We start from the raw sequence: 57,671 nt of genomic DNA on the forward strand, positions 1-57,671 counted from the left end.
CTGATTTTTCTTCAAGAGTATTCACAGCTGTTTGCATTTTCTCCAGCTGTTCTTTTAAAGCTTGCTGTTCAATCTTTAAATCTGTAAGTAAACGTAAAATCATTTCAGAATTAGCCATAAAGATCCTCCTTCCCCCAATACACAGAATAAAATACAATATGTCATCAGCCGAATAGCGGTGACAAAAATAAGGTCGTCAACTCTCTTAAAATCTAAGCACCTTTATTTTTCAAAAGGACCTGCTCAAGATTATCCGTAAAAACATAAAGTGAATTAAATCCATTAATTAATGGTCTTTATGGAAGGAGGAGTTAATATGGGCTATGGCGGTAGTTGTGGTGGAGGCTGCGGTTTCGGCGGCGGATTCGCTTTACTTGTTGTACTGTTTATTTTATTAATCATCGTTGGCGCTAGCTGTTGGGGCGGCGGATTCGGCTGCTAAGGGGAGGCACTCTTGAGAGTGTCTTTTTTTTTACTTATAATAATTAATTTCCCCTCTAGCTGCACTCAATTTACATATATAATCCGTTAATGCCCTATGAACTGATTACTACGTCTCCCTTATATAAACTCCTCTTAAACAACGGGTTTTTAGAGTTATGAATATAATATATTACGTTTAACCTCTGTTGGTATTATTTTCCTAACCTGTAATAGGCAGCACCTTGTATTCAAACAAAAAGAAATAGTATGCTTAAACTGTAAGAGTACACTTATTGTAAAGAAACATTAATTACAGCGTCTCTTTTTTGATCTAATAGCTCAATCAATTCCACAAAGTATAGATTTAAATATTAGATACCATTAATGGAGGGAATTGAATTGAAAAAAACCTTTTCCAGTTTGAGTATTATTTTTATATTAATCATTTTAGGAGGGTGTAACATTAATGATGATAAGAAAGAAGAAGAACAAAAAATAGTAAAAAAGGCCGAAGAAGTAACTATTAAATATTTCAAAGAAAAAGAGAATTTAGAAGTAGTCATTACAGGACATAAATTTGCCCCAAGTGATTTTCAAACCGTCTTTATAAACGGGCATATAAAAGATGATGAGAGTAAAACCTTTTCTGCAGATGTAGAATACGGTGGAGAAAAATATCATGTAAGTTCCATGTCTCATTCTAAAAATTTAGAACTTAAAAACTAACACTGTAGGCATTCATAAGAGCATAGCCATCAACTTAAGAAAATGAATAAAATAATGAATTAGGGTACCCTTTCATGCAGTACTGTATGAAAGGGTGTTTTAATTTATGGCTACAAACAATGAAGCACCAATCGAGGAACTTATGTATTAAACAGGTATGATTCAACCAAAACAAAAATCTCAGGCACAGAATCTTCTATTACTCTTTGTATTTTTAGGACAAACAATCAGTTCTGAGTCTTTAGTTACTCTTTGCACAAAATTAAATGAAGCTACTGTTAGTTGTATTTCAACCGAGGCACTCAATAAACATTTGAACGAGAATGCCGCATGCTTTAATTTTGTCACTCAACAAAATCAGAAAACAATTACAATTAAACCGATTATATTTTTCTTCTGAAGAATTACACATTTTAAAATTGACATAACACATCATGCACCATATACTGTTAACAACAGCATACTGTCATTAACAGTATAAATCCTAATTCATTCTAGGAGGTATATCCATGAAACATACAGGAAGACATACAGGTGCATTTCTTTTGTTATTTCTAGCTGAGGGCGATAACTATGGTGGGCAATTACTGCAAAAGTGCGAGGAAGAACTTCCCGTCAATCCAATCGATAGCGCCATTTTATATCGCACACTAAAAAAATTAGAAAACGAAGGTGCAATTGAATCTTATGTAAGTACAGATCATCAAGACAAACCGAGAAAGATGTACAAAATTACGCCTGTTGGAAAGGAACAATTGGCAGATTTTCAAATGGATATTGAAGAAAAAATGAAGAACTTATCCTTTTTCTTAGATAAATATAAAGCCTTAAAGGAATCCGACCATGATTAACGGCGTGATTCTTTATACTTTAGCCATTATTCTTACGGGGATTTCTTTTATGAAGGACCGCAAGAAAACAAAAGATGCTCTAATAAAATCGTGGAAAATGTTTCGCAACCTTCTCCCTGCGATGCTCTCCATCATGCTTTTCGTTGGCTTATCGCTTTCTATATTAACGCCGCCCTTTATTTCTTCTATCATTGGAGAACAGTCCGGATTGTTAGGTATTATGTATTCAGCAATACTCGGCTCCGTTGCACTTATTCCAAGCTTTGTCGTGTTTCCTCTTGGAAATACATTAGTCCAACACGGCGCAGGCCTACCTCAAGTTGCGGCACTTATGTCTACACTCATGTCAGTAGGACTTACAACTTTACCGATGGAACAAAAGATATTTGGGCGAAGCTTTGCTTACGCACGTAATGCAGCTGCTTTGCTCATGTCTCTTCTATTCTCCTATATCATTTGGATGGTGATGGTATGAAAGAACTAAAAAGATATCGCTTCTTTTTCGTCTTACTACTCGGGCTCTTTATATTAACTTTTATAAATCAATCTTTAGGATGGCGTGCATTACAACTAACAGGGAATAGCATTTTAGATATGATGTTTCTCCTCCCCCCTGTCTTACTATTTGTAGGGCTACTTGATCAATGGGTGAAAAAAGAAACGCTCATGAAATATATGGGTGAAAAATCAGGTATATACGGAATCTTATTTTCTCTATTATTAGGAGGCATTGCAGCGGGTCCCCTCTACGTCGCCTTCCCAATTGCAGCACTACTATTAAAAAAAGGCGCAAGCATTCGGTACATCGTATTTTTCTTAGGCGTTTGGACAACTGCGAAATTGCCAATTCTCGTGTATGAATTTTCTTCATTTGGAGCTACTTTTACACTTATTCATATTGGTTTCGGTCTAGTATTCTTCTATGTAATGGGGATTATTTTTGAGAGGTTTTATGATCAGGGGCAGTTGCTTCGGTATGATGTTACGGAGGAAATGTAATCAAATTGACCAAAAAATAGGAATATGATATATTTTCCGTAGAATACTATATAAGTATGACATCAAATAAAATGGCATATAATAAAAAGAAGAGATGCGCTCACATCTCTTCCCTAACTGCTACCGCTTAGGGTGGTGGTTATTATAAGTTATTTCTTTTTGCGAAACCCACCCTTTTGCTTCCTACGGCGCGGAGTGGGTTTTTTGTTGTCCTTATCTAGAAATTGCTTCTGCAAAAAATACGCTGAAACTTCGCGCACAGTTGCTTTGACAAACTCTTTTACAAGATCAAACAAAAAGTCCATATTATCACCTCCTTTCCTTCCAAATAGAAAGAAGGGATAACCACCCACCCTCACAATATGCAGTTGACTTTATTTTACCAAATAATTGTAAAGATATTATGTAAACAAATGTAATTAGTAAAGCTTTATATCGCTAAAATATGATATACAAAAAGAAGTTCCCACTCTAAAGGAACTTCTTTTTGTACCATTACACACCAATCTTCTTCAAATCCGAACTTTCAATAACCGAATGCGAATATCCATCTTTCCCAACTCGCACCATCGCTCTTCCTAATTGTTCTGAAGTTATTACACTGCCAAACCTCTTCAATAGTGGATTAAAAGGTTTCATCACATCGTACATCAATTGATATGATTTCGTTTTTGATTTCACACCATTTGCCGGGATGATTAATCCTGGTCTAAACATATACGCAGCTTTGAAAGGTAAACGTAATAACTCATTGTCCGCTCTTCCCTTCACTCTCGCCCACATCGTACGTCCTGATTCTGTACTGTCTTTTCCGCTACCAGATACGTAAATGAACGTCATCTTTGGATTTAACTCCGCTAATGTTTTCACGGCGGATAACATTAAATCAATGAAATAAAACGTCGATAAATTTAAGTTACAAATATTCAGAATTAATATTAAAATAAAAAATGGGGATAGGGGTATGGGATTATAAAATTTATACATAACGAGGGAATAGAAATGAAACTACAATTAAAAGCGGATTTAGGGCTACTACTAGTTACATTCTTTTGGGGTGCATCCATCTTACTTACAAAGGTTGGACTTGAAGGCATAGAAGAATACAACTTAATCGCATTACGATTTATTATCGCCTTTCTTTTATCAGGTTTAATATTTTACAAACATTTATTCAAAATCGATTTTAAAACGGTAAAATATGCATTTATACTCGCTTCTGTTTTATTTATCGTTTACATTTTCGCGACTTTCGGCACAAAGTATACGAGTGTTTCTAATGCCGGTTTCTTACTATGTCTCACAGTCATTTTCATTCCGATATTATCAGCTATATTTTTAAAACACATTCCGGAAAAGAAAGTTATAGTAGGAATCATTTTAACGATAATAGGAATCGGCTTATTAACATTAACGAGCGAATTCAAAATCGGTAACGGCGATATATTTTGCATACTGTCTGCCCTATTTTATGCGATCCACGTCATCATTACTGGAAGTGTAACGAAACATGTGAACTCCATTGCACTTGGAGTAGTGCAACTTGGTTTCGTCGGCCTATTTAGTCTTATTTTTTCATTCATAATAGAAACGCCAAAGCTTCCTAGCACAATCAACTCATGGCTCATCATCTTAGCCTTAAGCATATTTTGCACAGCAGTCGCATTCATCGTGCAAGTTATCGCCCAGCAATACACGACGCCTACACATACCGGACTTATTTTTTCATTAGAACCTGTCTTTTCCGCAGGCTTTGCTTTCGTTTTCACAGGTGAAACACTTACAGGAAAAGGCTACTTAGGGGCGACACTTATATTAGTAAGTGTGTTGATTGCTGAGGTGGATTTTAAGAGTTTATTACGAGTTAATTATAAAAAGAATGTGGAATAGATCAACATACCCCGAGAAAATATTCGTTACTATTATTTTCATTCTCTTGTAAATAAGACTTTTTTAGATGCTATCTTCGAATAAGATAGCATCTAAAAAATGTGAAAAGGAATTATTATATTTATGTAGCCTGCATACTACTGCACATAGTCATACAAATTTTTCGCTAACAACAAACAAGTTACGGTAATGAAAAGGGCGCGAACATACCCGCTTCCTTTTTTTATAGCAAACCTGGAGCCAACAATCCCTCCAGCAATTTGAGCAATTCCCATTATGAAGCCATACGCATAGTTTACTTGCCCTACATACATAAACATGAACAATGCACCAACGTTACTTCCTAAATTAAGAAACTTCGCCGTACCTGCTGCTTTTAAAAAATCATACCCAATAAATAAAAGAGAAAACATTAAAAATGAACCTGTACCAGGACCTAGAAATCCATCATAAAAACCAATAGCAAAAATAAAAAAGGTAAAAATAATGACGTGTCGACCAGACAATTTTTTATGAGTAGAAATGCTTCCCCAATCCTTCTTAAATATCGTATAAATAGCGACCACACCAAGCATGATCAGCATTAATGGCTTCAATACTTCTGGATTCATTAAATGAACGGTCCATGCCCCTATTATGGAACCTATGAAAGTGATTGGAAATAATTTAAACGCCGATTTCAAATCAAGATTACCAGAACGATAAAACACAATATTACTAGTTGCACTTCCCATTGTCGATGCTAGTTTATTTGTGGCTACTGCACTTGCTGGATTCAATCCTGTAAATAATAAAGCTGGTAAGGCGATCAATCCACCACCACCTACAACTGAATCAATAAATGCAGCTACAAATCCAAAAACAATCAAAATCATTAATACAGATGGGTCTAAATAAAAATCCATACTAGTAGCCTCCCCTTTAGTCACTATTGTAATAGTAACTATCAATTTGCTAAATGTAAAGAGTTATTGTAACGTTGAAATATAAAGTGAAACTTTAATCAGTGGGGGGTTTTGTTCATCCCCACTGATTATCAGCCCTCACCAATCGGGCTTTTACGGGCAGCCCGATCCCCACCTAACTTCTTTGCTTCCGCTGAATTTTGAGGTGGGGGTCTTACTGCCCGTTAAAGCGGGATAAAAGAAAACATCGGAGGAAAAAAAGTGGACTACATAGTGCAACAGCTTAAAAAAATTGGTTTTAATGAATATGAAGCTAAATCTTATGTATCTCTTGTGAAACAAGGGCCTGTCACAGCCTATCAAGTGAGTAAGGATTCGGGTGTCCCAAGAGCGCGAATTTATGAGATTTTAGGTAACCTTGTAGAAAAAGGAATTGTCATGAAAGAAGAAATAAATGACACTACTCGCTATTCACCTCTACCCGTTGAAATCTTTTTACAGAAGGCTCAATCAGAATGGCAGTCTACTTATGAAGGAATTAGTGATTCATTAAAAAAACTAGAAACTTCCGAGGAAAAAACGGATAACCGAGTAATTACTTTAAAAGACAATCAAACAATCATTAGCTACTGTCAGACATTAATAAAAAAAGCAGAACAACGTATTGTCATTTCAATGTGGGATGAAATGTATGAAGCATTAAAAGAGGATCTAGCTGAGGTAGCTGATAAAGTCACAGTACAAGGTATTACCCTGCATGTTGAAAATCCTATTAAAAATCTAGAATCCCATCGTATCACAGCTTATACAGAAACCCTCTCTACAGAACATTGGTTTATTTTATCAATAGATTCTAAAGAAATGATTTACGGCCCATCACTTGAAGAGCGTAATATTGCTTTTTATACAGATGACCCCGTTCATATATACTTATTAGAGGATTATGTATGGCATGATGTTTTAGTAAATCGCCTTGTCCGACGTAGCCAAGATGACTTGGAGCAATGGATTACTGCAGAGAGAAGAGCTTTCTTTATGGAGAAATAAGAAACATATTCAAAGAATAAAGCATAAGTGAATACATTGGAAAACTTATGCTTTATTTTATATGCAAAGTAATACTCAAATCTTTTCACTATTTCCCCTCCACAAACCGACCAAACTCCTTCAAAAACCGCAGCTTAAAACTCCCCACTGGCCCATTCCGATGCTTCGCCACATGAATTTCCGTCATCTCTTTCTGCGTCGTTTCCTTATCATAATAATCCTCGCGATACATAAGCATAATGACATCCGCATCTTGCTCAATTTGTCCTGTCTCTCTTAAATCAGATAAAAGAGGACGCTTATCTTGCCGTGACTCTACAGAACGAGATAATTGCGACAACGCAACTACACAAACATTTAATTCACGTGCTAATAACTTAAGCTTACGAGAAATTTCACTAATCTCTTGAAATCGATTGCCCTTATGCTTCGGATCGCCCGTAATAAGCTGCAAGTAATCTACAATAATTAAAATCTTTTTATCCCCATGCTTCCTCTTTAACTTACGCGTTTGCATCCAAATATCTTGCACCGTAACACCTGCATTGTCATAAATCTCAAGAGGTAACTCACCAATCTCCGCAAACGCCTTACTCACCCGTTCCCAGTCTTCCATCGCAAAACGGTGCTTCGGATTTTTCAGCCTACCTCCTGACACTTCCCCTACGCAAGACGCCAGCCGTTTTAACAATTGCTTACTACTCATCTCTAACGAAAACAATCCAACCGTCGCTCCAGACTTTGCCGCATGCAGTCCAACATTTAGCGCAAACGCAGTCTTCCCCATAGAAGGACGCGCACCAAGAACGACAAAATCACCTTCCTGCAATCCACACGTCATTTTATTTAGCGATGTATAACCAGTCTCAATCCCCGTAATCTCTTTCGCATCTTGATGCAGCTCCTCATACAAATCAACTAACGCATCCTTCAAATCAAACTCACATACACAGTCCTTCTCCTCTAACTCACAAAGTGCCGTAATCGTCTCACCAATAATTTTCTCACTCTTCTCCTCAATAAGGCGCTCGCCCATCTTGCGCCCGAGAACACCTGCCTGATACATTTTCCAGGCACCTCGAACAAGCCCCTCATAGTATGAGAAGTTGCTAGTAGTAGGCACACCATCCATTAACCCTATAAAATACTCCATTCCCCCGATCCCCTTCAAAAAATTCGGATCCACTCTAGAAGTGAACGTCACAAGATCAATTGGTTGCCCCTCTCCTTCCATCTTCCGCATCAACTGAAATATAGACTTATGCACTGGCATAGAAAAATACCGCTCCGTCAAACGGCACTCCTTAATAAGCTCTCCATCAAGTAGTAGAGAACCTAACACCGTCTTTTCCGCCTCCACATTTTGAATACTCATGGACGCCACCCGCGCTCCGCTAAAAAGCGCTGCAACTCTTCCTCAGACGGCGCATTCTTCTCCCACTCCTCACACCTCGCCAAAAACTCCTCCGTCTCCCCCGTACTAACAGACGACTCCTTCTTCCTAAAGCTCGCCGTATCCGCCTCAACCTCACACACTTTCGTAAACCCTTTCCCGTGCCAACCTCTCAAAATCCCCTTCACATAAGCAATCGTCCGCTTATTATTCTCAAACGCAATTTGAAGAGCCTTCAGCACAAGCTCCTCTGACAAATCTTCCATCCACGCACTCAATTCCTCCACCGCAAACGGAGACAAACTACCAAAATGTTGCTCATAAAAAGAAAACACGCGACTTCCCGTTTCTTCCTCTACAACCTCTTCCTCAGACGGCTCCTCACAAACTGGCTCAACATCATCCACATCCACAGCCAAATCACTCGGCATACCGAAATGCGCTAAAAGCATCGGAACATTTAACTCCTCCTCTACGCACTTCTGAAGAAACATATGTACAAACTCCTTATTCTTCACACCCTTCAGCTCACGAAGCACACACTTCTCCACATTCGTATTCGTCACAGGATTATAACGAAGCCAATTCAAAACGAATAACTCCCGAGTATCCGCATCATAAAGAATCTTCCCATAATCAATGAAGCGCTGCACAAGCTTATCAACAGTCTCCCGATTATAACCCGTCTCCATCTCAGCTAACCGCTTCGGAAAAGGAAAAATCCCACACTGTGTCGTCTTCGAACAAGTCAACAAATACACATAAAAATACCGCTCCTCCGGCGTCAAATCCAAAACAAAATCATCCTGCCAAAAATTCACCTGCACATTACGATATACCGCCATCCCAATTCCTCCCGTCCTAATTCAAAATGAAAATTTCCTCTTTGTACTATATATAGGAATGAGGGCCGGTTTTTTGGCGTGTTATTTCAAAATTTTTTTCGACTCCTACTACGGTGTTTGTTGGTGTTTTTGTTTTGTTATGTTTTTTCTTAGTGATTTATTACTTGGTAGGGGCTTGTAAGGGGCTTAGGAGGGGCTAGTTATCGGTTACTTCGATTAGGAAGACTCGATCTGAGAAGCCACCTCGCTCTTCTGCTTTCTTTTTACGGATGTTGTTGATTTCTTCTAGTGTTGTGCCTTCGTGTTCGGCTAGGGCGTTTATTAGTTCTAGTAGGTCGGATAGTTCTTCGAGTTTATGTTCTTTTGTGTCTGCTTCTAGATATTCGGTTAGTTCTTCTTGTGTTTTCTTGCAGAGTTCTTTTATGTATTCGTCTTCAGGTAGGATTCTTGTTGTTGGTGTTTTCCCGTTGGATTTTATTATTTGTGGAATTTTGTTTCGGATTAGTTTGTTGTAGGTTGGCATGGGATTTCCCTCCGTTTTGTTTTTCTTCTATTATAATGGAAAAGCAGTTTAACTAGGTGTTAAACTGCTTCATTGCTTCTTTTATATATTTTTCTTCTCCGGTTGTGAAGAGGGTTGGAAATTCGGATAGTGGGAGGTTTGATTTTTGGATTATATCTTCTATATCACTTTGAGGTGTATCAAGATAGTTCGTCACCTCTTCTATTACATTGAAAAATTCCTTCAAGGTAACTTGAACTTCAGGATGACTCGGATCCTTCTCTTCTACCTTACACTTTTTCAGCTTCCCTATCACATCCATAAATCGCTGATCAAACTCTTCTTTTAGTTCCTTATTATTATAAAACATTTGAACACTATCCGTCGAAAAATGTTCCTCTAACCATTCCTTATTTTCTTTCTCCCATATAAAAGTTTGCAAAAACGAAGAAAACAAAGCGACATCCACTCGTTCTTCCTTTTGAAACTTCTTCGTCATCTCATCCATATGCGAAAGCACCTTCGCAATCCTTTCTTGCTCTGCTAAAAGTATCTCTCTTTGAAAATGCATCTGTCTTAAAAAATCTTTAGTCTCTATATCACGCTGCAATATAATATTTTGAATTTCCCCAAGCGAAAACCCAAGATGCTTAAACGATTGAATTTGCTGTAGCACATACAAATCATCTTTCGTATATAACCGATGCCCACCCTCAGTATAATCGCTCGGCTTTAATAAATTAATCTTGTCATAATAACGAAGCGTCCGCACCGTAACATCCCCAACACTTGCAAACTCACTAATCATCCACGCCATATCATCACCTACTCCGATAACTTCTCTTTCACATACTGAAGCAAATGAGAAAAACTCATCTCATTCTGCCTACAATATTGAAACAAACCTACAACAAGCAATAAAAAAGGAACATTCCCTCTATAACGATTTTCATACTCACTAATACCATCATAAAAGTGCTCATACTTTCTTTTTCGTAAAACAATATAAATCGCAATAAACAACACAGCAATCATAACCAAAAGTCGCTTTCCCCTTATCTCCACTTCTTGTTTCATCACCTATTCTCCTTCCACAGCATATTTATCTTCTTTAAACAACGGAATTCGAATGAAATAACGATATGGCTCATCTCGTATTATTTTCCACGCAACAATAATCACTTGAACGACCTCAAAAGCAAATACAATCCAAAGTAAAACATCACTAATACGCGAACTAATATTAAATAGAAGAAAGATTAACAAATGAAAGTTGAACGCCTTTCGGCAATGGTATTTGTATACTTCATTTTTCCGTGCCAGCGTGATGTACATGAGTAGTGGCGAAAATATTCCTATTGCGGCTGAAAGTAATAGCATGATGATGGTGTTTCTTTTTTCTTTTGTGGTGGTTTTCATGAGTGGTTTGGTCCCCCTTTTTGATTTGTCTTCTTTAGGTTAGGGGGTGACGTTGGTGGAGATGCAAGGGTATTGTATAGAAAAAATATAGTAACATTACAATAGACAATATAGGTTCTTTACCTTGACAAGATGACATTCGTTGGCTCGAGATTAGTCGTAATCATACAAGCCTCCTTTGATATTCCGGGGGGCTTTACATAGCAAATAAATACTTATTGTTAAAACTAAAGTTTTTTACTTACTGGTCAAGATTTTGTCAATAACTGTTTCTTTTGGTCAACGATTAGATTTTTCTATAAAAATAAATTAGTAAGTTTAAATTCCTTACCTCTTGTATACTCTATAGAAAATTATATTTTAATAATAAGAAAACAACGCCACCGAAAAGCTCGGTTTCTTATATATAATTTTCTATATTTTTAATTCCGATTATAAAAAACAACGCGAATATAATTAAAGTCGCAAATGTAGTTAGAAAATCAAAGAATATTCCGCCGTATAAAGATAATAATCCAGACCTCTCATTCATGGGGTATTATCTTTATACACTTAAATTAAGTAAATCTCCATAATGAATAAAATGATGGGATTTCACAATCTCTTTTAATCCTCTTTATTTATGTTATGGTTCTTCTTGACTAGTCTAAGTGTGATTTCTAAAGTTGAAATATTTCCCTTTAAAGATGATATAATTTATTTAAATCAATCTATAAAATGGAGGATTTTTATGTCACAAATAACAGAAGTTACACTAACTGTAAATGAAGGTGTATTTAGAGGTTTAGCCAAACAAAATTTGCTATTTCATCAATGTATTATAGAGCTCACCGATAATGCCATTGCAGCTACACCTCCTGAACAAATGTTTCATATTGATATTCAACTAATTCAATCCGAAGAAGATCCAAATATTATCGACTTGTATATTGGGGATAAAGGAAAAGGTATGGATGTCACTATTTTGTCTAACGCTTTACAATTAGGACAATCTGCAACTACTGATAATCGACTAAATGAACATGGTTTTGGTTTAAAAAATTCATTAGCTACTCTTACAGCTGGGCATAGAGAGTTTACCATATGGACTAAGCATTCAGAAAGTGCAGTTATTTATGTTAAAGGACCTTTCAAACATCAAATGCAAATTATTTCGACTAATGATTCAATGCCCGTAATTCCTTTCTTAGGAAGCGATTATAACACTATAATTCATGCAAAAGTTAGTAGAGAGTTTTTAAAGACTTTGCAAGGAAGAGGAGCTAGGACTGATAATCTAACTCCATTAAGATTATGGCTTATAGAACATCTAGGAGTTACTTATAGAGGATATTTGGATGTTAATCAAGAAACTGGATTACCATTTGGTAATATTTTCGTTTCAATAGGTGCAGATAAAAAAAGAGTTCCTGCCATTAAATTACCTTTAGCAAACTCTTATACAGAACGTTTCAATATTGAATTAAATGGAGTAGAACATGAGTTAGTATACAGATATGGTACATTAGACAAACATACTACACGCACTATGCTATTTAATGACAAGCTTAAATATTATTATCAAAGTAATCAAGCAACTCAAGGAATTGATATTAGACTAGGAAGAAGAACTATTGCAACAAGACAATTCGAGAATATTTGGCGTAAACAATCCAACAACTTCGAGTTATTGGATGAACCAATAACTCGACATAATAGTTATAATGAATTTATAGGAGAATTGATTATACCTGATTTACCTAGAGGCATTTTAACAACGGTTAACAATAAGACGGACTTTAATCTTGACGATCCAGATTGGGTGAAAATTTTTAATAAATTAAATGAATTCAGACCTATAAAAAATGTTAGAGAAACAACCGAAAAAGAATTAGTAGCAAAATTAAGTGATAGGCTAAAATCTTTATCTCCAGAAGATGTAGTTAGTACGGAAACTAGTGTATGGTATAACGGGACACAAATTGATTTATTCCATAAAAAACAATCTGGGGAAATTACTATATACGAAGCTAAAATCGGTAGAGGTGCACCAATTGATGTATATCAATTAAAAATGTATTGGGATGGGCTATTAAATGAAGGAGTCCAACCTGATATAGGTATATTGTTAGTCGAAAGTTTCGATTCTAACTTAGAAAGAATGATTAATGACATTAATAATCAACTCTCACCAATGGCACCACGAAATACTACTGATGTTAAACCTTATAACTTGCAATTAAAAACTCATCATGATTTAGGTTTAGACAGATAATTCTAATTAAATTTATCATATGATAGCTTAAAACCTAATTTTCAGTTTAAAAAGCAGGAAAGTTATTATAATAACTTTTCTGCTTTTATTTTATAAATATTTTTTAACATATTTTAATCTGTAAACCTAACTTACTTACAATTCACCGTAACAATTTTAAGTACGATTTTTACCTTATCCTTATAAAAAACGAATCCAAAGTCAGATTTTATTGTATATTTTTGAGATACTTTACGGCTACTTGTCTATTAAAGGAAAGTGGAAGATAATAGAGGTTAATCAGAGAGATAATATTTGTTGAGAAAAATTTTAAAATTGGATACCAAAAATACTACCAGACCCTAAATAAATATAATAGGTTTTGTAAAGTGTTACTCCACCAAAAAGAGGCCAAAGAAATAGCTCCCTTGACCCTTAATGATTCTTATTATTTATTCTAATTCTTAATGAAAGCTTTAACCGGAAATACAATTAAATCCCCATTAATTTACACTCATTACTCTAGCCTTATCTAAGGTTAATTTTTAATAGCTACCTATAACAATAAAATAGTCTTATAACCATTATGATGATTTAAAATCGGCGCTCCGACTCAATAATCCGCTTCATTTCCTCAATCTCATCATCAACAAACTCAGGAACAAGGTAACCTCCATCAATAGCTTCCCTCATCCGCGCTTCTTTTTCAGCCAACTTTTCATAAATCTTTTGGTCAATAAAATTATAGATATCTCCATCGCTCACCGTCATCAAATAGTAATATCGTGTACTTTGATTTTTAGGCAATCCAAGTCGATGAATACGATCACGTGATTGTAGCATAAAGGTCAAGTTGTAGTTATATTCAAAGTAGATTGCATCATGGACGATATGGTGTAGAGATACCGATTCTCCAAGCGTGTTCGGATTAGATACTAGCACTTGTATTTCATCTGTGTTCTCTTTAAATGTGCGGATGATATCATCGCGTTCATCACGAGGCGTGCCGCCATAAATCACTTTTGTATTGATACCTCTTTCATTTAATACACGAGTAATTTTCTTCAATGTATTTACGAATAGCCCCCATACTACGACCTTTCCATGCTCTTTCACTATATCCAGCACAAGTTCAATACCTACTTTGAATTTAGGAGAAGGCACATTCGCTAAATCCCATTCGCTTACCTCACCAATGACTGCTTGATGAATGCTTTTTTCTAGCTCTTTCCTCACCTTCGAGCTGACCTGATCATAAGAGTCATTATCTATACTGTCATCCTCATTAAAACCTAAATCACTGTAATTTATGGCTTGATTGACGATTTCAGGATTGGTTGATAATTGAATCATTCTTATCCAGGTCGCTAGTGGATTTTGCGTTTTTGTGTATAGTATTTCCGCTAGACGAAGCTGTTCTTGAGATGGAGGTACTTTTATAATATTGTCTTTATCGGCTGGTGGAACACCCAAATCTTCCTTGCTAGTTCTCCAAAAATACGGAGCCAATTTTTCATTAATCTCATCGATTTCCCAACTATCGGGATTTTTCAGCATATTTTGCTCAAATCCAAAATATGCACTATATTCTTTTTTAAATAAGATATTCAAGAAGTTATATATATCTAAATATCCATTAGGAATAGGTGTTCCTGTTAGGACATAACGATAATCAACCTTGTCTGCTATTTCCAATGCAACAAGTGCTCGTTTGGCCTGCACCCCTTTTACACGATGAACCTCGTCATAAACGAGCATCGTATCTGAATCATTGGCCAGACATTTTATGATTGATTCTTTAAACTTTGGTAGTGATTCATAATTAATCAAAATCAAATTTGCAGAAGGCCACTGAGCTTCTAGAGCATATCTGTTCCCACCAATAGATGGATCATGGACACTAAGCGCCATTAAATCTTTTTTGTCTTGGAAAACCGCTTGAAACTCATCCTTCCAAGACATAAAGGCATTAATTGGACTAACAACTAATAAGCGCTTAATCGGTTCTCCTTTTTGTTTGCTATTTAGATAGGCGAAAACGCCTAATAACATAGCCGTTTTCCCTGCTCCTGGAACTGAAAAATTTGCTGCTCTTTTTTGTGTGAGCATATACATAGCTGAACGAAGCTGTAGTGCTTTTAGAGGTCTGGCAACTTCTGCTTCCACGACTTCCTTAAACTCCTCAAACTCTTCATCCCACCTGCTATCTTGATTTTTCAAGGTCAAGCCTGATTTTCGATATTCTTCTATGGAATACTTCTGACCATTAATATAGCTATCTAAACGTGAAGAAACGATAAAGTTGAACTGATGTTTATCTGCTTGCTTATTGGCAAGTTCAATTATCCTTTCAATATCTCGATAGGTTAAATCCCCCCTGAAAAAGGGATAACCCTTGTCTTCATCTACATAAAAGCTGAATTTATTCTTAAAGGTTTTTTTTGTACTTACTTCATCTTCACTTTTATCGACGAAAAAGAAATGCACATCGTCCATATCAAAAATAATAGAGTTATTATCAGGGTTCGGTATCTTTTGAATCCTTCCTATATCGAACTCTTGTAAAAGAGGATAGATAATTTCAGTGGCATCAATTACTTGAACACCCGGATAATTATCATTCCATAAAAGAGAAAACTCTTCTGCTTTTTGATTTATACGAGAGCGAACATTGATACTTACGTCCCAAGAAAAATCCACATCAAAGGAATCGAAATTATTCTCTATGGCATTTGCTGTTTCATTGAGTGAACCATTAAAATAAATGATATCCCCCTGCTTATCTTCAAATAATCCCCATTTTGTGTGGAACAAACCATTTTTCACTAGACCAAACTTCACATCTGCTTTTCCCTGTGATATCAAGTAGGCTAAATTTCCTAGACGTTGCTTATCAATCTGGGTTAACGTTTCCCCTTTTGAGCGTTCATGATATCCTACCTTAATTTCTTCAAAATCCTTTTCTGAAATATGTTGAGAAATGATGAATTGAACATAGCCATCATTTTCAGCAATCCTATCTAATCCTTCAGCATATATAGAAAGTGCTTTACAAGAAAAATAGCCACTCACTCGTTTATAGCTAATAGCTTCACCCAATATTGGATTATAAAATTCATCTGAAACACTATGAATCATCGAGTTATAACTAGATTTAAGATGACTTTGCAGATTCTTTAGCAAATTTACCCCTCCATAGAAAGAAGCACATCAATTTGTTTCCTTAGCTCCCCCAAACTTTCATTTAACTTCTGCCTTTCAGCTTTAGGCAATTCTTGGACAATTCTTTTATCAATTGATTCAATTGTAGTGATTGCCTTATCTGCAAGTTTTGCTGGCATGTTTTGTTCCTGACGATTTTTAGACTTTTCAGAGTGCTTGTTTGAAATCTTTTGAACTTCTGCGATTGCTTGGACCGCTTCTTGATCATGATGCAAACGAGAAAACAGTTCGACATTGTTCTTGATTGGCTCTTTATTATCTAAAGCCTCTACAATTGTATCAGTTGACTCTTCCATTTCTTCAATGAATTTTTCTTCATTTTTTGTACCAACAACCGTTTTGACTATTTGTCTGAATTCTTGTTTATAATCCTCTTTTGCAGAACGTACCTGAATAATTTTTGCAAACAAGCTGTTCAATAACTGATTTGTATTTGCTGTATTCTTGAACTTTTTATACTGAGGAAGCAAATCTCGAAGTGGCCCATCTAACTCTAATTGTTTGGCCAACGCATAATTATCCGGATTGGTATTCGAGAATTCTAAGAACTTCACAATTAGCTCTGCTTCAAGCAGTAAATTGTTCACCTCGTTAGGTTTTAGTCCGGCAAATTTAGAATATTCCGTCGCAGTCATAATAGTATTCACCGAAACAGTTTTGTAGGCATCAATTGCTCTATCAATCGGATCATAATCTACTTTATCCAATCTCCCAAATTGAATCTGTAATTCTAGCGACTTAATCCGCTTTCGGTCATCAATGTTTTCTACAGATAGGTCATCTAAAATAACTGCTTCGAAATATTGCTGTTCTATTATTGCAGGATCCTGATCAAGTAATCGTCTTGCTGTAAAGCGGCGATTTCCATCAATGACGCGCCCATCGCTTAAAACATAGCCAGGCTGATCTTGGCCTTTCATTGCAATATCTCTCTTTAAGACTTCCATATCCTTTTTGGTCTTATCGTCATCGTTTGTTAACATGTTTTGAACAATCATATTGTATTCTTCGTTATGCCCTGGGGACAATTTCCCGTTAGTACTTTCATAATTCGACAGTGTAACACCAATTCGACCATTTTGCTCGTTATAATAGAGATACTTTAAAGGGATGGCGTATGTTTTCCCACTATACTTTTCTCCATTCGCCTTTTTGATAGGAACATTAATATCATGTCCCCCATCCTTAACAAATCCTTTATTATATAAATCAAACAGATTAATATTTCCCATAAATCTTCACCCGTCCTATAAATCTATAATTTCTTTTACATATTCTACGTTGAACCAAAAGCGCTGTTTTACTATACTTTGCCCTGTCGGTAACTCCACTTTGTCATCACCATTTTTTCCACCTGGTCTTAAGTGACCGAGTGAATTAAATTTGCTAGATGGTAGATTGTTTTTATTGATAATCTTCCCACTCTTTTGTTCTACAGGTGTAATCTCAAGCTTTCTTTCATTGATTAAGTAACGAACTTGATCCCACACTTCTTTCAGACCATGATTTATATCGTATTCTGACATCTTCCAAACCTTTACATCCAAGAACGTCATTTCACTATCATCCACACGCTTACCAGTAGGATATTGTTGGAAGACGAAGAGAATTAATGTCTTGCTTTTAAAATATTCATACAAAGAACTATCCTTCCAAGAATCTGCTGCAATCCATTCATCAAAATTAATTGGCATGAAAGACATAGCTTCAGCTGGAGTTTCCATTCCAGTTAAACGCACCGTTTTTAAAACCGCTTGTACTTTGTTATCGCATAAATCCAATTGATTGTTGCTTATTTTCAACATCTTCCTAGCTAAATTTACAAAAGAGGCTTTACTATCCTTTTCAAATAGTCCCAATTCCTCTTTAATTTCAGAAACCTTCTTTCCTTTATAGTTAGACAGTTTTTCATCTAACTCTTTTTGGGCAGAAAGAATTAGCTCATTATTTTGCTTCATAATAGTATTCTCCCTACATTATTAATGAATAATCCTTTTTAATTATAACATCAACAATCACTTTTATTAATTTACTCTTTAAATTAGGAGATCCAATACCTAATAATTCCAAAAATAAGTAAAAAATAAAATGAAGATAACCGCTATAAAATAGTCAGCTATCTTCATGTAAATAATCCAATATTAGTAATATAAAACATTCCACCATAAAGAAGTAACACATTCTGTCAGTTACTTTACATTACATTGATTTCTTCTAATGTTGTACCTTCAGGTTCATCTAGGGCGTTTATTAGTTCTAGTAGGTCGGACAGTTCTTCGATTTTATGTTCTTTTGTTGTTGCTTCTAGGTATTCGGTTGGTTTTCCTTGTGTTTTTTTGCAGATTTTTTTATGTATTCGTCTTCAGATATAATTCTTGTTGTGGGTGTTTTTCCGTTATTTTTTATTATTTGTGGGATTTTGTCTCGGATTAGTTTGTTTTAGGTCGGTATGAGAGTTCCCTCCGTTGATTTTCCTTCCATTATAATGGAAAAGCAGTTTAACTAGTTGTTAAACTGCTTCATTGCTTCTTTTATATAGTTTTCTTCTTCAGTTGTGAAAAGGATTGGAGATTCAGGTAGTGGAAAGTTTGATTACTTGAGTCTACCTCCTATGTCACTTCCAAGAATAACAAGATAATTTGTTATTTCTTCTATTAAACCAAAATTACTTAGAATCAAAAACGTATCTAATAAGTGACTACTTTCTAAATCATGCCCCTACTAACTGCTTCCCTTTTATATTCCCCTGAAATTTCTCTAAATGAGGAGCTATAATTTGCAATACAGTTTCCCTATTAACCCAAAATGTTCTTTTTATTTGTTGACTATCATCTGTAAAAGTAAAAGTATCATTTGCATCTTTAGCCTTAGGTCTAATATGTAACCCCTTATTGTCAGACGCTTTAACAAATCCATCTGCATTTCCTGCTTTAAACTTGTCTATAGTATCATCATATACTTCTTTTGCCTTAAGAAAAAGGTTTGAAAAATTAAAATTAGGAATTACTTGAATACCAATAAGTTTTCCAACTAAATTCTCAATAAAAATAAACAAGAAAAATTCCTTTTCAATTTCTTTTTTTAAATATGAAGTTTCAAAGGAAAATATTTCATCAACCTTTTCATCATCATATATTTTAGGATAATTATCTACCTCGTAAAATTGGCTAAATGTTTTACTTGGTAAAGCAAATGACTCTTTCAAGCTAAAGCTTTCCTCCGTATCTTTAACTGTTACATTAATCGTCCTAAATTCTATTTTTATTCCCTGCTCTTCCAGTTCCTTTTTTATAAACATACTTCGATTAGATTTAGATTTATTATGTTCCCTATACATTTCATATTTATTTACCAACTCTAAAGGCTCTTTAAATAATTCAATGGCTTTATCGGTACCTTCTTCTAAAATCCTGCTACTTTCTTGATAACTTTTATATAAATCATCTTTTTTCAACATATTAGAATCTATTACTCTAGGAGCAGCTAACTCAATAAATGTATCTACAAAGCTTTCATATATCCCCTGAAAATACTCTTCTTTATTATTTTCGTCTTCTGCATCATTATATACATCTTTACAATAAGACTTAAAATAAAACTTACCATTACTAGATAATCCAGCATAATTTTCCTCAGGCACCATTTCGGGTTTTTCTCTTTTTCTCCACCACTTATCAACGTAGTCGAATACATCCATATTTCTAAAGAAATCATCAACACTTTCAACATCTTTGTCTAAAAACTCATCTATTTCCTTTAAATATTCCTCTAATTTATTTTTATTAAGATTTCTTGCCGTTCCTGGTTTATCTCTAAATAATAAATATGCTTTAACAAAATCCGGCAATAAAAATCCCCCATAGCTTCTCTCTTCACCATTCCTACAAATTTTCTTGTTTTTTTTCTCTAATTTCATATTAATCTGATCTACCAGTTCAGTCTTAGTTTCTATATCCTCAATCTTAACCGGAATTTGAGTATTCAATCCTAATGTTATAGATCTTTTTAGTTTAGAATTTACTGCAATAAATATTGTTTTTATTTTGACGGATTGTTTTAATTCATCCATTAATTGATTAATAAAATTATTTGCTTTTAAATTATCTTGTCCAAGTCTATTCTTCAAATCCTTTTTAATTGTTCTTACAATATCAGTACAATGTGTTAATGTTTGCGCCCCATTTATCACACTAACATTCAACGGATTAAAAATAATTTTATCTTCTGCAACTCTGAATTTTTCAGATGAATAAATTGTAATCCCATTATGATGAAACCAAAAATTCCCCAAAGCATTTTGATATCCATTAAAATTATCCGAACCATTATTCTCTTTCAGATATTCATTCACTTTTTCTTTTAATTCCGAATCTTTATCATCAGAATTATTCAAACCATATAAACCTAATAAGAATTTCGTCTTAAAATTATCTCTTAAACGATTAGCCTGGCTACCACTAATCCCTAATCTCACATTATCTTTAAACAATTCACTACCAGTTTGATTATATAACTTGTACAATTCTTTTAATGACATATTGTACACTAAACCTATACCACTTTCATTCTCTGTATTAACACCCTTATACTCTAAATAATTAATTCCTTCTTCTTCCAAAAACAGTTCGATTTCATTATCTTGAATTAAATAACATGTCTTCAAAGATTCTAAATCTTTTTTTATTTTCCTTTTTTCTACTCCACTTTTTGCTTCTGCAACTACATTATCCCGAAAATCCTGTTCTTCTTCCCATGATTCAAATACCATTAATGGCTGTATTTCTAGATTTTTTTTTTGTTCATAACCTTCCCAAAACTTTTTGAATGTAACTTTATCTTTATTTTCTTTTCGAAAATCATCTACGTAATACTCTACTATATCTCCATTATCATTAATGATTTCTAAAATTCCAGATTTTAAGTCCATACTTCTATCTTCTAGCCCTGCGTCACCTAATATTCTGTATATCTTTTTCACATCATTACATTTTAATACCATAATATCAATAACTCCTTCTTATATAAGATATTCGTAAATATTCAAAGTCATGGCAAGCTCTTTGCCGAATTCTATTCAATCTGCTCATATCTTCTTCCTTAGCCTTAACCTTTTTTTCCAATTCATTAAAGGCACAAAATAAATCTTGTTCATACTTTCTTAATTGCCTCATGACATCTTGTTTATGAACATTATTTTTGACAAAAGAATTAATCTCAAACTCTATATTTTCAAAATACGAATCTAATTCAGATTCTAACGTATTATCTATTTTACATCCTTCTAGGGTTTTCTCGATTCCTTCAGTAATAACATCACTCAATTTATCCTTTTCTGGAAAAAGAGTAGACTCATATATAGAGAAAAATTCCGCTAATTGCTTTCTTATCTTTTCTTTTTTCTCACCATTTATTGTTATTCTTTTATAAAAACAATTAGGAATTCTTGTAATATTACTTGCTGGGAAAAATATGAATCCTCCTCTTTGTAACTTTATCCTATCATTAAAATGTCCATGCGTTACTACTTTAAAATTCTTCTTTAAAATTAACTCGCTTTGGTTTTCTAATAACATATCATTATAATATTTTTCTATATATTTTGAGCTTGGAGAAAAATGTTGCGGTAAACAAAATACATAAAGGTAGCCATCCTTATCACCTTTATCATTCTCATAAGCAGTAGCAAAATATATTGCTACCAAAACATTAAATGTTATATCCAACAATCTACTAGTTGCCAAATAATGTTGCGCTGCTATTGCTTTTTGTAAATTTGTTTTTTCTTTCTCTCCTATCACTTGATAATCATTCAATAAATCAAATAGTTTAATTTCTTGTTTGGGACTTAAACCTTTTCTATATAATGATGGTAATAATTTCGTTTCCTTATAATCCTGAGGCTCTCCACGAAAAGCTACGACACTTTGTTTTTCGGGAATTTCTAAAGATGCCTTCAGTAATAGAGTCTCCTCTTTTACCCGCTCTAATAATCCAAAAAGGCACTCTTCCTTTTTTTCCACTTCATTTCCATTCATTTCAACACCTCTTTAACAATTTATTTAAATAATAAATTATATTATGTTTTTTAATAAAGATATTATTTTTACGCTATTCATCCAATATAATCTAAAACTTTAAAAATCAATTTATACTATAGAATTATATCACATCATATTTTTGAATAATATTCCTTTCTTGTAATAATCTCCTTACAGTGTTTATCTCATTTTTAAACACAATTCCTCCCCACTATACCAATTTCACTATTTAAAAAACACAAATAACCCGATTTTATATTCGTACAAAATCGGGTTACTTACTCATATTAAATTCATCTGTTAATAGCTGCTAACTTTACACACCTAAATAAGGCTTAATTGTACCCATCCACCTTTTTCTTTCTCTTCCTGATTAATCTCCAAAATTCTCTTGCCCATTCTCTCCACCAAATCAACCACTAAAGCATTTCCCATACAAAAGTATCTGTTTCTTTGTGGCATTCCTGTATTCGTCCAGTCCATCGGGAAGCCATTTAACAACTCACATTCAACTGGTGTTAAATATCTTAGTCTTTTTGTATAAGGATCTTCGATTACATGTGAACTCCTATTACATGTTCCTTCACTTGTTAACATTGTACGTCCAGGCTTATTTAAATCGTCAGGGAAAGCCATTCCTCCCTCAGAATAGAAATATTTATGCCCTGTCGCCTTTGATAGTCTTTCTTCTTTTTTAGGACCTTTAAGATACTTAAGTTCCTCAAATTCAGTTCTGCCCTTTTTGTTAACCTTATCCATTTTCAAATAATATGATTCATCTGCAGGACCAAATTTATCATATACCTTTTGAACAACTTCACCTAAAGTCTCTGGACTTTCAGTTACTGGAACTAATTCTTCCGTATATACTTGTCCATCCATCATTACGCCAGAATTATAGTATTCAGCTTTAAATGTATCAGAAACCTCAATAATATCGACTGGCAACTCAAATTGCCCTCTTTTTTTGTTTTCTTCAGGTGCTTCATGCACATTAAAAATTGGAGCGAAGAACCCATTTTCACACAATATCTCTAAAGGCTTCAGTTTACTTTGAACAGATGTGAAATGAGATTCTTTTAAGTACGCAAAAATAAATACTCTTCTTCTTCTTTGTGAATTCCCATAATCCGCAGCGTTAATGACTCTCCATTCCACTACATAACCTGCATCTCTAAAGCTAGCCAGCATAATAGAAAAATCACGACCTCTTTGTTTTGCTGGTGACTTCAATAATCTATCTACATTCTCTAACAAAACAAATCTTGGCTTGCGAGAATTAACTATGTTCATTATTTCCCAAAAAAGAACACCTTTTTTCCCTTGTATTCCTTTTTCATTTGATAAAGTACGTGCTACAGAATAGTCTTGGCAAGGAAAGCCTCCTACTAATAAATCATGCTCAGGTATTTCCGGCCAAGCTTCAGCTATATCTCTATTTACATGTATTCCTTTATTTTCAAAGCGAGTTGCATAACAATTAAATGCATGTTGTGCTTTAGTTGAGGGTTCCCACTGGTTTCCCCAAAGAACTTCAAAGTTTTCGTTTGCTTCTAGTCCTAATCTAAAACCTCCTACTCCCGCGAAAAGTTCTACTACTTTCACCATAAATACACGAACATCCTTTCGGTATTTTATTTATCTATGCTTCATTATAATAAAAAGTGAGGAAAAGATCAACTATAACATTTCAAGAACCGTCTTTTTTGTATTTCCTTGTTTGGCTTGTACCAATTAAGAAAACTGTTCGCACTTTATCAATATTATAAAGGACATAACTCATATTGAATAAATTCAATATGACTGTTATCTAATAATATAAACTATCTTTTCCCTCTTATAAATTTTTACTTATATAAATTTGAAACAGCTTTTTATTATAGCATAACTTTAATATGTATTGTTTAAAATCATCAACGCAGCACTGGATACAGAAAGGAGATTATTATGGACTACACTACAATAGAAGAACTAATGAAAAAAGCACATGAAGCTGAAGGAAAAACATTTGGTGAAATTGATACAACTAATCGACTCGCAAATGCAAAGTCAAAAGGTGGACTAGGACAAGTAATCGAGGAAAGCTTTTTTGGATATGAAATAAATTCAAACGCAGAAGCTGACTTTAAACACCTTGGTATTGAACTCAAAGTAACTCCATTTAAACAAAATAAAAACGGTTCATTATCAGCCAAAGAACGGCTAGTCTTAAATATTATCAACTATATGGAAGAAGTTCATACACACTTTGAGACATCAAGCTTCTGGAAAAAAAACGAAAAGCTACTACTAATGTTCTACGAATGGGTACCTGGCGTAGACCGTAAAGATTTTCATATTACAAAAAGTCTTCTGTTCACCTATCCTGAAGCTGATTTAGAAATAATTAAGCAAGACTGGGAAACCATCGTAAATAAAATTCGTGCCGGAAAAGCACATGAATTATCTGAAGGTGATACAAACTATTTAGGAGCTTGCACAAAAGGCTCCAATAAAAATTCACTTCGTTCACAACCTTATTCTGAAATTCAAGCCATGCAAAGAACTTTTTCATTAAAGCCTTCTTATATGACAGCACTAGTTCGTAGATATCACCTAAACGAAGAACTAGTAAGTTTTACAACAACAAATGAACTAAAAGAAAAATCTTTAGAAGAAATCCTTTACTCAAAATTTGAGAATTACATAGGCCTAACCGATCAAGAAATCGCCCAAAAATTATCTATCGAGTACAAACCTACAACCAAGAGCTTTGTTCCATTACTTGTAAGCTCTCTACTTGGTATTAAAGGAACTCGACTCGACAAAATTGAAGAATTTGCAAAAGCTAATATAGAATTTAAAACAATTCGTTTAGAGCCCAACGGAAAGCCAGAACAAAACATGTCATTTGAAACAATTGATTTTCATCAATGGACAAATGAATCATGGGAAGAAAGCGAAATTCGAGAACGCTTCTATCAAACCAAGTTTCTGTTTGTAATTTTCGAATTTAACCAAACAAAAAAAGAAAATCCAAACCGTAAACTCTACTTTAAAGGCATTAAACTTTGGAACATGCCTGTCCCTACAATAGAAAAAGAAATACGTGAACTATGGGAAGAAGTTAATAAGGTTATAAATGAAGGTATTCAAATTGAATATAAAAAACGTGGGGATAAAGTCGTCGAAGCGAATAACCTACCAAAAATAAATTTCAATGGCGTTGCGCATATTAGACCAAAAGCTCGCAACGGTGCCGATAAAGTAGCTTTACCTGATGGCCAACATATTACAAAGCAGTGTTATTGGTTGAATAATTCTTATATTGCTCAAATTATTAACAAGATGGATAAATAACTATTCCTTCCTAATCTTTTTCATTAATAAACATGGATTATAGCTAGATGATATATAACTTATCCAGCTATAATCCATTTCATATACACAAATCATTAAAATTATCTATGCCTTCATTATCATTGAAAATACTTCTGATAATCCTCTTCATTTTTAAATTCAATCGGCCCAACATCCATTCGGAATTTTCCATTCTCGTACAATAGTGGTGAAGCCTCTGAATGGTCTTTTGAGTAACTTTCTACGTGTGAAATTTTCATCTCATGTGAATTGGTGAAATCAATATGAGCAATGCACACCCAATAAGCATGGTCATTTATTTCTAATAACGGTGCTGTTACAACGCTTCCCATATGATTATCGACAACAGCTTTAGCCTTCATAGAATAGAAACTACCTATTCCATTTCCGACAGCACTATATGCAGCAAATAAAACATATTTTAAAGCTTCTGGTCGATAAATACGGATTGTTTCTTTTCCTGGTTCTTGCGAATCGCCATCTAACACAATATACGGTGAAACTTTAGACGAACCTAGATTTTTATAATAAACCTTTCCTATCTCTCCATTCGTTGTTACGTAAAAACAATATAAGTCTAAATCTTTATTTGTTTCCCACTCTAAAGTAGCTGTTACCATTTTAGATTTTTGTATATTTATAGATTGTTTTTTCTTCAATTCAACCTTCACTGCATTAATAGCTTTTTGTACTGGAGGCGGAGTAGAAACTATTTTTTTCTCTACAGGAGGAGTTGTTTGTTTTTCATCCTCTGCGATTTCTATTCCAAAACTTGTACATAATGCAGCTAACCCACCAAAATAGCCAGCTCCAATAGGATTGAACTTCCATCCTCCTCCATGTCGATATAGCTCTCCAACAATAATGGCACTTTCATCTGTAAATGGATATGTAATAGGAAAATGAATAATTTCTAAACCTGATTGTGCGTTACTTATTTTCAATTGAATATGGGAAACATCTCGTAGCGCCTGTTTCTTCTCTTCCGCATTATGAATTGTAATCGAAAATACAATCTTTTGTACCTCATCTTTTATATGAGTAAAATCTATCGAAAATCTTTGTTTACTTCCATTTGTTTCATTTTGATTCAATTGAACAGATCGACAACTAGAATAAGGTTGTCCATAGAAAACGAAATCTTCTTCTTTAGTAATTTTCCCGTTAAACCCTACTAAAAAAGCTGATGCATCTACATCCATATTCATCGGGGCATTCCAAGTTAAATCTACTAGTAATCCTTTCATCTCTGGATGATTCTTTGTAACGTCTATCTTCTGTCCCCTTACTAAAGTATGTATCATCATAATTCCCCCGTCTTACACCTTTAATATTTTTTATTCATTTTAATTATACTCCTCTTTAGATTTCCCTTTCTATCTTAAATATGAAAACATTATAAAAGAAAAAATCTATATGAAAACTTATTAAACCAGCTAATCTCTATTTAAAATTCTAAATAAATATAGTAAGAATGATATCAATATTTCATGAGTACAAGGGGCTAAAATTACTTAATAACTCTATCTCCACCAACCATCTCTCCATACCAATCATAACTCTCCTCCAAAAACCCCCTAGTCTCCCCACTATCCTTATAATAAGAATTCCACCCCCGCTCCCTCAAAATCCCCTTCCAACTATCACTCTCCACCATCCTCTTAATCACACCATTCCAATAAGCAACCTCTTCCTCCGTCATATCTTTTGGGCCCATAATTCCTTTCCAGTGCTGGAATATGACGTTGATTCCTTGTTCTTTCCATGTTGGGATTTCTGGTAGTCGGTCTAGTCGTTTTGGTGCGGATACGGCTAGTATTTTTATTTTGCTGGCTTTGTATTGTTTTTCGGCTTCGGATAGGGTCATGGTTGCGGCGTTTATTTGTTTGTTCGTTAGGGCGTTTATGATTTTTTCTTTGTTTTCGTAGACGAAGAATTGTAGTTCGGCTGGGTTTATGCCGAATGCTTTGCTTACTTGTACGAATGATAGGTGATCGTCGTTTCCTAGGCCGGGGGCAACGCCAATTTTGAAGTTTTTCTTGTTTTGTTTTAGTTGTTCCATTAGTTGTTTTGCGTTTTCTATGTTTGAGTCCTTTGATACGACAACGACTTCCCAGTCCGATGCGAGTGTCGCGAGCGGAGTGAAGTCTTTATATGTTAGTTTACTGTGACCTAGTAGGTTGTTCGTTATGAGTAAGCTTGAGTTCATCGCCAGTACGTGACCGCCTTTTTGTTTCGTATATTTCCATCCGACGTCACCACTGCCACCTACTTTGTTTGTGACAGTGATTGGTTTTGTGAAGATTTTTTCTTCCGTCAGCGTTTTTTGCATCGCCCGTGCTGTTAAGTCCCATCCTGCTCCTTGAACGTTCGGCGCAACGATTTCTAATTTGTCGATGTTCACTTTATTCGTATGGGATTTTTCTGAGGAACAACCAGCTATTACTCCTGTCATGATCCATATACATAGTAATAATCGTTTTTTCATAGTCCTCGTCCTATTCGATATTTTCGTTCTGGTCGTCCGATAATGCCGTATGTGTATTCTACTGTGCATTCGTTTGTCGCTACTAAGTATTCTAAATATCTTCTTGCGGTTGTTCGGGAGGCACCCATTTGCTCTCCCATTTCTTCTATTGTAATGCCCTCATCGAATCCTTTTATAATTCCTTTCACTTTTTGCAGTGTTAACGGATCAACGCCTGTCGGTAAGTTTTTTATGTCTTGTGTTTGCGAAATGCCGAAGAAGTTATCGATAAGTGCTTGATTCACTTCATTGTTACTATGTAATAATTGCTTCTTTCTTTTATAGTCTTCAATTGTGCGAACAAATTTTTCTAACGTAACTGGTTTTATAAGGTAGTTGCTTACGCCGTTTCGAATTGCTTTTTCTAGCATATGGTTTTCATTTGCCGCTGTTACCATAATAACGTCAACGTTTGGAAAGTCAGCGTGGATTTTCGGCAATAAGTCCGTACCGATTCCGTCTGGTAAATAATTATCTAATAGAAGCAAGTCGATTTCTTCCTTTTGTAATAGTTCCATCGTTTCTTTTGCGTTCAACGCTTTTCCGATTACTTTTACGTCCTTTATTTTTAATAAAAACTCTTCCTGAATTTGCGCTACGCGGAAATCATCTTCTGCAATTGCAACCTTCAACATATGTCCATCCCCCTGTTTGTCATGTACTTTCTTTCAATGTTTTCGGAAGGTAAATTGTAAAAATAGCTCCCCCATTTTTCTCATTCTGAATCTCAATTGTTCCTTCTAGTACATCTACCATTTCTTTCACGTTTGCTAGTCCGTAACCACGATTGTTTCCTTTCGTTGAAAATCCTTTTTGAAAAATGGTCGTGATTTTTTCAGCTGGTATTCCTACTCCGCTATCTATCACTTCAAACACAATATCGTGCCCAATATCCGTAACGAAGAAAGAAACACTCTTTTCCTCTCGTTCACTCACCGCATCAAACGCATTGTCGATTATGTTTCCAAGGATTGTAATAAGGTGTGAAACTTTTATATGGTCTGGTAACGGATGAAGCGCGCTATCTCCTTCAATATGAAAATCAATTTTCTTCTCAGACGCTGTTGCGAGTTTTCCTAATAAAATAGCTTGTACTTTTGCATCATGAATTTGATGGAATAAAATATGGTTTTGGCTTTGATGAATGTTAGATTCTTGTTGGATAAATTCAATCGCTTCTCTGTAGTGCCCTAACTGAAGTAATCCCGATAAGACGAAAAGTTTATTTGTAAATTCATGTGTTTGAGCGCGTAAGTCCTCGGAATACTTTCTTACTTCTGATATTGTGTTCACTAGATTTTGCAGTTCTGTTTTATCTCTAAAACTACATACAACGCCTACCGTACTATTATTTTCGAGTATCGGTGTCATGTTTAAAATAAACACTTTATCTTGAAATGCGATTTCTTGATCAGTTTCTAGCACTCTTTCCATATTAAAATCAGGTAAAACATTTGAAATGTGTTGCTGCATATAATCACCATTTACATGCAACATTTCTTCGGCCGACGTGTTCATCATCGTAATAAAACCATTTTGATCAATGGCGATAATTCCTTCTTTTATAGATAGTAGTATCGCACTTCGCTCCCGGTATAACGCTGCGATTTCATTCGGCTCTAAACCGAGTGTATCTTTCCGAATGCTACGTGCTAAAAGAATGCCTCCAATGATTCCAACTAGTAACACCGCTAAGGAAAAGAGAATAATTTCTTTCGTTCTGCTCAATATGTTAGATTCAATGCCTTTTATTAAAAACTCTACTGTCACAACGCCTACTACTTGATCGTAATCTCCGTTATGAACAATAATAGGTGCCTTCGCCATTAAAGCTGGACCACTTTCACCATTTCCTTCAAGCGTATAATAACCACCAAAAGTGAGTGCTTCATAGTTATATGGATTGTTACTCTTTGTACCAATCAACTCCGAATTAGAATTCGAATACATAATCCCATAGCGATCTTCTATAATGACAGTATCGGCACCAGCTTGCTCACGAACTTGTTCCGCAATGGATTGGATCGTACTTTTATGCTCGTTATTTTGAAAAGCTTCTTTTATAGCTGGCATAAAAGAAAGCGACTTCGCTGTTTGCAGTGCTAGCTGCTCCACTTGGCGCTTCGTATCAACGGACTGAATGTAAACGAATATTCCGGCTAATAGGAGAACGACAAATAAAATTAACGCGATAATTAAGCTTACTATTTTCGTTTGTAATGACACTTTGCGTGATTTTTTCATACCCCATACCCTTTGATAAAATATTCAAAACTATCAATCTCCTTTTTCTATTATTATGACAAAACGAATAATGAAGCAACTATTAAAAATATCCATGTTCATAAAGTACAAAAAGAATAAAACTGTCATAATATTGAGATTTCATTCTGCAAACAGTACAATTCAACTATAATGAACACGCTTTCATAATTATCGTTTTATTTATAAGCACGGGGAGGAATTAGTATGGCTCAAGTAAAATCAAACCGAGTCGCCGGCAATATTTTCAAAGGTTCTGTCGGTAATTTAATTGAATGGTACGACTGGTACGTTTACTCTGCTTTCGCTGTTTATTTTTCAGCAGAGTTCTTTCCTAAAGGAGATCCAACGAGTCAGTTACTGAACACAGCGGCTATTTTCGCAGTTGGATTTTTAATGCGCCCTATCGGCAGTTTATTAATGGGACGCTATGCAGATCGGCACGGACGCCGAGCAGCATTAACGCTTTCGATCACGGTTATGGCCGGTGGTTCTTTCATTATCGCCTGTACCCCTAGTTACGAAAGCATCGGGATTATGGCGCCAATTATTTTAGTTCTTGCTCGTTTACTGCAAGGATTATCACTTGGCGGAGAGTACGGAACTTCCGCAACGTATTTATCTGAAATGGCTAGTAGTGGTCGCCGTGGTTTTTATTCAAGCTTCCAATATGTAACGCTCGTTGCTGGACAGATGGTTGCGTTAGGCGTTCAAATTGTTCTTCAGCAATTATTAAGCGAACCAGATATGAAAGCTTGGGGATGGCGTATTCCATTCATTATTGGAGCGATGGGCGCAGTAGCTGTATTATGGCTTCGTCGCACGATGGATGAATCAGAGCAATTCGCAAACATAAAATCACAAAAACGCGAAAGCGCAGGAACTGTTCGTGCTCTTATGAAACATCCGAAAGCAGTATTAACAGTAGTCGGCCTAACACTTGGGGGCACTGTTGCATTCTATACGTACACAACATATTTACAAAAATTCATGGTAAACACAGTCGGTCTTCCGAAAGAAGTTGTAAGCTGGATTAACTTTGTCGCACTACTTATTTTCGTCGTACTTCAGCCAATTGCAGGGCTATTATCCGATAAAATTGGACGCCGCCCACTATTAATGGCATTCGGTATTCTCGGAACGTTACTAACAGCACCGATCTTCTTCTTCATGGAAAAAACGACAGAACCAATCGTAGCATTTTTACTCATGATGGTCGGCCTCATTATCGTTACTGGTTACACTTCCATTAACGCAATTGTAAAAGCAGAACTCTTCCCAACTGAAATTCGCGCACTTGGCGTAGGTTTACCATATGCACTAACCGTTGCGATATTCGGTGGAACAGCCGAGTTCATCGCTTTATGGCTAAAAAGTATCGGAATGGAGTCACTATTCTACTTCTACGTAGCTGGATGTATCGCGATCAGCTTTATTACGTATTGGCGTATGGATGAGTCATCGAAAACTTCGCAGATTGAGGCGGAGCTTGGTGGTAGAGATAAATTAGTTAATAATAAATCTAGTTAAAAAAGGCACCTTAAGGTGCCTTTCTCTCATTTGAATTTACTATTTGAGTAATCTAATCATTTACCTTTGATCCTTAAATCCCCAACCGGAGACTAAATAGTTTTGCGTTTTGTTTATCGTAACGCGGATTACCTTTTTCTTATCATTTTTAGAATAACCTTCTACATCAATAAAACCATCACGTACTCCATGTAAAATATCAACTTTAGTAACTACAAGATCTATATTTTCTTTATCCTTCATATAATTTATTGCTACTTTTGAAGCTTTATCTTGAGTAATATTTTTGTTGTACATTGTATAAGATATGTAGCCTATTATTAATAATAAAATCGTAAAAATAGCAATATTCACCTTTTTTCTCTTATTCAATATATTTCCTCCTTAAGAAGATTTATAATATAACTATAAATCTTTTTTGAGGAGTTGAAAATATGGGAAGTTCAGTTTCAGATAAAAGCCTTTCCCATTTGGCTACTAGTAGTTATGGTGATGCTCTTACAGAAGTTGTAGAATTTGGTAAACAAAAAGAGGTTTGGAAACCTGTGGAAATAAATGGTGCCGTTCTTCATAACTCAAAAAATAGCTTTGATGCCACTGTTTACAAGAATGAAGAAACAAAACAAGTTGTGATTGCTTTTCGCGGCTCTTGGGAAGCACCTGATTTTTATGATGCAGATGTATTTGATGTTATGGGTAATCGTTTTAGAAAAAATCAAGATAGTTTGGAAAAAATGAATAGCTTTGACACTTCATCACTTCCTTTAACTGAACAATTTAATTTCGCTATGGCGAAAGAAAGAAAGCAAAAAATAGTTGCAGAAAGTCAATTTACTAATGCTGATGATTTAACAAAAGAAGTAAAGAAATATATGAAAGACCCTAAAAATGGGTTAGACGGATACCAACTTACATTAACCGGCCATTCTCTAGGTGGTGGTTTAGGTGAATACGCTGGGGTTATGAATGATGTAGCAGTTGTTAGTTACGAAGCTCCAAATGTTATTGATTCATTACCTAAAGATAAAAAGGAAAAAGCCTTAAGGGGAGATTATAAAGATCAAATTACAACTATCGGAAACCCCAATGACACTGTATTTACTGGTTTTAGAGGAAATGATAATAAAAATAGAGGTCGTATAGGTCATTTATTTTATACAGATAAACCAGATATAAAAAATGATAATAGGATTCATGATGCAAGTAGTTATATTCCATTTTTACCTTTTTTAACAAATGGTTATAATACTGTTCGTTTTTTCATGGGTTTTATGGGTCCAAGCTTTCATTCCATGGATAACCTTAGTCACGACAAATACGGTTATTTAAATATGCCGAATATGTACGATGGGGAGACAGGAGAGAAAATTCAGGGGTCCCCACGCGCTGATGGGGTTACAATTCATTTAACAGTCGAAGAAGTTAAACAAATTACTTCAGATTTAAAAAGGGAAATTGATAATATTAACCAAAAGATCGTACAAGCAAGCAATAAAATTATTAATGTATTACAACAATCGCCAGCTAGTGTTGATGGCAATTTAATTAATACACTTACATACGGTATTTATGGATTTCAAAGAGGGTATATGGAACGTATTCGTTCCGAGGCTGATTTCATTGAACAAAGAGCGGTTGAATTTGAAACTGTTGATAAACAAAACTGAAAAACGGGTGATCTTCATGAAAAATTATGATGTTATAGCACATGCTGCCGATGTAGTAGGTGCCAAAAATAATTTAGAATCGTGTATTTTAGAATTAGAAAATCACAGAAAGAATGTCAATGCCATAAAAACACTATTAGCACATAGCTGGAAAGGAAATACCGCTAAAGAAATTGAAAGAAGGTTAAGTGAAGTAGAGAAGGAGCTCGTCTATAGAATCGATGAATTTAGAAAGATAGGAGATGATTTAGATAGATATAGAAGAGCAATAGATAGCTTCGCGAATCAATTCATGATGATGGGGCCTAAATATTAGTATAAAAAATACCCTAATGTATCCATTTCTTCTGGCTTCGATAACTATATATTATCTTAGCTCTGCGCGCTTTTCTTATTTGTCATACTTAAGTCTAAATTTAACCTTACCAATATGAAGGTTATTATAAATTATACATGTATAACTAATACTTGTTTCACCATACAAAATAGTATGTAGTACATATTGAATTTATTTACTATAAAAAATGACTTGAATTCTAAAACATTGAATTTTGTAGAACCCGTTTCCTTTGATTACCACATAATACCCATAGTGATTTCTCCACTTAATTTTGGAGCACCGGCAATCAAAGCTTGTTATCTCTGAAACAAGAAGCGTTTCGTATTTAATAATCTCCTTTGTTAACTTAATGGCCACGTAAAACAAAAAAAAGCACCAGGTCCCCCAGTGCTTTTCCCCCACTCTAAAACAAATGACAAGCCACCTCATGCCCTTTCGCAATCTCGACCATCTTCGGTACTTCCTGTGCGCATTTTTCAGTGGCGAATTTGCAGCGTGTTCTGAATTTGCAGCCGGATGGTGAGTTGAGTGGGCTTGGTACTTCTCCCTCTAGAATGATCCGATCTTTCCCTATTTTTGTTGGATCTGGTTCTGGCATGGATGAGAGTAGTGCTTGTGTGTATGGATGTGCCGGTTTTGTGTATAGGTCTTCGCTGTCGGCAATTTCTACTATGTTTCCTAAGTACATGACTCCGATTCGGTCTGATATGTGTCTTACCATAGATAAGTCATGTGCGATGAATAAGTATGTGACGCCTGTTTCTTCTTGTATGTCTTGCAGCATGTTTACGACTTGCGCTTGGACTGAGACATCTAGTGCTGAGATTGGTTCGTCGCATAAAATGAAGTCCGGTTTTACAGATAGTGCGCGCGCGATGCTGATGCGCTGACGCTGGCCTCCGCTAAATTCGTGCGGATAGCGATATAAGTGTTCTTCTTTTAGGCCTACCTTTTTGAGCAGGTCTAAAATGATTTCTTTTTGTTCTTCTTTTTCGTAAGATCCGTGAATGTTCATCGGTTCGCTAATAATTTGGAATACGTTCATTGCCGGGTTTAATGATGCGTATGGATCTTGGAAAATGATTTGCATTCGTTTTCGATATTCTTTTAGTTCACTTTCCTTTAAACTTGCGATGTCTTTTCCGTCGAATAACACGTTACCTGAAGTAACATCGTGTAAGCGAATGATGCTTCTCCCTGTCGTTGATTTTCCGCAACCTGATTCTCCTACTAATCCAAATGTTTCACCTTTTTTAATTGTAAAACTTAAGTCATCGACTGCTTTTAATTGCTCTGTTTTTCTACCGAATAGTCCTTTTTTAATAGGAAAATATTTTTTTAAGTTTCGAACTTCAATTAAGTTTTCTTCATGCATGTGATTCACCTACCGCCCTATCATTTAACCAGCACATAGAACGTCTTTCGTTTCCAATTTCAAAATATGGAGGACGTTCTTTTTCACAAATATCCATCGTATGCGGGCAACGCTCTGCGAACGGGCAACCTTTTGGCGGGTGTAATAAGTTTGGCGTTACACCTTGAATGGGCGCGAGTCTTTCTTTTACGCCGTTCGATATTTTTGGCAAAGAGTTTAATAACCCTTTTGTATATGGATGATTCGGTGATTGGAAAATATCAAGTACAGGTCCTTCTTCCATAATAAGCCCGCCATACATAACGATAACGCGTGTACAGTTTTGTGCGACTATTCCTAAGTCATGCGTAATAAGAAGTAACGCCATGTTCGTTTCGTTTTTTAAGTTTTTCATTAAATCTAGTATTTGTGCTTGTATCGTTACATCAAGCGCTGTTGTTGGTTCGTCTGCAATAAGAAGGTCTGGATTACAAGACATTGCCATCGCTATCATAACCCGTTGCTTCATACCGCCGCTTAGTTCATGCGGATATTGTTTTACCCTTTCTTCTGGTGACGAAAGACCGACTTGTTTTAACAAGTTAACCGCGATTTTCTCTGCTTCTTTCTTTTTTACTTTTTGATGACGTATAATTACTTCCGTCATTTGCTTCCCGATTTTCACGACTGGATTTAGCGCCGACATTGGATCTTGGGAGATAAGCGAAATTTGATTTCCTCTAATAGAACGCAATTCTTTTTCAGATTTAGAAAGGATGTTTTCATTATGAAAAAGAATCTCTCCTTCTTTCACTTTCCCTGGTGATGTAACGAGAGACATAACGGACTTCGCCATTACACTCTTTCCGCTTCCTGACTCCCCAACGATACCAACTACCTCTCCTTTATTTAAACGAAATGTAACGCCGCGAACCGCTTCCACTTCTCCGCTTTCTATGAAAAAAGAAGTCTTTAAATTTTTCACTTCTAATAGTTTTTCAGACACGCTTCTCACTCCTTTCACTTAACACTTTAGTTTTCATGTCCGGCTCCTTTTGGTGCGAAAGCTTTCTTCAATGCTTCACCAATTACGTTAAAACTAAGTACCGTTAAAAGGATAAGGAATCCTGGGAAGAGTGTTAAATACCAAGCTTCGCCAATATATCCTTGTGCATTGTTTAGCATGCTGCCCCAAGAAGAATCTGGTTCTCTAATACCTAAACCTAAGAAACTAAGTGATGATTCCATTAAAATCGATGTCGCGATCGTTAATGTCGCGGCGATAATAATGGTTGATAAAATGTTAGGAATGATATGTCTTACAATAATCATGAGTGATTTTTGTCCTGACACTTTTGCATATAAGACGTACTCACGCTCTTTTACAGATAAAGTCTCTGCCCTTACGATACGAGCGGTGTCCATCCATGTTAGTAATCCGATAATAAGAACTAACGTTGTAATTCCTGGTTTTAAATAAGCATTTAATAGTAACATTAAGAAGAATGATGGAATTGACATAAGTACTTCCACAATTCGCATTAAGAAGTTGTCTAACTTTCCGCCAAAATATCCGCTAATCGTTCCAACTGCGGTTCCGATTGTAATAGAAACAACCATCGCTAGAAAACCGACCGCAAGTGAAACGCGTCCACCATATAACGCCCTAGTTAAGTAATCTCTTCCGTAATCATCCGTTCCGAAAGGATGACTCACACTTGGTTCTTTTAAGCGATCTGGAATTGACATTTTACTAGGATCGTAAGGCGATACGAATGCGAAAATCGATGCGACCGTTAAAACCGCAAGTATAATAACTCCCATTGCAACAAACTTATTTTTTGTAAAACTATGCTTTATCGTTTGAAATCTCCTATTATTCATTCCAAATCACCCCCTCATTCGAATGCGCGGATCTACTACGCCATATAAAATATCAGCAATTAAGTTACCAAGAATCAACATGAATGATGATAATAATGTAATTGCCATGATAATCGGATAATCAAATCTAAAAATAGCATTTACCCCAAGTGAACCAAGACCTGGCCATGAAAATACTGTTTCCGTAATAAACGCTCCGCCCACTAAACTTGGAATAGATAATCCGAAAATTGTAATGATCGGTATTAATACATTTCGAAGCACGTGATTAAATAAAACTGTTTTCTTTGAAGCACCGTACGCATATTGAATTTGTACGTAGTCTTCTTCTAATTGCTGAATCGTACTTGAGCGAATATATCTCATATAGACAGAGATGTTTTGGAACGCAAGCACCATGCAAGGTAAAATGCCGTGCTGGACAATATCCCAGAAAGAATCTTGACCGACTGTGCGCATACCCATACTCGGAAGGAGATTCAGCTTTAAAGAGAATAAGTAGATTAATAGTAAAGCGAACCAAAAGACTGGCATTGAGATTCCCACATAAGAGATAAAGTTTACAATGCGGTCAAAGAACGAATTCTTTTTCACACCTGTAAATAGTCCAAGTGGTATTGCGATTACGAATGAGACGAGTAAAGATGATCCCATTAACCCAATTGTTGCGGGTAATCTTTCTGCGATAAGATCTAAAACAGGACGATGATTTTGAAGTGAGTAACCAAAGTTCCCTGTTAAAATATTTTTTAACCATAAAAAATACTGCACGTAAATTGGTTGATCTAGTCCTAAACTTTTTCGAATACGCTCAACATCAATTGGACTCATATTTGGTGTGACAAAGTTTCGAACGGGATCTCCCGGTGCTAGTTTTATTAATAGAAAAGAAATAATAGAAATAACAAATAAAAGCGGAATTGCATTTAAAAGCCTCTTCGCAATTACTTTATACACAAACTTCCCCCCCTCAAGCTAAAGAAGCTGATTTCCACCAGCTTCTTTACTGTTTGTTTCTTATTTCACTTCATAAATCTTAGATAAATCTTCAAACATTGTGACAGGAATTGCTTTTGCTTCTTTTAATCCATCAAACTTTTTATCTACTGCAATAACCGCTTTCGGATACGCAATTGGTAGATAAGGTAAATCTTCTCTAGCTGTCTCTTGAATTTTATGGTATAGTTCTGCGCGTTTCGTTTTATCTGTTTCAACTGCAGCTTCTTCCCATAACTTATCGAAATCAGCGTTTTTATATCGTGCATAATTGTATTCAGCATTACTTAAGAATAAGCTCTTATATGAATCTGGCTCAGGTCCCATTATGTAACCACCAAATGTAATGTCATATTCTTTATTCTCTTTATCTAAGCCTTTTTCACTTGCCGCACTAGCATCTAATGCATTTAGTTCAACTTCTAAGCCAACTTCTTTTAACTTTTGTTGTGTATAAAGCGCTAAGCTTTCCATAATTTTATTATTCGTTACATACATGACGCGTACTTTTTCTTTATCTTTCACGCCAGCTTTCGCTAATAAATCTTTCGCTTCTTTTTTATCATACTTATAGTCTTTAATATCTTTCGCATAATACATAGCGTCTGGCGTTAAAATTGAATTTGCTGGTTCTGCAAATTGACTAGAAACGAATGCAGAGTTAATCATTTCTTTTTTATCTAACGCATACGCAATTGCTTGGCGCACTTCTTTTTTCTTCATAAGATCTGTATTTTGGTTATAAGATAAGTAGAATAATCTACCTTCAGGGAATGTCACCATTGAGAAGTTCCCAGTGCTATCTAATTTCTTAAAGTCTTGCGGCTCAATCATCTTCATATTGATTTGACCATTTTGTAGTGAAACATTTGCTGTATTACGGTCTTTTACAACGCGATAGACGATAGAGTCTAATTTAGCTTTACCACCTACATAATCATCAAATCGATCTAATGCAACATACTCATCAGACTTATACTCTTTAAACTTAAACGGACCTGATCCTACAGGTTGTAAGTTTTTCTTACTCTTCGCTAAATCTGCTTCCCCTTCAAATACATGTTTCGGAATTGGGAAGAAATCATTCATCACACCTTCAAAAGATGCGCTTACTTGTGGTAAAACGAATTGAGTTGTTAACTCATCTACCTTTTTCACCTCAAGCGGTTTTCCTTTAAAAACAAAGTTTTCACGACTTGAGCTATTTTGCTTCTCATCTAAAATAGATTGGAATGTAAATGCTATGTCGTCTGATGTAATTTTCTTACCATCATGCCATTTCAAATTATCTTTTAACTTCAATGTCCACGTTAATTGATCCTCTGAAGGCGTAAAGCTCTCAGCAAGAACAAATTTCTTCTTACCGTCTTCCATATGATACAGCGGTGCATATAAAGCTTGCTGCACCGTTAACGATACACGATCATTCGCATAAAGCGGATTCATCGTCTCTGGGTTATCGCTAACGCCAATCGTTAATGTTCCTCCATCTTTCGGAGTCCCTGATTTACTAGTGCCCGCTTGCTTCGAAGAATCTTTTCCTCCAGAACAAGCCGCTAATGCAATAAGTAGTATTAGGACAAATGGTAATGCAAATAATTTCCGTTTCATCTTTCGGCCCCCTCAAACTAGTTATACCCATAAGAAAACTCGGAATTAATCCCGAGTTTTCTTATAAGTTTTAAATTACCACTACCTCTATATAAAGTCAAACTTTTTTGTAAAACTAGAAGGTTTGAAATCTATTCATGCATTCTTGCGATAAACTATATTGATGCGAAGAGCAAAATAAGTTAAAAAACTAGTAGCCTAAAAAATTTCTCTTAAATGATTGTTATATATGATTGAAAATGTAGAATGAGATTAAAGAAAAAAAACACATTTAGGAGGGTATCATGACATTTGATGAATTGAAAAAAAACAAACCTACAACCTCATGGGTTGAGTATGATGAAGATGGGGAATTTTTCACTGAAGAAAATATAAGTGCAACAAATAAAGTACTCGACACTTACATTAACAAATTACAGCAATTAGGTGAGAATCCAACCGAAGTCGAAGTAATGCAAGTTGTTAAAGAAGTCGTTATTAAATTAAATGAACTAAATATCGAACATAACCATTTTATCGAAACAACGGAAAGAGAAGATCTCTATGAATTTATCGATGCAGCAGCACGAATAGCTGGCTTAGAATCCGAAGAAGATATAACAGAAGAATGGCGGGAATGGTAAAAAGCTGTACCTCTAATAATGAAATGCACGGCGGTCTAACAAAGGACACCGTTTGAGATCCTAATCTTAATAGGAAAATCAGCGGATTAGCTACCAATGGCTTCATAAAACAGATGCCATTGGTAGTTCTATTGGAGTAATCTAACTTATTACCTTTGGTTCTTAAATCCCCAACCAGATACTAAATAGTTTTGCGTTTTGTTTATTGTAACGCGGATTACCTTCTTCTTATCATTTTTAGAATAACCTTCTACATCAATAAAACCCTCACGAACTCCATGTAAAATCTCAGCTTTAGTAACTACAAGATCTATATTTTCTTTATCCTTCATGTGATTTATTGCTACTTTCGAAGCTTTATCTTGCGTAATATTTTTGCTGTACATTGTATAAGATATGTAGCCTATTATTAATAATAAAATTGTTAAAATAGCAATATTCATCCTGTTTTTCTTATTCAATATACCCTCTCCTTAAGAAGATTTATAATATAACTATAAATCTTTTTTAAGACGATGGAAATGCTAGTAGTGGTTATGGCGATACTGTACAGCAGTTATAAAATTTAGAAACCTGTAGAAATAAATGACTCAGTTCTTCATAACACCTAAAATAACTTTGATGCAACTCTTTATTTTTCTTGGAAAGGACCAAATGTTATTACCCCTCAACCCAAAATTAAAAAGACCACCAAAAGGCAGTCCCTCTCAAAACTCAATCCTACTCCCAACTCCACGCTCCACCGCTCTCTCATACAAATACTTCGCAACAATTATATCCACTACCGCCAAACCAACCGATTTGAAAACAGTAATCTCTTCATCGTTCTCTCTACCTACTTTTTCTCCACTAATGATTTGTCCGAGTTCAGCGTGAATGGCGCTCGCCTCAAATAAACCTTCCTGTATCGGAACTTGAAGGTCTCCTGTTTCTTCTAATGCTGCTTCTTTTGATTCCACTACTACTTTGTTTGCATTAGCAATGGCGTGGGATGGTAGTTCTTGCATGTTCGGTCTAAATGAGCCGACGGCGTTTATGTGGACGCCTTTTTGTAGTTTTTCTGAGAAGACTGGTGTGGATGCGTTCGTAGTTGTGACGATGATGTCTGCTTCGCTTATTGCTTCATTTACATTGGAATAGACGTATGCAGGTTTACCGAATTCCTCTTGTATATATTGCGCAAATGCATACGCCTTTTCTTCTGTTCGATTGTATAAAATGACTTTTTCAATACCTCTTACCGCAAATACAGCTTCGGCAATTCCCTTCGCCTGTTCTCCTGTCCCGATAATACATAACGTTTTTGCGTTATGACGAGCTAAATGTTTTGTCGCTACTCCTGATAGGGCGCCTGTTCGAATCATCGTTAAGTAGGATCCTTCTAACAGTGCGAGCGGTTCTCCCGTTTGAAAGTCTGATAGCATCACAATCCCGTTTATCGTTTTCTTTCCTATCTTTTTGTTCTCGGGTACTACTGTTACTACTTTTAAGCCAAGTGCCTCAAGCCCTTCTGCGACTGAAGGCATAATTAATGCCGTATTTTGCTCGTTCGCAAATGGTAATGAACCGCGAATTGGCGTGATTGTTCTTTCTGCGGAAAACTCTTTTAAGGCAAGCGCCGCGTATTCAATGACTTCATTCATATTTACTAAGTTTCGTTGTTCGTTCGCGCTTAGGACTAGCATATCTTTCCACCTCCTCCTCTTATCCTAACAAAAATCCTCGATTCAAATCATCTCTCGGGTCTATAACGAACTGATGAAATCCTGTAATAAATGCATTCCCCGTTACTTTCGGAACGACAGCTTCATATGTATGTACCGCTGTTACCGACAATACTTCTCCCTCAAATTTCCCGTCAGTAATACATTCGTGGACGAAAATTTCTCCCTTTTGTAAAGCATCTTTTGCAAAAAGAGTTGCGATTCTTGCGGAAGTTCCTGTGCCGCAAGGAGAACGGTCTACTTGCCCATCAGCGAAGATTGTTACATTTCGTAACGTTGCGTCTTTCCCTTTCGGTTCATCTGAGAAAATAACGCCGTATATTCCTTTTAACCCTTCTTCAAGCGGGTGCTTTACTTCCATTTGGCTCTCAATGTAGTGCTTAATTTTACCGCCCCACGTTTGAATAGCAGCTAAGTCTTTAAAATCAACTTTCAAACCAAATTCTTTACTATCCACAACAGCGTAGAATGCTCCGCCAAACGCGATATCTACTTGAAATTCGTAGTCATCTATTTTAATAGGAACGTCTTTCTTGTATACAAATGAAGGAACATTTTCAAATGATACGGACTCTACTTCGCTCCCGTTATATGTTGCGTACGCAATGACTTCCCCAGCAGGGCTATCAATAATGAACTTTTGTTTCTCACCTGTCACTTCAAACATACCTGTTTCAATTCCGACTGTAATAACGGCAATAATGCCATGCCCACACATCGTACTCCAGCCTTCATTGTGCATAAATAACACGCCAAAATCAGCGTGAGCACTTGCCGGCGGTGTAATAATACAACCGTACATGCCGTGATGCCCTCTCGGTTCATACATAAGAACCTCGCGAAGATGATCCAAATGCTCCATACAGTATGCGCGTCTTTCTAACTGCGTTTCTCCTTTTATTTCTGGCACGCCGCCTGTAATAATTCGAAGCGGTTCCCCAGCTACGTGAGCATCAATCGTCGTGTACACTTTACTAATCTTCATTTCTATCTCTCCCCTATATGTTGATACTATTTTCATTGCAAATATCATGCCAACGCATAGGGTATAAATTTGTATACATTGTTTGAAAAAGCATACAGTACTGTCTATTTTTTTATACACGATCCGGAAGCCATTTTATGAAACCACTTGATACAGCCAGGCTTATTATTTTCAATGGAAAGTTACTTCCATCCCCAACATATACTGTTCAAAAGCAAAAAGGAAGTGATCCAATGTACTACGGAACAAAAGGCTGGTACGTAGCTGAACTAAAAAAATTAGGTGTTCGCTATCATGAAGGAAGAAAACTAGAAAGTTACCGCGGACACGTCTTACGCAATTTATTACTTGCACAGCAAGAGAAATTAAAAGAACAGTAATATTCTAATGTAACGATATCGGCGATTCTCGGAATATATCAGCGATTCAACGCAATATATCGGCGATTTTTTAAATTTATCGACGATTCGACATGGAATATCGACTTACCGACAAATTTCGCTAAATCCCTCCTCCATTCCACCAACCAATCACACATCAAACCACTATAAAAAAGGTCACCCAAACGGGTGACCTTCCTTTCTTATTCACAAACAAGAATTTGTCTAGTAAATGATCCTTTTCTTGTAATGCAGCGATCTGTAATTTCAAATCCTGCTTCATGGATCATGTCGTCCATCGTTTCCATTGTGACAACGACTACCTTTTTAGCAATGCGGCGCGCGCTTGAAAGAATGGAGAATTGATCTTCTGGTGTTGCGTGCGTAAATAGGTCATATGGCATATCAATAATTGCAACGTCGTAGTTCTCAGTAATTTCCTCGATTGGTCCTTTTGTTACTGTTCCTTCAAACCCGAAATGTGCGATGTTTTTTCTCGTTCCAAGCACTACAAGTGGATTTATATCTCTACCAACGATGTTAATCCCCATAGAAAGTGCTTCTACTACTACTGTTCCAATGCCGCAGCACGGGTCAATTGCTCGTACTCCATCTGGATTTGGTACAGCGATATTTGCAACCGATCGCGCAACACGTGTACTAAGAGATGTCGAATAGCTATGCGGTTTTTTTATGTGATGATACCAAACTGGTTCACTTTCTACATAGTGCCCGAAGTACCAGCGTCCTCCAAGAGGAACAATCCCGAATACACGCTCTGGATTACGAACATCGGCTTCTCCTTCAATATGCATGCCGAGGTCTCTCTCAATAAAACGTCTTTCCCCATATTCGATTTTATTCTCTCCAACAAGGTCATTAATTTTAACGAAGATAACTTTGAATGTCGCCCCTGCCAAATCAATTTGTTCTACTTGTTTCAAAATACTTTCTAAGTCGTCCCCTTCATACATAACCTCAACGCGCTCTTTTATAAACGCACTTCTACTCGGGTCAATTTTGACATCACTTTTCAAAATATTAACGTGAGACTCCATCCCAAAGAACGAGCGCATTTCCAAGTAACATAAAGCACGCTCCTCCTCGCGAAATGCATACGTGTATATACATGCAGGTGTTTTACTATGATTATTCAATCTATTATCATCCTCTATATCGTTATAATTACAATAATGTTTCGTATAAAGTGAAACTTTAATCAGCCCTCACCAATCGGACTTTTATGGGCAGTTGATTCCCTACCTAACTCCTCTGCTTTCGCTGAATTTTGAGGTGGGGGTCTTACTGCCCATTAAAGTCGGATAAAATTAAATGATATCACATGCCTGAAATAAAGAGAAACGTTAATAAATAAAAGAGACTGCCTATTAGCAATCTCTTTTGATGTATTAACGGAAAGAAGATACGTTATTACCCTTCGCTTCGTAATAATCTAAAATACCTTGATAAATCGCTTCCGCTGCAGCTTGTCTCTGTTTTGGTGTAGCAATTTTATCTGCATCACTTTTATTATCTACAAATGCTAATTCTGTTAATACAGCTGGCATTGTATTTTCTCTAGTTACGTATAAGTCCTGATGTTTTATACCACGATCTTTTGTTCCAAGTGCTGCTACAAGACGATCTTGAATTTTTTGTGCTAATAACTTACTGTCTTCTACATGCGGATTCGTTACTTTTGCTCTTGCTGACTGATAATATAATGTTTCTGTACCTTGTCCATTTTTATATTGAGAGCCATTAGCATGAATACTTACAAAAATATCTCCATTATGTTCCTGTGCAAACTCTACTCGTTTTTTCAATGAATCTGTTGAGTCTACTCCTGGACGTGTATTATCTGTACGAGTGAACATAACAGTAAATGGTGCTTTTTGCTCAAATATTTTCTTTAATCGTAATGATACATCTAATACAGTTTCACTTTCTTTCTCATAATAACCAACATTACCCGAGTCAATTCCACCGTGACCTGGATCAATAATAATTGCTTTACCTTCTAAGAAGTTCTCTTGTTTTACTGGGTTTAATTGATTTTTATCAACCCATTGGAAACCAGCGCCTACGCGGATACGAATCCAGCTTCCACTCTCTTCCATAACCGTTACTGTTTGTGCATTATATGTACCTAGCACTTTAGAACTATGTGAAGCTGTTTCATAAGTAGTAAATCCTTCATTAATCGTTTCTGTTTTTTCTGTTAGAGGTGTCCACTTCTCACCTTTACTTGTTACAATTTTTAACCAGCCGTCTGCTCTTTGTTCTTTCACTACAACCATTTGTGGCTTATGCTGAACATCAGTAATACCAGATGATAATGATGGTTGATGATATGTAATAAAGTTTCTGTTCATATACATTCTTTTTGATGTATCTGTTTTATTTTGATCAGCCATCGCAATAAACTGAGCTGCTTCTGCACGAGTTACAGTTCCTTCAGGCTCCCAGCCATTTCCCGTACCTTTAGAAATCTCTAAAGCTACTAAAATATTAGCTTGTTTCTTACCCCAATGAGGTTCCAAATCTTTAAACTGTGTTGGAAGTTCTCCAATAATTTTCTTATCTAATGAGTATGCTTGTACTAACATAGATGCCATAGATGCACGGTTAATTTGGCTTGATGGATTAAATTTACCAGTACCATCTCCACTAATTACACCTGCTTTTTCCACTGCAGCAATGTACGGAGCTGCCCAATGGTTTTGTGCATCTTTAAAAGATGGCTTTGCTTTTGGATCAATTGGTAAACCAAGAACGACTGCTAAAATTTTTGCAGCTGACCCTTTATCTACTGCTTCAGATGGAGAAAACGTTCCATCTGGCTTTCCATCAAGCGCCTTTTTTCCTACTAAATAATCAACTGATTCTTGCGCCCATGAAGGAACATCTGAAAACTTCTTCGCTGCTGCGAAACTACTTACTGGAGACGATAATAAACTTGCGGCTAAAATACCTGCCGCGACTGCACGATACTTCATAAAAAATAATACTCCTCTCGACAATCATCTTTTAATAACGCGTAATCTTAATATATAAATCTCGAAAAATCCGAACAAAAAAAATTAATGCGCCTCTATTATTTTATAATACTCGAATTATGTAGTAAACCTACTTTCTTAATATTGTAAAATAAATTACAATTAATTTACTCTTTGTTAAATAAAGTCGATTTCTCTGCAAACAAAAAATAGGCTACTAGAGGTAGCCTATTTCTTTTCTTATTCTGCAATCATCTCTGATAATACATATGCATAAACAAGTGCTTCTGTATGAGCAATCGAACTTTCATGTGTACGCTCAAATGCATGAGAAGAATCAATACCTGCTCCAATTAATGCATGCTTCACATCAAATCCAGCGCGAATCGCAGCTGATGCATCCGATCCATAGTACGGATAAATATCTACTTTATATTCAATATTGTTCGTTTTCGCAAGCTCTACTAAATGTTTACGTAGTGCATAATGATACGGACCACTAGAGTCTTTTGCACAAATAGATACTGTATACTCGTCAGATGCTTGTCCATCACCTAGCGCTCCCATATCAACCGCTAAATATTCAACCGTTTCTTCTGGAATGTTAGAGTTACCACCGTATCCAATCTCTTCATTGTTAGAAATTAAGAAATGAGTTGTATATGGTAATGTTACGTTTTCGTCTTGTAATCTCTTAATTAATTTTAATAAGATCGCAACACTTACTTTGTCATCTAAATGACGTGATTTTATGTATCCGCTCTCTGTAATTTGAACGCGTGGATCAAATGAAACGAAGTCTCCTACTTCAATTCCTAATTCACGTACTTCATCAGCTGAAAATACGCGCTCATCAATACGAACCTCAATATTTTTCTCATCGCGTTTCGCTTCACCTGCATCTTTATATACATGTACAGATGTTTGATGCATTAAAATCGTTCCTGTATACGTCTTGCCACTTGATGTTTCAATTTCGCAATATTCCCCTTCTACAGAGTTCCAGCGAAATCCGCCAATCATAGAAAGACTGAGACGACCATCTGGCTTAATTTCTTTTACCATCGCACCTAACGTATCAACGTGTGCTGTTAACAAACGGTGCTGTGCATCATTTTTCCCTTTTACCGTTAAAATAAGAGCACCTTTATTATTACGCTTCGTTTCTACATTCCACTCACTTACATAGTTTTCAATAAAACGAATAATTTTCTCTGTATTTCCAGATGGACTTGGAATAGAGACAAGCTCCTTAATCAATTCCATCGTTTCTTTCGCATGATGTGCCATTGTCATTTCCTCCTCATTTTTCCTATTATTTAGTATACCGAATTTACTATAAATCCTCTACTCATATAGCTTAATTTTCTAAATTATAGTAAAATTCACTTTAGTATATAAAAGGAGTTATACAATATGAATATATCAAAAAAATATGTACACATTGCACTCATTTGGTTTCTAGCATCATTACTTTGTTTACAAGTTTCTTATGCAGTTCATACTACTACTTCTATTACAATCGGCTGGGTATTAACAGCTATCTTCTTCATTATTAGCTTAATTGCAACAAAAAAGCATAGCGTTAATGAGTAACGCTATGCTTTCCCTACAAATCTATTCTTCTGAAACATCCAACAAGTAAATACCTCTTTCAAACCCACCGCGCTCTATCTCTTTCTGCTTACGAAGACGTTCTACATCTTCAATTGTTGCACCTTCTGCACGCGCTAATGATATGATTACTTCCAGTGCATCCGCAAGAGAATCAAGCGCATGTTCACGCTCTTTCATAGAAGCAAATTCACGAATTTCTTCTGTTCCAATTTTCGCCAAAGCTTGTATGTATGCTTGTCCTGTTAATTTTTGTGCTGTATATGTTTTTCCAGACATTAAGATTTTCTCTGGAACACGATCTCTTACTAACTTGTTATATGCTGACATCATTCATCCTCCTATGTTTAATAGCAGCCGAGCTCTGCCTTATAAAATAACCACTCTTTTTTCACACAAGCACTTAACATATCAATTCCTGATCCGTGCGCCCTTACTGCCGGAAAGAAATAATGCTCTGGTTCTTCTTTCTTCTCTCCATATAAGGTTTGGTACTCATCAGGAATCGCTTCTTTTTTCACATCCCGTTCTTTCTCCACTTCACCTGAGAAAGCAACAATTGGATGCCCTTCAAAGAATAGTGCAGTCCGTACCGCAAGAGATGGTGTACTATGCAAAGCATAATATGTAAGTAAAATAATAACGATAACACCAATCAATTTCTTCATTCATTACTCCTTAAAAAAAAGTGCTAACACAATTATACTAAAATGTGTTAGCACTTTCTCCCCTTTATCCTAAATTAGCCGGCAGTAAAACTACCACTACACTTTATTCTCCTTTAAATGCTGGCAAACGTTTTTCTAAAAATGCAGCAATGCCTTCTTTATGATCCGCTGTTTGTCTCATCGCATATTGGCCGCGTTTTTCAAGTTGCAGCGTTTGTTCTAAATTGGAGCGATTTACTTCACATAAAATTTGCTTCGTTTGAACCATCGCTTTAATCGGCTTTTGTGACCATTCACTAATTTTTTGCTTCACAGCCGTTTGGAAATCTTCGCCGATTACTTCATCAATTAAACCGATATCAAGCGCTTCTGTCGCTGATAATTTCTTTCCTTCCCAAATAATTTGCTTCGTCATATTTTCACCAACGCGTTTTTGAAGGAAGAAATGGCCGCCACCATCTGGAATTAAAGCGATTCCAATAAAGTTCATCGCAATAATGGATGATATATCTGCCATCACATAGTCAGCTGTTAGTGCAATACTTAATCCAAGACCAGCAGTTGGTCCATGAATAGCACTAATAACAAGCTTCGGCATCGTATATAAAGTCACAACGACTTCAGAAATAGTATTCATAATACCATCAAACTTGCTTTCATCATTACTTGAAAGCATCGATTTAATATCTCCACCCGCAGAAAAACCACGGCCATTCCCGCATAACACAACAATGTGTGCAGAACTCTCCGCTACTTCTTTCAGTTTTTGTAATAGCTCTTTTAACGTTGGCTCATCTAATGCATTTAACACCTCTGGGCGATTGACCATAACCGTTGCAACGTGCCCTTCATATTTCACAATGACAGATTCTGTTTTACTTGTTACTTCCATTATATATACCCCTCTTTTCTACACAAAGATTATACTTATATAATTATAGAAAGGATGTGAAAAACCCTTCTTTTTTCTTAATTTTCTGTCTAATAATCTCGTAATTTGTATATCACCTTGCATAAAACATACAATTTCGTTGAAAAATATAGAAATTAAAGTCGGTTTATCCCGGCTCTTCATCTATTTACCATTACAATGAAATGGTGTATTCTTAAGTCTGATATAAAAATTAAATATAGAAATTCATTCCCCTTCCTATTATATAGAGGGGTGCTGAAATAAAGGAATGAAGAAATGGAGGAACATATGGTTACTAAGTTAAAACAGACGGATAACTACTTCCCGCATTTCCTACTGCTATTCATCGTGTTTCAACCAATTTTAGATTTATTAACATCTTTTTCAATCTATGTATTACACATGAGCGCAACAGTCGGAATCGTAGTCCGTTTCGCCTTTATGCTTCTTGCATTAGGTTATCTACTTCTTCATCATAAACAACAAGGCGCGAAAAAGTACATTCTCTATTTATGTTTACTCGGAATTGCACTGGCAATCGGTCTTGTAAATAATATGATGGTTAAATCTCCAGTTTCATTTGGAGAAGAAGTTAAATTTATTTTAAAGAGCATATATCCAATTGTGCTACTGTTTGGATATATTATCGTCTTTAAAGAGCTAAAAAATAAAGAATATGTGTTTCATAAAATCATTACATATTTCTTATATGCAACTTTAATTTTAAGCATTACAATGATTATCGCAATGCAAACTGGCACTGATTTCCCAAGCTATCCTCACTCAAAAATTGGCTCCAGAGGTTGGTTCTTTGCTGGAAATGATTTAAGTGCTCTCTTTGCGATTATGTTCCCAATCGTTGTCTTATATTCGATTTATAAAACAACTTCTTTCTCGAAAATATATTACTGGATTCCAACAATACTTGCGATGTATGCAAGTATTATGGTCGGAACAAAAGTTGGATATGGTGCAATTGTGCTAACATTAGGCGTAGCACTTTTCTTCTCGTTCATTGAATATATGATAAACCGTAAAAAAGAAAAAAAAGGATTCACATATCTTGTAAACACCATCGTTGCAGCAGTTGTACTAGGAGGTTTAATTGTTCTTACACCGCATACTCCTATCGCAAAAAATATGGGAATCCACATGCAAATATACGAATACAAAAAAGCAGTACAAGAAGAACAAGATAAAAAAGAAGGAAAAGTAATTAAAGAAGATCCAAAGGATGCAAAAAAACACGCAAAAGGTGAACTAACAGACTCTGAAGTGAAGAGTTTAATTTATAGTGATCGGGACAAATTCTTAAAAGTATACAAACAATACTATAAAGAAGCACCGCTCTCACAAAAACTTTTTGGAATGGGTTACGCTGGTAACTACACAGTTAAAATTAAATTAATTGAAATGGACTTCCATGACCTATTTTTCGCCTTTGGAATTATCGGTTTCCTTATTTACTTAATACCACTTCTATACTTCGGTATTAAACTATTCATCCGTATGATCACAAACTTTAAGAAAATTATAACTGTAAAATATATGCTATTAACTAGTACACTCATCCTATCACTTGGCATTGGCTTTATGTCTGGTCACGTATTAACAGCGCCATCTGTTAGCATTTTTTTCATCGTTATACTCGCCTACTTAATTGTTGATTTAGAAATAGAATAAGAAAGAAGCAGCATCTATTTGGATGCTGCTTCTTTCTACTCCAGTCATAATTGCTTTTTCTCGCTTAATTAAATTTTTTGTGGACTACTAAAAAAAAGATCGAATCACATGACGATTCGATCTTTGAAACAAAACTATTTCTTTCTATTGAAACGATGCATGAATCTGCTCCAGCACCTCATCAATATTATCCTTCGTAATAACAATACCGAAATCTTTCGGCACATTACGATCTTCTTCATTTACAACTTTATGTGCAATTATCTTTCCGACTTCTGGCCTGAAATGATGTCCATCCATATAATTATCTAAGTTCTTTGTTACTGAATTTAAATACATGAAATGATGCACTTCTCCAAATACATCGACAGCATCATGGAGCCACCTCTTATAATCTTCCCAACGTCCTGATTGAATCATCGCACGGAACAATGGCTCTGAAACAGGAGTTGTAAAAATATAAAACTTTGTATTCGGATTATGAGATTTTACAGTTCCTAATATTTCCTTCATATTTTGATACTCATAATTCCCGCCATAAATCTCTCTACTAAATTTATCTACTTGCGCCGCAATTTGTGTGTCACGCTCTTCTTTCGTATACTCACGCATCGATTTTATGTTATCGCGATTATATACATCAATAGTCTTATTGTGATGAATGGAGTTTTGAATTGTATTTCGAGAATATGTAATTCCATCCATACTCACATACGATTTAATTGGATATAGTAAGCTTTGTGCCTCATTAATATATACTTCTGGCTTTTCAAAACCGATTTCTCTATTTTTGTTCGTTCCAAGGAAATCTAAACCAATCACAATAGAAGATAATTCACTACCTTTTCTCTCTTTTGCATATTCAATGTACGCATCGTACTCACGCGGATCTGTACTACTTACCGCATAATTAAATGCGTTTAATCCAGTAAAATCATTCTCATTGATAAACGTTGTTCTGCTACTTCCAAGTATAACGCCATCATAAGTAAACGGACGATATGTTATATAATTCGTTTTTTGTTGTCTCTCATTAAACCCAAACTGAACATCATTCCACTTATTTTTATGCGAGAATAACCAAAGTGAATCTGCATAGCCATTAAATATTCCAACACCTGCAAGTGGAACAAAAACACATACAAAAACGAAAATAAGCCACTGTTTGTTTTTCATATTCTCCACCTAGAAATTAAAGTATAAAAACTCACTAATACTCGTTAAATGCAATACACTATACACAAGTAATATTGCAGTAAATAACGCCGTCCATACTGTCGGACGGAATGAGTCTTTTAACTGAATTGAATTTTTTAAGAAGAAACTAATACATAATGCTCCGAAAATATACGCTACTATTTCCGTATTTAATAATGAAACATGGTATGCTTCAGTAAATGAAACACCGTACCCTTTTAAAAATTGTAGCTTCTCAATAATAAATACCGGGAATACGCTATTGGCTAGTTCGAATCCATTAAATCCAAACATTCCTTTTAACACTTTCACCGCATCATGCATCGATGTTGCTCTAAAGAATACCCACGTTATATTAATGAAGAAAAACGTCACGAGCCATCCCGCCCAGGCCGGCATGCACCCTCCTGCTTTGTTCCACAAACGATGAATGACAGAAGCTAATCCGTGCAGAAATCCCCAGAAAATAAATGTCCAACCAGCCCCATGCCAAAGTCCACTTATTAAGAAGACAATCATAATATTGACGTATGTACGCGTAATACCTTTTCGATTTCCTCCAAGAGAAATATACACATATTTCGTTAAAAACTGGCTTAATGTCATATGCCAACGATGCCAAAAGTCTTGTATACTCACCGCTTTATAAGGTGAGTTAAAGTTTTGAGGCAATTTAATGTTGAACATTAACGCAATTCCAATTGCCATATCGCTATATCCACTGAAATCAAAGTATAACTGGAATGTAAACGCTAATGATGAAAGCCACGCTTCAACAAAGGTTAGCGACTGCTGTACATCAAACCCTTCCCGTACGACAGGAGATAAAACGTCTGCAATCCCTACTTTCTTGAAAATACCGATGGCAAATACAAAAATACCGAGAACGATATAATTTGATTGCCAACGCTTTTTACTACGATCCGCAAACTGCGGCATAATTTGCGCATGGTGTACAATTGGTCCTGCAATAAGTTGCGGGAAAAATGTTACAAACAGAGCGTAATCAAGAAAATGACATGCCTCCGTTTCCCCGCGATATGTATCTACTAAAAACGCAATCTTTTGGAATGTATAGAAACTAATCGCAAGCGGTAACGTTAATGATAATAATGTAAAATGAGTTCCAAATAACGAATTTACATTTTGCAAAAAGAAATCATAGTACTTGAAATAACTAAGCATTCCGATATTAAATAGTAAGCCTACTGTTAAAAGAAATTTACTCTTATGCTTCACGAGCCTCATTCCAATAAAGTAGTTCACAATGAGCGATACTAACATAAGCGGCAAATACTTTATGTTCCAATAACTATAGAAAAATAAAGATGCTGCGACAAGCCAAGCTTTCGCTAAAGTAGTTTGTCCAAATTTATTTAATAAAAAATATAAAAGAAATGCTATCGGTAAAAATAAAAAAATAAACTCAAACGAGTTAAATAACACACCATCTCTTCCCTTCTAAACAAATCACACCTTATTCATCTTATCTTATCCAGATAGTGGGTGTCAAAAGGATTCCATACCGCTTTCCTTCTATTATATAGAATAATTATTTTAATCGAATTATTAACATGCTAAAATATTAAAGGCACTATTATAAAAAAGAATATATAATAGATATGTCGTTTTTTTTACGAAATGTATTTCGAAAAAGTGAGGAGAGTCCTTTGGTATTTAGTAGTTCGATTTTCTTATTTATCTTTTTACCTCTCGTATTATTTCTCTATTTTATAGTGCGTGCCGAGCTACGTAATTTCGTATTACTTGCATTTAGTTTAATTTTCTATGCATGGGGCGAACCACGTTTCGTTCTTTTAATGCTCTTTTCCATCGTATTAAACTACTGCTTCGGCCTACTCGTGCATCATTATGATAAACGAAAAAATATGAAAGTCACATTTTTAATTATGGCTGTAGTCGGAAATATACTATTACTTTCTTATTTTAAGTATATTTCATTTTTCACAGACATTTTAAACAACGTATTGCACTTATCTATTCATGTGGAACCTATTCCACTACCAATTGGAATTTCATTTTATACATTCCAAGCGATGTCCTATGTCATCGATATATACCGTAAAGATGGGGATGTTCAAAAAAATCCACTTAACTTAGCGCTTTATATCTCTATTTTCCCTCAGCTTATTGCCGGACCAATTGTTCGTTACAATATTGTCGCTGAGCAAATTAAAACGCGCATCCATTCTTTTGAACGATTCACAGAAGGTATTCAAATTTTCGTTCTCGGACTAGCAAAAAAGATATTAATCGCTAACCAAGTTGGATTTGTCGCTGATAAAATCTTTGCCTTACCCCCATCTGAAATGAGTGTTGGAACGGCATGGATTGGTATTATCGCCTATACCCTGCAAATTTATTTCGATTTCTCAGGATACTCTGATATGGCAATCGGACTTGGAAAAATGTTCGGATTTGATTTCCCGAAAAACTTCAACTATCCGTACATCTCTAAATCTATTTCAGAGTTTTGGAGAAGATGGCATATTACACTCGGCTCTTGGTTCCGCGATTACATATATATCCCGCTCGGCGGAAACCGCGTTTCAAAACTGGCGAATTATCGTAACCTTTTCATCGTATGGGGGTTAACTGGTTTATGGCACGGGGCGAGCTGGACATTTATCGCCTGGGGCTTATATTACGGCTTTATTATTTCAATTGAAAAAGCTGGATTCGAAAAAATATTAAACAAACTATGGAAGCCGCTGCAACATGCATACGTATTACTAATCGTTATGATCGGTTGGGTCTTCTTCCGAGCTGACAACTTCGCTTACTCGTTCCAATATTTAAAAGCCATGTTCGGCATAAGCGGCCAATCTTTCACCGATGACAATACAATGTTATACGTACATGAATACATTATCGTATTTCTCATTGCCTTTATCGCAGCGACACCAATTTTAAAAAGAATGAAAAACATACTAGAACTTGCGCCAAAAACGTATATGTTCACAATGCAATTTGTACGTCCTATATTATTACTAACATTATTTATGATTTCGGTTATGTACTTGATTAACTCAACATATAATCCATTTATTTATTTCAGGTTTTAACTGATGTAGGAAGGAAAAGTTATTATGAAAAAATTGGGGAACCTCATCCTGTTTATCGGTTTTCTCACCATTATCTTTTCATTTGGCATATTATCGTTACTCAAAACAGACCGAGACATTTCACCAGTTGAAAATCGGCCGCTCGCTCAAAAACCAGCACTTACGAAAGAAGCTCTCCTAACTGGTAGCTTCTTTAAAGATGTCGAAACATACACAAATGATCAACTAATCGGACGAGATGAGCTTATTAAAAACTATACAATTGCTCAAATTAATATGGGCAAATCTCTCATTAACGACATTATTTTAACTGATGATAAATGGCTCCTGAAAAACCCGGCGTGGACAAAAAAATATAATGAAATTGACCAATCTATGCCTGCTATAAACGATTTGTCTCAGTTTTTAAAAGAACAAAACGTTGAGTTTTACTTTGCTTTACCACCGTCAAAAACGAATGCATTATCATTTAAATTACCTTCTCATATTCACACATATGCACAGGAAAATTTAAATTACTTTCTAAAGAAGCTTCCAGCAGACGTAAAGCCAATAAAACTTATGGAACACTTTAAACAGAACTATACAAACGAAGAAATACAAGACATGTATTTCAAAACAGATCATCATTGGAATATGGACGGTGCCTTCTTAGGTTACCAATATATAATGAACACAATCGGGCAACAATCTTCTATATATAAAGGAAAAGAAATAAAAAAAGAAGACTACACTCGGACATGTGCGCAAAATAAACATTTAGTCGGAAGTTTTAACAACCAACTATACCAACTCATCGATGCCAATGGTGAAAAATTATGCTACTACACACCGAAAGACGGTTTCAACTTCACAAGCGTAACCGCAAAAGATGTGCAAGGTACTATTCACCAAAACTTAGATGAAATATACGGCGTAGAAAAACAAAAAGATACAACATCATACGCAGGTTATTACACAGATGACTATCCAGAAATCGTCATTGAAAATAACAATGCACAAAATGAAGTACGCGCCCTAGTCCTAAAAGACTCATTCGCAAACGCAATCGTGCCACACTTAGCACAAAGTTTCAAACACACATCTATCCTCGACCTGCGTCACTATCACGAAAAAGATGTATATCAATACATTCAAGACAACAACATTAACATGGTATTGTTCGTGTATAGTGATTCGAATTTGAGCGGGGATATGTTTAAGTTTAAGAAATAGAAAGAAGGCTCTTGTATTTTTACAAGAGCCTTCTTTCTATTAAAAAAATCAGCGGGGATGAATCCCCACTGATTTTTCACTCTATCTATAATCGACTTATAGATTTGGATTGTTAAGAACGTTCACTTGTACTGCTTGTGAACCAATTTCACTTGTTACAACATTCTTATCGCCTAATACTTTGAATACTAATGTACCTTTGTCAGTGTACTTAGTAGTTAAAGCATCATAAATGTCTGCTTTAAAGTTGTTGAATACTGAATCACTTGATGCTGTTACTGTTACATCACCAAGTTTTTGGTCAAAGATGTCATAATGAGCATTACCATTTGTATCAAGGTAAAGAGTTCCTTTATCTTTGCCAGACTTCACAACACGTACTTTATGTTGTGTTTCTTTTGTTAAGTTAATACCTTTTACGATATCATCAAGGTTACTCTTCTCAAGTTCTAATACAGTACCGATGTTAATTTTCTTCTCCACGAAGTTTTCTGTTTGAACTGGTTTGAAGTCTACAGATTTAATAGCGATTTTCTCTTGAACGATTTCTAATGTCGCTT

The 57,671-nt window shown here is 35.5% G+C and carries 55 protein-coding genes and 2 pseudogenes (1 of these 57 running past the window's edge); 18 read left to right on the forward strand and 39 right to left on the reverse strand.

Features of this window, described 5'->3' with window-relative positions; genetic code table 11:
* Positions 1 to 316 precede the first annotated feature (316 nt).
* The 5 genes from MR079_RS02210 to MR079_RS02230 all read left to right on the forward strand — a co-directional run bounded on the left by MR079_RS02210 (position 317) and on the right by MR079_RS02230 (position 2,999).
* Entirely contained in the window at positions 317 to 442 is a 126-nt protein-coding gene (locus tag MR079_RS02210) for a YjcZ family sporulation protein (protein WP_000540377.1), read from the forward strand.
* Positions 443 to 885: 443 nt separating this feature from the next.
* Positions 886 to 1,149, forward strand: coding sequence for a hypothetical protein (locus MR079_RS02215; RefSeq protein WP_088608498.1), 264 nt, complete (start codon positions 886 to 888; stop codon positions 1,147 to 1,149).
* A gap of 509 nt (positions 1,150 to 1,658) precedes the next feature.
* Positions 1,659 to 2,000 carry a PadR family transcriptional regulator gene (locus MR079_RS02220; protein ID WP_242293405.1) on the forward strand — a complete coding sequence of 114 codons (342 nt, stop codon included), beginning with the start codon at positions 1,659 to 1,661 and terminating at the stop codon, positions 1,998 to 2,000.
* Positions 1,993 to 2,475 carry a hypothetical protein gene (locus MR079_RS02225; protein ID WP_242293406.1) on the forward strand — a complete coding sequence of 161 codons (483 nt, stop codon included), beginning with the start codon at positions 1,993 to 1,995 and terminating at the stop codon, positions 2,473 to 2,475. The genes MR079_RS02220 and MR079_RS02225 overlap by 8 nt, the downstream gene beginning before the upstream one ends.
* Positions 2,472 to 2,999, forward strand: coding sequence for a permease (locus MR079_RS02230; RefSeq protein WP_242293407.1), 528 nt, complete (start codon positions 2,472 to 2,474; stop codon positions 2,997 to 2,999). The genes MR079_RS02225 and MR079_RS02230 overlap by 4 nt, the downstream gene beginning before the upstream one ends.
* 149 nt (positions 3,000 to 3,148) lie before the next feature.
* Here MR079_RS02230 and MR079_RS02235 read toward each other — a convergent pair whose 3' ends face one another.
* Positions 3,149 to 3,304 carry a hypothetical protein gene (locus MR079_RS02235; protein ID WP_242293408.1) on the reverse strand — a complete coding sequence of 52 codons (156 nt, stop codon included), beginning with the start codon at positions 3,302 to 3,304 and terminating at the stop codon, positions 3,149 to 3,151.
* A gap of 190 nt (positions 3,305 to 3,494) precedes the next feature.
* A complete protein-coding gene (locus MR079_RS02240; protein ID WP_240795811.1) occupies positions 3,495 to 3,869 on the reverse strand; it encodes a Rossmann-fold NAD(P)-binding domain-containing protein in 375 nt (124 codons plus the stop codon).
* A 132-nt stretch (positions 3,870 to 4,001) separates the two neighbouring features.
* On the opposite strand from MR079_RS02240, the gene MR079_RS02245 reads away from it, so the two are divergent.
* A complete protein-coding gene (locus tag MR079_RS02245; RefSeq protein WP_242293409.1) occupies positions 4,002 to 4,889 on the forward strand; it encodes a DMT family transporter in 888 nt (295 codons plus the stop codon).
* 137 nt (positions 4,890 to 5,026) lie between these two features.
* Here the strand turns inward: MR079_RS02245 and MR079_RS02250 are convergent, their stop codons facing one another.
* Positions 5,027 to 5,794, reverse strand: a complete 768-nt coding sequence (locus MR079_RS02250) for a TSUP family transporter (protein WP_242293410.1) — start codon at positions 5,792 to 5,794, stop codon at positions 5,027 to 5,029.
* Positions 5,795 to 6,055: 261 nt separating this feature from the next.
* Here MR079_RS02250 and MR079_RS02255 point away from each other — a divergent pair, with 261 nt between their 5' ends.
* On the forward strand, positions 6,056 to 6,841 hold the full coding sequence (locus tag MR079_RS02255; protein ID WP_242293411.1) for a TrmB family transcriptional regulator: 786 nt from the start codon (positions 6,056 to 6,058) through the stop codon (positions 6,839 to 6,841).
* 88 nt (positions 6,842 to 6,929) lie between these two features.
* Here the strand turns inward: MR079_RS02255 and dnaB are convergent, their stop codons facing one another.
* The 6 genes from dnaB to MR079_RS02285 form a co-directional block, all read right to left on the reverse strand.
* Positions 6,930 to 8,216: a replicative DNA helicase gene (gene dnaB / locus MR079_RS02260; protein ID WP_242293412.1), complete on the reverse strand. Its 1,287-nt coding sequence runs from the start codon at positions 8,214 to 8,216 to the stop codon at positions 6,930 to 6,932.
* A complete protein-coding gene (locus tag MR079_RS02265) occupies positions 8,213 to 9,079 on the reverse strand; it encodes a DnaD domain-containing protein (RefSeq protein WP_242293413.1) in 867 nt (288 codons plus the stop codon). The genes dnaB and MR079_RS02265 overlap by 4 nt, the downstream gene beginning before the upstream one ends.
* A 196-nt stretch (positions 9,080 to 9,275) precedes the next feature.
* On the reverse strand, positions 9,276 to 9,602 hold the full coding sequence (locus tag MR079_RS02270; RefSeq protein WP_242293414.1) for a nucleoside triphosphate pyrophosphohydrolase: 327 nt from the start codon (positions 9,600 to 9,602) through the stop codon (positions 9,276 to 9,278).
* Between the two features lie 52 nt (positions 9,603 to 9,654).
* Positions 9,655 to 10,398: a MerR family transcriptional regulator gene (locus MR079_RS02275; RefSeq protein WP_242293415.1), complete on the reverse strand. Its 744-nt coding sequence runs from the start codon at positions 10,396 to 10,398 to the stop codon at positions 9,655 to 9,657.
* Positions 10,399 to 10,406: 8 nt separating this feature from the next.
* Entirely contained in the window at positions 10,407 to 10,658 is a 252-nt protein-coding gene (locus MR079_RS02280; protein ID WP_242293416.1) for a hypothetical protein, read from the reverse strand.
* A gap of 3 nt (positions 10,659 to 10,661) precedes the next feature.
* Positions 10,662 to 11,000 (reverse strand): magnetosome magnetite crystal formation protein family, encoded by a 339-nt coding sequence (locus MR079_RS02285; RefSeq protein WP_242293417.1) that lies wholly within the window; start codon positions 10,998 to 11,000, stop codon positions 10,662 to 10,664.
* 730 nt (positions 11,001 to 11,730) lie between these two features.
* Between MR079_RS02285 and MR079_RS02290 the strand changes: the two genes are divergently transcribed.
* On the forward strand, positions 11,731 to 13,254 hold the full coding sequence (locus MR079_RS02290) for an ATP-binding protein (protein WP_242293418.1): 1,524 nt from the start codon (positions 11,731 to 11,733) through the stop codon (positions 13,252 to 13,254).
* Between the two features lie 573 nt (positions 13,255 to 13,827).
* Here the strand turns inward: MR079_RS02290 and MR079_RS02295 are convergent.
* The 8 genes and pseudogenes from MR079_RS02295 to dcm all read right to left on the reverse strand — a co-directional run bounded on the left by MR079_RS02295 (position 13,828) and on the right by dcm (position 24,101).
* The gene (locus MR079_RS02295; RefSeq protein ID WP_242293419.1) at positions 13,828 to 16,416 is read right to left on the reverse strand and encodes an SNF2-related protein; all 2,589 of its coding nucleotides are present in this window, start codon (positions 16,414 to 16,416) and stop codon (positions 13,828 to 13,830) included.
* 2 nt (positions 16,417 to 16,418) lie between these two features.
* Entirely contained in the window at positions 16,419 to 17,687 is a 1,269-nt protein-coding gene (locus tag MR079_RS02300) for a ParB N-terminal domain-containing protein (RefSeq protein WP_242293420.1), read from the reverse strand.
* Positions 17,688 to 17,702: 15 nt separating this feature from the next.
* On the reverse strand, positions 17,703 to 18,413 hold the full coding sequence (locus MR079_RS02305; RefSeq protein ID WP_242293421.1) for a PDDEXK family nuclease: 711 nt from the start codon (positions 18,411 to 18,413) through the stop codon (positions 17,703 to 17,705).
* Positions 18,414 to 18,649: 236 nt separating this feature from the next.
* Positions 18,650 to 18,885, reverse strand: a pseudogene (locus MR079_RS02310) (nucleoside triphosphate pyrophosphohydrolase).
* A 72-nt stretch (positions 18,886 to 18,957) separates the two neighbouring features.
* Positions 18,958 to 19,119, reverse strand: a pseudogene (locus MR079_RS02315) (MerR family transcriptional regulator); the annotation flags it as partial.
* A gap of 46 nt (positions 19,120 to 19,165) precedes the next feature.
* Positions 19,166 to 21,454, reverse strand: a complete 2,289-nt coding sequence (locus tag MR079_RS02320) for a DNA mismatch repair protein MutH (RefSeq protein ID WP_242293422.1) — start codon at positions 21,452 to 21,454, stop codon at positions 19,166 to 19,168.
* Between the two features lie 4 nt (positions 21,455 to 21,458).
* Positions 21,459 to 22,490 carry an FRG domain-containing protein gene (locus MR079_RS02325; RefSeq protein ID WP_242293423.1) on the reverse strand — a complete coding sequence of 344 codons (1,032 nt, stop codon included), beginning with the start codon at positions 22,488 to 22,490 and terminating at the stop codon, positions 21,459 to 21,461.
* Positions 22,491 to 22,817: 327 nt separating this feature from the next.
* Positions 22,818 to 24,101 carry a DNA (cytosine-5-)-methyltransferase gene (gene dcm, locus MR079_RS02330; protein WP_242293424.1) on the reverse strand — a complete coding sequence of 428 codons (1,284 nt, stop codon included), beginning with the start codon at positions 24,099 to 24,101 and terminating at the stop codon, positions 22,818 to 22,820.
* A 339-nt stretch (positions 24,102 to 24,440) separates the two neighbouring features.
* Here dcm and MR079_RS02335 point away from each other — a divergent pair, with 339 nt between their 5' ends.
* On the forward strand, positions 24,441 to 25,832 hold the full coding sequence (locus MR079_RS02335; protein ID WP_242293425.1) for a Sau3AI family type II restriction endonuclease: 1,392 nt from the start codon (positions 24,441 to 24,443) through the stop codon (positions 25,830 to 25,832).
* Between the two features lie 119 nt (positions 25,833 to 25,951).
* On the opposite strand, the gene MR079_RS02340 is transcribed toward MR079_RS02335, so the two are convergent.
* The 4 genes from MR079_RS02340 to MR079_RS02355 form a co-directional block, all read right to left on the reverse strand.
* Positions 25,952 to 27,157 (reverse strand): TerD family protein, encoded by a 1,206-nt coding sequence (locus MR079_RS02340; protein ID WP_242293426.1) that lies wholly within the window; start codon positions 27,155 to 27,157, stop codon positions 25,952 to 25,954.
* Between the two features lie 206 nt (positions 27,158 to 27,363).
* Positions 27,364 to 28,341, reverse strand: coding sequence for a tripartite tricarboxylate transporter substrate binding protein (locus tag MR079_RS02345; RefSeq protein WP_242293427.1), 978 nt, complete (start codon positions 28,339 to 28,341; stop codon positions 27,364 to 27,366).
* Positions 28,338 to 29,015, reverse strand: a complete 678-nt coding sequence (locus MR079_RS02350; RefSeq protein ID WP_098606680.1) for a response regulator — start codon at positions 29,013 to 29,015, stop codon at positions 28,338 to 28,340. The genes MR079_RS02345 and MR079_RS02350 overlap by 4 nt, the downstream gene beginning before the upstream one ends.
* 19 nt (positions 29,016 to 29,034) lie before the next feature.
* The gene (locus tag MR079_RS02355) at positions 29,035 to 30,624 is read right to left on the reverse strand and encodes an ATP-binding protein (RefSeq protein WP_242293428.1); all 1,590 of its coding nucleotides are present in this window, start codon (positions 30,622 to 30,624) and stop codon (positions 29,035 to 29,037) included.
* A gap of 225 nt (positions 30,625 to 30,849) precedes the next feature.
* On the opposite strand from MR079_RS02355, the gene MR079_RS02360 reads away from it, so the two are divergent.
* Entirely contained in the window at positions 30,850 to 32,172 is a 1,323-nt protein-coding gene (locus MR079_RS02360) for an MFS transporter (protein WP_242293429.1), read from the forward strand.
* 60 nt (positions 32,173 to 32,232) lie between these two features.
* On the opposite strand, the gene MR079_RS02365 is transcribed toward MR079_RS02360, so the two are convergent.
* Positions 32,233 to 32,544, reverse strand: a complete 312-nt coding sequence (locus MR079_RS02365) for a hypothetical protein (RefSeq protein ID WP_242293430.1) — start codon at positions 32,542 to 32,544, stop codon at positions 32,233 to 32,235.
* Positions 32,545 to 32,801: 257 nt separating this feature from the next.
* Here MR079_RS02365 and MR079_RS02370 point away from each other — a divergent pair, with 257 nt between their 5' ends.
* Both MR079_RS02370 and MR079_RS02375 read left to right on the forward strand, forming a co-directional pair.
* Positions 32,802 to 33,839 (forward strand): hypothetical protein, encoded by a 1,038-nt coding sequence (locus MR079_RS02370; protein ID WP_396022955.1) that lies wholly within the window; start codon positions 32,802 to 32,804, stop codon positions 33,837 to 33,839.
* A 16-nt stretch (positions 33,840 to 33,855) separates the two neighbouring features.
* The gene (locus MR079_RS02375) at positions 33,856 to 34,155 is read left to right on the forward strand and encodes a hypothetical protein (protein WP_242293432.1); all 300 of its coding nucleotides are present in this window, start codon (positions 33,856 to 33,858) and stop codon (positions 34,153 to 34,155) included.
* Between the two features lie 427 nt (positions 34,156 to 34,582).
* Here the strand turns inward: MR079_RS02375 and MR079_RS02380 are convergent, their stop codons facing one another.
* From MR079_RS02380 to MR079_RS02400, 5 genes are read right to left on the reverse strand one after another with little or no spacing between them, the layout of a single operon-like run.
* A complete protein-coding gene (locus tag MR079_RS02380) occupies positions 34,583 to 35,554 on the reverse strand; it encodes an ABC transporter ATP-binding protein (RefSeq protein WP_242293433.1) in 972 nt (323 codons plus the stop codon).
* Positions 35,547 to 36,539 (reverse strand): ABC transporter ATP-binding protein, encoded by a 993-nt coding sequence (locus MR079_RS02385; RefSeq protein WP_242293434.1) that lies wholly within the window; start codon positions 36,537 to 36,539, stop codon positions 35,547 to 35,549. Before MR079_RS02385 ends, MR079_RS02380 begins: the two co-directional genes overlap by 8 nt.
* 26 nt (positions 36,540 to 36,565) lie before the next feature.
* A complete protein-coding gene (locus tag MR079_RS02390) occupies positions 36,566 to 37,417 on the reverse strand; it encodes an ABC transporter permease (RefSeq protein ID WP_242293435.1) in 852 nt (283 codons plus the stop codon).
* 6 nt (positions 37,418 to 37,423) lie between these two features.
* A complete protein-coding gene (locus tag MR079_RS02395) occupies positions 37,424 to 38,374 on the reverse strand; it encodes an ABC transporter permease (RefSeq protein ID WP_103626458.1) in 951 nt (316 codons plus the stop codon).
* Positions 38,375 to 38,434: 60 nt separating this feature from the next.
* Entirely contained in the window at positions 38,435 to 40,024 is a 1,590-nt protein-coding gene (locus tag MR079_RS02400) for an ABC transporter substrate-binding protein (protein ID WP_242293436.1), read from the reverse strand.
* 284 nt (positions 40,025 to 40,308) lie between these two features.
* Here MR079_RS02400 and MR079_RS02405 point away from each other — a divergent pair, with 284 nt between their 5' ends.
* Positions 40,309 to 40,647: a hypothetical protein gene (locus MR079_RS02405; protein WP_208755081.1), complete on the forward strand. Its 339-nt coding sequence runs from the start codon at positions 40,309 to 40,311 to the stop codon at positions 40,645 to 40,647.
* A 149-nt stretch (positions 40,648 to 40,796) separates the two neighbouring features.
* Here MR079_RS02405 and MR079_RS02410 read toward each other — a convergent pair whose 3' ends face one another.
* The 3 genes from MR079_RS02410 to MR079_RS02420 all read right to left on the reverse strand — a co-directional run bounded on the left by MR079_RS02410 (position 40,797) and on the right by MR079_RS02420 (position 43,404).
* Positions 40,797 to 41,090, reverse strand: coding sequence for a hypothetical protein (locus MR079_RS02410; protein WP_373925900.1), 294 nt, complete (start codon positions 41,088 to 41,090; stop codon positions 40,797 to 40,799).
* Positions 41,091 to 41,354: 264 nt separating this feature from the next.
* Positions 41,355 to 42,332: an ornithine cyclodeaminase family protein gene (locus tag MR079_RS02415; RefSeq protein WP_242293437.1), complete on the reverse strand. Its 978-nt coding sequence runs from the start codon at positions 42,330 to 42,332 to the stop codon at positions 41,355 to 41,357.
* A 19-nt stretch (positions 42,333 to 42,351) separates the two neighbouring features.
* Entirely contained in the window at positions 42,352 to 43,404 is a 1,053-nt protein-coding gene (locus MR079_RS02420) for a proline racemase family protein (protein ID WP_242293438.1), read from the reverse strand.
* 89 nt (positions 43,405 to 43,493) lie between these two features.
* Between MR079_RS02420 and MR079_RS02425 the strand changes: the two genes are divergently transcribed.
* On the forward strand, positions 43,494 to 43,736 hold the full coding sequence (locus tag MR079_RS02425) for a YflJ family protein (RefSeq protein ID WP_242293439.1): 243 nt from the start codon (positions 43,494 to 43,496) through the stop codon (positions 43,734 to 43,736).
* 203 nt (positions 43,737 to 43,939) lie between these two features.
* Here MR079_RS02425 and MR079_RS02430 read toward each other — a convergent pair whose 3' ends face one another.
* The 3 genes from MR079_RS02430 to MR079_RS02440 form a co-directional block, all read right to left on the reverse strand.
* A complete protein-coding gene (locus tag MR079_RS02430) occupies positions 43,940 to 44,893 on the reverse strand; it encodes a TRM11 family SAM-dependent methyltransferase (RefSeq protein WP_242293440.1) in 954 nt (317 codons plus the stop codon).
* Positions 44,894 to 45,145: 252 nt separating this feature from the next.
* Positions 45,146 to 46,735, reverse strand: coding sequence for an N-acetylmuramoyl-L-alanine amidase (locus MR079_RS02435; protein WP_139868938.1), 1,590 nt, complete (start codon positions 46,733 to 46,735; stop codon positions 45,146 to 45,148).
* Positions 46,736 to 46,975: 240 nt separating this feature from the next.
* Positions 46,976 to 48,025 (reverse strand): M42 family metallopeptidase, encoded by a 1,050-nt coding sequence (locus tag MR079_RS02440; RefSeq protein ID WP_000930036.1) that lies wholly within the window; start codon positions 48,023 to 48,025, stop codon positions 46,976 to 46,978.
* Between the two features lie 126 nt (positions 48,026 to 48,151).
* On the opposite strand from MR079_RS02440, the gene MR079_RS02445 reads away from it, so the two are divergent.
* Positions 48,152 to 48,331 (forward strand): hypothetical protein, encoded by a 180-nt coding sequence (locus MR079_RS02445; protein WP_001995412.1) that lies wholly within the window; start codon positions 48,152 to 48,154, stop codon positions 48,329 to 48,331.
* 21 nt (positions 48,332 to 48,352) lie between these two features.
* Here MR079_RS02445 and MR079_RS02450 read toward each other — a convergent pair whose 3' ends face one another.
* From MR079_RS02450 to MR079_RS02460, 3 genes are all read right to left on the reverse strand, one after another.
* Positions 48,353 to 48,679: a nucleoside triphosphate pyrophosphohydrolase gene (locus MR079_RS02450; protein WP_001277353.1), complete on the reverse strand. Its 327-nt coding sequence runs from the start codon at positions 48,677 to 48,679 to the stop codon at positions 48,353 to 48,355.
* A 17-nt stretch (positions 48,680 to 48,696) separates the two neighbouring features.
* Positions 48,697 to 49,017 (reverse strand): hypothetical protein, encoded by a 321-nt coding sequence (locus MR079_RS02455; protein WP_076874481.1) that lies wholly within the window; start codon positions 49,015 to 49,017, stop codon positions 48,697 to 48,699.
* Between the two features lie 103 nt (positions 49,018 to 49,120).
* Positions 49,121 to 49,909, reverse strand: a complete 789-nt coding sequence (locus tag MR079_RS02460; protein WP_098667804.1) for an enoyl-CoA hydratase — start codon at positions 49,907 to 49,909, stop codon at positions 49,121 to 49,123.
* Between the two features lie 309 nt (positions 49,910 to 50,218).
* Between MR079_RS02460 and MR079_RS02465 the strand changes: the two genes are divergently transcribed.
* Positions 50,219 to 51,613 carry an O-antigen ligase family protein gene (locus tag MR079_RS02465; RefSeq protein ID WP_242293441.1) on the forward strand — a complete coding sequence of 465 codons (1,395 nt, stop codon included), beginning with the start codon at positions 50,219 to 50,221 and terminating at the stop codon, positions 51,611 to 51,613.
* A gap of 144 nt (positions 51,614 to 51,757) precedes the next feature.
* On the opposite strand, the gene MR079_RS02470 is transcribed toward MR079_RS02465, so the two are convergent.
* Both MR079_RS02470 and MR079_RS02475 read right to left on the reverse strand, forming a co-directional pair.
* Complete coding sequence (locus tag MR079_RS02470; protein ID WP_139868941.1) at positions 51,758 to 52,789, reverse strand: hypothetical protein; 1,032 nt, start codon at positions 52,787 to 52,789, stop codon at positions 51,758 to 51,760.
* Between the two features lie 9 nt (positions 52,790 to 52,798).
* Positions 52,799 to 54,256 carry an MBOAT family O-acyltransferase gene (locus MR079_RS02475; RefSeq protein WP_242293442.1) on the reverse strand — a complete coding sequence of 486 codons (1,458 nt, stop codon included), beginning with the start codon at positions 54,254 to 54,256 and terminating at the stop codon, positions 52,799 to 52,801.
* Positions 54,257 to 54,480: 224 nt separating this feature from the next.
* On the opposite strand from MR079_RS02475, the gene MR079_RS02480 reads away from it, so the two are divergent.
* Complete coding sequence (locus tag MR079_RS02480) at positions 54,481 to 55,896, forward strand: MBOAT family O-acyltransferase (protein ID WP_139868943.1); 1,416 nt, start codon at positions 54,481 to 54,483, stop codon at positions 55,894 to 55,896.
* 24 nt (positions 55,897 to 55,920) lie between these two features.
* Complete coding sequence (gene patB1 / locus MR079_RS02485) at positions 55,921 to 57,111, forward strand: secondary cell wall polysaccharide O-acetyltransferase PatB1 (RefSeq protein ID WP_098947113.1); 1,191 nt, start codon at positions 55,921 to 55,923, stop codon at positions 57,109 to 57,111.
* A gap of 96 nt (positions 57,112 to 57,207) precedes the next feature.
* Here patB1 and MR079_RS02490 read toward each other — a convergent pair whose 3' ends face one another.
* A protein-coding gene (locus MR079_RS02490; RefSeq protein WP_139868944.1) for an S-layer homology domain-containing protein crosses the window boundary here: on the reverse strand, positions 57,208 to 57,671 show its 3' portion. It continues 2,116 nt past the right edge of the window; only the last 464 of its 2,580 coding nucleotides appear in the window; its start codon lies beyond the right edge, outside the window — the gene reads right to left on this strand; it ends in the stop codon at positions 57,208 to 57,210.

This window comes from Bacillus cereus group sp. BfR-BA-01381, from assembly GCF_022663555.1.
In the GTDB taxonomy this organism is placed as follows: Bacteria; Bacillota; Bacilli; order Bacillales; family Bacillaceae_G; genus Bacillus_A; species Bacillus_A pacificus.

Excerpts from the sequence above, each read along its gene's own strand:
- MR079_RS02355 (WP_242293428.1), bottom strand. The coding sequence starts at position 30,624 with ATGAAAAAATCACGCAAAGTGTCATTACAAACGAAAATAGTAAGCTTA.
- MR079_RS02415 (WP_242293437.1), bottom strand. The coding sequence starts at position 42,332 with ATGCTAGTCCTAAGCGCGAACGAACAACGAAACTTAGTAAATATGAAT.
- MR079_RS02250 (WP_242293410.1), bottom strand. The coding sequence starts at position 5,794 with ATGGATTTTTATTTAGACCCATCTGTATTAATGATTTTGATTGTTTTT.
- MR079_RS02210 (WP_000540377.1), top strand. The coding sequence starts at position 317 with ATGGGCTATGGCGGTAGTTGTGGTGGAGGCTGCGGTTTCGGCGGCGGA.
- MR079_RS02420 (WP_242293438.1), bottom strand. The coding sequence starts at position 43,404 with ATGATATTTGCAATGAAAATAGTATCAACATATAGGGGAGAGATAGAA.
- MR079_RS02280 (WP_242293416.1), bottom strand. The coding sequence starts at position 10,658 with ATGAAACAAGAAGTGGAGATAAGGGGAAAGCGACTTTTGGTTATGATT.
- MR079_RS02450 (WP_001277353.1), bottom strand. The coding sequence starts at position 48,679 with ATGTCAGCATATAACAAGTTAGTAAGAGATCGTGTTCCAGAGAAAATC.
- patB1 (WP_098947113.1), top strand. The coding sequence starts at position 55,921 with ATGAAAAAATTGGGGAACCTCATCCTGTTTATCGGTTTTCTCACCATT.
- MR079_RS02345 (WP_242293427.1), bottom strand. The coding sequence starts at position 28,341 with ATGAAAAAACGATTATTACTATGTATATGGATCATGACAGGAGTAATA.
- MR079_RS02410 (WP_373925900.1), bottom strand. The coding sequence starts at position 41,090 with ATGAATATTGCTATTTTAACAATTTTATTATTAATAATAGGCTACATA.
- MR079_RS02440 (WP_000930036.1), bottom strand. The coding sequence starts at position 48,025 with ATGGCACATCATGCGAAAGAAACGATGGAATTGATTAAGGAGCTTGTC.
- MR079_RS02445 (WP_001995412.1), top strand. The coding sequence starts at position 48,152 with ATGAATATATCAAAAAAATATGTACACATTGCACTCATTTGGTTTCTA.
- MR079_RS02305 (WP_242293421.1), bottom strand. The coding sequence starts at position 18,413 with ATGAAGCAAAATAATGAGCTAATTCTTTCTGCCCAAAAAGAGTTAGAT.
- MR079_RS02285 (WP_242293417.1), bottom strand. The coding sequence starts at position 11,000 with ATGAAAACCACCACAAAAGAAAAAAGAAACACCATCATCATGCTATTA.
- dcm (WP_242293424.1), bottom strand. The coding sequence starts at position 24,101 with ATGGTGAAAGTAGTAGAACTTTTCGCGGGAGTAGGAGGTTTTAGATTA.
- MR079_RS02320 (WP_242293422.1), bottom strand. The coding sequence starts at position 21,454 with ATGGTATTAAAATGTAATGATGTGAAAAAGATATACAGAATATTAGGT.
- dnaB (WP_242293412.1), bottom strand. The coding sequence starts at position 8,216 with ATGAGTATTCAAAATGTGGAGGCGGAAAAGACGGTGTTAGGTTCTCTA.
- MR079_RS02275 (WP_242293415.1), bottom strand. The coding sequence starts at position 10,398 with ATGGCGTGGATGATTAGTGAGTTTGCAAGTGTTGGGGATGTTACGGTG.
- MR079_RS02460 (WP_098667804.1), bottom strand. The coding sequence starts at position 49,909 with ATGGAAGTAACAAGTAAAACAGAATCTGTCATTGTGAAATATGAAGGG.
- MR079_RS02375 (WP_242293432.1), top strand. The coding sequence starts at position 33,856 with ATGAAAAATTATGATGTTATAGCACATGCTGCCGATGTAGTAGGTGCC.
- MR079_RS02230 (WP_242293407.1), top strand. The coding sequence starts at position 2,472 with ATGAAAGAACTAAAAAGATATCGCTTCTTTTTCGTCTTACTACTCGGG.
- MR079_RS02265 (WP_242293413.1), bottom strand. The coding sequence starts at position 9,079 with ATGGCGGTATATCGTAATGTGCAGGTGAATTTTTGGCAGGATGATTTT.
- MR079_RS02325 (WP_242293423.1), bottom strand. The coding sequence starts at position 22,490 with ATGAATGGAAATGAAGTGGAAAAAAAGGAAGAGTGCCTTTTTGGATTA.
- MR079_RS02360 (WP_242293429.1), top strand. The coding sequence starts at position 30,850 with ATGGCTCAAGTAAAATCAAACCGAGTCGCCGGCAATATTTTCAAAGGT.
- MR079_RS02225 (WP_242293406.1), top strand. The coding sequence starts at position 1,993 with ATGATTAACGGCGTGATTCTTTATACTTTAGCCATTATTCTTACGGGG.
- MR079_RS02335 (WP_242293425.1), top strand. The coding sequence starts at position 24,441 with ATGGACTACACTACAATAGAAGAACTAATGAAAAAAGCACATGAAGCT.
- MR079_RS02465 (WP_242293441.1), top strand. The coding sequence starts at position 50,219 with ATGGTTACTAAGTTAAAACAGACGGATAACTACTTCCCGCATTTCCTA.
- MR079_RS02405 (WP_208755081.1), top strand. The coding sequence starts at position 40,309 with ATGACATTTGATGAATTGAAAAAAAACAAACCTACAACCTCATGGGTT.
- MR079_RS02455 (WP_076874481.1), bottom strand. The coding sequence starts at position 49,017 with ATGAAGAAATTGATTGGTGTTATCGTTATTATTTTACTTACATATTAT.
- MR079_RS02220 (WP_242293405.1), top strand. The coding sequence starts at position 1,659 with ATGAAACATACAGGAAGACATACAGGTGCATTTCTTTTGTTATTTCTA.
- MR079_RS02235 (WP_242293408.1), bottom strand. The coding sequence starts at position 3,304 with ATGGACTTTTTGTTTGATCTTGTAAAAGAGTTTGTCAAAGCAACTGTG.
- MR079_RS02245 (WP_242293409.1), top strand. The coding sequence starts at position 4,002 with ATGAAACTACAATTAAAAGCGGATTTAGGGCTACTACTAGTTACATTC.
- MR079_RS02425 (WP_242293439.1), top strand. The coding sequence starts at position 43,494 with ATGAAACCACTTGATACAGCCAGGCTTATTATTTTCAATGGAAAGTTA.
- MR079_RS02350 (WP_098606680.1), bottom strand. The coding sequence starts at position 29,015 with ATGTTGAAGGTTGCAATTGCAGAAGATGATTTCCGCGTAGCGCAAATT.
- MR079_RS02380 (WP_242293433.1), bottom strand. The coding sequence starts at position 35,554 with ATGCATGAAGAAAACTTAATTGAAGTTCGAAACTTAAAAAAATATTTT.
- MR079_RS02290 (WP_242293418.1), top strand. The coding sequence starts at position 11,731 with ATGTCACAAATAACAGAAGTTACACTAACTGTAAATGAAGGTGTATTT.
- MR079_RS02390 (WP_242293435.1), bottom strand. The coding sequence starts at position 37,417 with ATGAATAATAGGAGATTTCAAACGATAAAGCATAGTTTTACAAAAAAT.
- MR079_RS02400 (WP_242293436.1), bottom strand. The coding sequence starts at position 40,024 with ATGAAACGGAAATTATTTGCATTACCATTTGTCCTAATACTACTTATT.
- MR079_RS02470 (WP_139868941.1), bottom strand. The coding sequence starts at position 52,789 with ATGAAAAACAAACAGTGGCTTATTTTCGTTTTTGTATGTGTTTTTGTT.
- MR079_RS02300 (WP_242293420.1), bottom strand. The coding sequence starts at position 17,687 with ATGGGAAATATTAATCTGTTTGATTTATATAATAAAGGATTTGTTAAG.
- MR079_RS02270 (WP_242293414.1), bottom strand. The coding sequence starts at position 9,602 with ATGCCAACCTACAACAAACTAATCCGAAACAAAATTCCACAAATAATA.
- MR079_RS02435 (WP_139868938.1), bottom strand. The coding sequence starts at position 46,735 with ATGAAGTATCGTGCAGTCGCGGCAGGTATTTTAGCCGCAAGTTTATTA.
- MR079_RS02340 (WP_242293426.1), bottom strand. The coding sequence starts at position 27,157 with ATGATACATACTTTAGTAAGGGGACAGAAGATAGACGTTACAAAGAAT.